This window comes from Nocardia sp. NPDC004604 (assembly GCF_040609795.1).
In the GTDB taxonomy this organism is placed as follows: Bacteria; Actinomycetota; Actinomycetes; order Mycobacteriales; family Mycobacteriaceae; genus Nocardia.
Window position 1 is genome coordinate 1 of record NZ_JBEXLC010000014.1, and the last position, 56,857, is coordinate 56,857.

At 66.0% G+C, this 56,857-nt stretch carries 50 protein-coding genes and 5 pseudogenes; 33 read left to right on the forward strand and 22 right to left on the reverse strand.

Annotated features, from left to right (window positions below; all coding sequences use genetic code 11):
* The first annotated feature begins 37 nt into the window (after positions 1 to 37).
* From ABZW16_RS07680 to ABZW16_RS07725, 10 genes are all read left to right on the forward strand, one after another.
* Positions 38 to 1,549 carry a PfaD family polyunsaturated fatty acid/polyketide biosynthesis protein gene (locus ABZW16_RS07680; protein ID WP_354953322.1) on the forward strand — a complete coding sequence of 504 codons (1,512 nt, stop codon included), beginning with the start codon at positions 38 to 40 and terminating at the stop codon, positions 1,547 to 1,549.
* Complete coding sequence (locus ABZW16_RS07685; RefSeq protein ID WP_354953324.1) at positions 1,546 to 3,327, forward strand: acyl-CoA dehydrogenase; 1,782 nt, start codon at positions 1,546 to 1,548, stop codon at positions 3,325 to 3,327. Before ABZW16_RS07680 ends, ABZW16_RS07685 begins: the two co-directional genes overlap by 4 nt.
* Positions 3,324 to 5,105, forward strand: coding sequence for an acyl-CoA dehydrogenase family protein (locus tag ABZW16_RS07690; RefSeq protein WP_354953326.1), 1,782 nt, complete (start codon positions 3,324 to 3,326; stop codon positions 5,103 to 5,105). Before ABZW16_RS07685 ends, ABZW16_RS07690 begins: the two co-directional genes overlap by 4 nt.
* A 46-nt stretch (positions 5,106 to 5,151) precedes the next feature.
* The gene (locus ABZW16_RS07695) at positions 5,152 to 5,562 is read left to right on the forward strand and encodes an SRPBCC family protein (RefSeq protein WP_354953328.1); all 411 of its coding nucleotides are present in this window, start codon (positions 5,152 to 5,154) and stop codon (positions 5,560 to 5,562) included.
* A 10-nt stretch (positions 5,563 to 5,572) separates the two neighbouring features.
* Entirely contained in the window at positions 5,573 to 6,889 is a 1,317-nt protein-coding gene (locus ABZW16_RS07700) for an aspartate aminotransferase family protein (RefSeq protein WP_354953330.1), read from the forward strand.
* Positions 6,886 to 8,070: a thioester reductase domain-containing protein gene (locus ABZW16_RS07705; protein ID WP_354953331.1), complete on the forward strand. Its 1,185-nt coding sequence runs from the start codon at positions 6,886 to 6,888 to the stop codon at positions 8,068 to 8,070. The genes ABZW16_RS07700 and ABZW16_RS07705 overlap by 4 nt, the downstream gene beginning before the upstream one ends.
* 24 nt (positions 8,071 to 8,094) lie before the next feature.
* Positions 8,095 to 8,337, forward strand: coding sequence for a LuxR C-terminal-related transcriptional regulator (locus tag ABZW16_RS07710; RefSeq protein WP_354953333.1), 243 nt, complete (start codon positions 8,095 to 8,097; stop codon positions 8,335 to 8,337).
* 68 nt (positions 8,338 to 8,405) lie between these two features.
* Positions 8,406 to 10,169, forward strand: a complete 1,764-nt coding sequence (locus tag ABZW16_RS07715) for an ABC transporter ATP-binding protein (protein ID WP_354953335.1) — start codon at positions 8,406 to 8,408, stop codon at positions 10,167 to 10,169.
* Positions 10,166 to 11,893 carry an ABC transporter ATP-binding protein gene (locus tag ABZW16_RS07720; RefSeq protein ID WP_354953337.1) on the forward strand — a complete coding sequence of 576 codons (1,728 nt, stop codon included), beginning with the start codon at positions 10,166 to 10,168 and terminating at the stop codon, positions 11,891 to 11,893. The genes ABZW16_RS07715 and ABZW16_RS07720 overlap by 4 nt, the downstream gene beginning before the upstream one ends.
* A 342-nt stretch (positions 11,894 to 12,235) precedes the next feature.
* Positions 12,236 to 12,538: a hypothetical protein gene (locus ABZW16_RS07725; RefSeq protein WP_354953464.1), complete on the forward strand. Its 303-nt coding sequence runs from the start codon at positions 12,236 to 12,238 to the stop codon at positions 12,536 to 12,538.
* Between the two features lie 93 nt (positions 12,539 to 12,631).
* Here ABZW16_RS07725 and ABZW16_RS07730 read toward each other — a convergent pair.
* A pseudogene (locus tag ABZW16_RS07730) lies at positions 12,632 to 12,787 on the reverse strand (IS1634 family transposase); the annotation flags it as partial.
* Positions 12,788 to 12,887: 100 nt separating this feature from the next.
* Between ABZW16_RS07730 and ABZW16_RS07735 the strand changes: the two are divergent.
* A pseudogene (locus ABZW16_RS07735) lies at positions 12,888 to 13,001 on the forward strand (IS701 family transposase); the annotation flags it as partial.
* A 61-nt stretch (positions 13,002 to 13,062) separates the two neighbouring features.
* Here ABZW16_RS07735 and ABZW16_RS07740 read toward each other — a convergent pair.
* Together ABZW16_RS07740 and ABZW16_RS07745 are read right to left on the reverse strand one after the other, a co-directional pair.
* On the reverse strand, positions 13,063 to 13,452 hold the full coding sequence (locus ABZW16_RS07740) for a hypothetical protein (RefSeq protein ID WP_354953466.1): 390 nt from the start codon (positions 13,450 to 13,452) through the stop codon (positions 13,063 to 13,065).
* A 14-nt stretch (positions 13,453 to 13,466) separates the two neighbouring features.
* Positions 13,467 to 13,748 carry a hypothetical protein gene (locus ABZW16_RS07745; RefSeq protein WP_354953338.1) on the reverse strand — a complete coding sequence of 94 codons (282 nt, stop codon included), beginning with the start codon at positions 13,746 to 13,748 and terminating at the stop codon, positions 13,467 to 13,469.
* Between the two features lie 63 nt (positions 13,749 to 13,811).
* Here ABZW16_RS07745 and ABZW16_RS07750 point away from each other — a divergent pair.
* A pseudogene (locus ABZW16_RS07750) lies at positions 13,812 to 13,975 on the forward strand (transposase); the annotation flags it as partial.
* Positions 13,936 to 14,094 carry a hypothetical protein gene (locus ABZW16_RS07755; protein WP_354953340.1) on the forward strand — a complete coding sequence of 53 codons (159 nt, stop codon included), beginning with the start codon at positions 13,936 to 13,938 and terminating at the stop codon, positions 14,092 to 14,094. The pseudogene ABZW16_RS07750 and the gene ABZW16_RS07755, both read left to right, overlap by 40 nt.
* 76 nt (positions 14,095 to 14,170) lie before the next feature.
* On the opposite strand, the gene ABZW16_RS07760 is transcribed toward ABZW16_RS07755, so the two are convergent.
* Positions 14,171 to 19,216 carry an SDR family NAD(P)-dependent oxidoreductase gene (locus ABZW16_RS07760; RefSeq protein WP_354953342.1) on the reverse strand — a complete coding sequence of 1,682 codons (5,046 nt, stop codon included), beginning with the start codon at positions 19,214 to 19,216 and terminating at the stop codon, positions 14,171 to 14,173.
* A gap of 143 nt (positions 19,217 to 19,359) precedes the next feature.
* Entirely contained in the window at positions 19,360 to 20,697 is a 1,338-nt protein-coding gene (locus ABZW16_RS07765) for an AMP-binding protein (protein ID WP_354953344.1), read from the reverse strand.
* A gap of 197 nt (positions 20,698 to 20,894) precedes the next feature.
* On the opposite strand from ABZW16_RS07765, the gene ABZW16_RS07770 reads away from it, so the two are divergent.
* The 10 genes from ABZW16_RS07770 to ABZW16_RS07815 all read left to right on the forward strand — a co-directional run bounded on the left by ABZW16_RS07770 (position 20,895) and on the right by ABZW16_RS07815 (position 32,950).
* Complete coding sequence (locus ABZW16_RS07770) at positions 20,895 to 21,929, forward strand: ketoacyl-ACP synthase III family protein (RefSeq protein WP_354953346.1); 1,035 nt, start codon at positions 20,895 to 20,897, stop codon at positions 21,927 to 21,929.
* An 8-nt stretch (positions 21,930 to 21,937) separates the two neighbouring features.
* Positions 21,938 to 23,566 carry an AMP-binding protein gene (locus tag ABZW16_RS07775; protein ID WP_354953348.1) on the forward strand — a complete coding sequence of 543 codons (1,629 nt, stop codon included), beginning with the start codon at positions 21,938 to 21,940 and terminating at the stop codon, positions 23,564 to 23,566.
* Complete coding sequence (locus ABZW16_RS07780; protein ID WP_354953350.1) at positions 23,563 to 23,826, forward strand: phosphopantetheine-binding protein; 264 nt, start codon at positions 23,563 to 23,565, stop codon at positions 23,824 to 23,826. Before ABZW16_RS07775 ends, ABZW16_RS07780 begins: the two co-directional genes overlap by 4 nt.
* Entirely contained in the window at positions 23,823 to 25,307 is a 1,485-nt protein-coding gene (locus tag ABZW16_RS07785; protein ID WP_354953352.1) for an amidohydrolase family protein, read from the forward strand. The genes ABZW16_RS07780 and ABZW16_RS07785 overlap by 4 nt, the downstream gene beginning before the upstream one ends.
* Positions 25,304 to 26,068 (forward strand): 2,3-dihydro-2,3-dihydroxybenzoate dehydrogenase, encoded by a 765-nt coding sequence (locus tag ABZW16_RS07790; protein ID WP_354953354.1) that lies wholly within the window; start codon positions 25,304 to 25,306, stop codon positions 26,066 to 26,068. The genes ABZW16_RS07785 and ABZW16_RS07790 overlap by 4 nt, the downstream gene beginning before the upstream one ends.
* A gap of 14 nt (positions 26,069 to 26,082) precedes the next feature.
* A complete protein-coding gene (locus ABZW16_RS07795; protein WP_354953356.1) occupies positions 26,083 to 26,742 on the forward strand; it encodes an isochorismatase family protein in 660 nt (219 codons plus the stop codon).
* Positions 26,739 to 28,649 (forward strand): anthranilate synthase family protein, encoded by a 1,911-nt coding sequence (locus ABZW16_RS07800; RefSeq protein WP_354953358.1) that lies wholly within the window; start codon positions 26,739 to 26,741, stop codon positions 28,647 to 28,649. The genes ABZW16_RS07795 and ABZW16_RS07800 overlap by 4 nt, the downstream gene beginning before the upstream one ends.
* A 43-nt stretch (positions 28,650 to 28,692) precedes the next feature.
* A complete protein-coding gene (locus tag ABZW16_RS07805) occupies positions 28,693 to 29,205 on the forward strand; it encodes a TetR/AcrR family transcriptional regulator (RefSeq protein ID WP_354953360.1) in 513 nt (170 codons plus the stop codon).
* Between the two features lie 87 nt (positions 29,206 to 29,292).
* Positions 29,293 to 30,726 carry a DHA2 family efflux MFS transporter permease subunit gene (locus tag ABZW16_RS07810; RefSeq protein WP_354953362.1) on the forward strand — a complete coding sequence of 478 codons (1,434 nt, stop codon included), beginning with the start codon at positions 29,293 to 29,295 and terminating at the stop codon, positions 30,724 to 30,726.
* 34 nt (positions 30,727 to 30,760) lie between these two features.
* Positions 30,761 to 32,950, forward strand: coding sequence for an MMPL family transporter (locus ABZW16_RS07815; RefSeq protein ID WP_354953364.1), 2,190 nt, complete (start codon positions 30,761 to 30,763; stop codon positions 32,948 to 32,950).
* A gap of 44 nt (positions 32,951 to 32,994) precedes the next feature.
* On the opposite strand, the gene ABZW16_RS07820 is transcribed toward ABZW16_RS07815, so the two are convergent.
* Positions 32,995 to 33,639 (reverse strand): TetR/AcrR family transcriptional regulator, encoded by a 645-nt coding sequence (locus tag ABZW16_RS07820; RefSeq protein WP_354953366.1) that lies wholly within the window; start codon positions 33,637 to 33,639, stop codon positions 32,995 to 32,997.
* Between the two features lie 178 nt (positions 33,640 to 33,817).
* Here ABZW16_RS07820 and ABZW16_RS07825 point away from each other — a divergent pair, with 178 nt between their 5' ends.
* Positions 33,818 to 34,465, forward strand: coding sequence for an ElyC/SanA/YdcF family protein (locus ABZW16_RS07825; protein ID WP_354953456.1), 648 nt, complete (start codon positions 33,818 to 33,820; stop codon positions 34,463 to 34,465).
* A gap of 366 nt (positions 34,466 to 34,831) precedes the next feature.
* A pseudogene (locus ABZW16_RS07830) lies at positions 34,832 to 34,984 on the forward strand (putative PEP-binding protein); the annotation flags it as partial.
* Between the two features lie 309 nt (positions 34,985 to 35,293).
* Here ABZW16_RS07830 and ABZW16_RS07835 read toward each other — a convergent pair.
* The 8 genes from ABZW16_RS07835 to ABZW16_RS07870 form a co-directional block, all read right to left on the reverse strand.
* Complete coding sequence (locus ABZW16_RS07835; protein WP_354953368.1) at positions 35,294 to 36,343, reverse strand: mannonate dehydratase; 1,050 nt, start codon at positions 36,341 to 36,343, stop codon at positions 35,294 to 35,296.
* 68 nt (positions 36,344 to 36,411) lie between these two features.
* Positions 36,412 to 37,221, reverse strand: coding sequence for an SDR family oxidoreductase (locus ABZW16_RS07840; protein WP_354953370.1), 810 nt, complete (start codon positions 37,219 to 37,221; stop codon positions 36,412 to 36,414).
* Complete coding sequence (locus ABZW16_RS07845; protein WP_354953372.1) at positions 37,221 to 38,171, reverse strand: DUF4432 family protein; 951 nt, start codon at positions 38,169 to 38,171, stop codon at positions 37,221 to 37,223. Before ABZW16_RS07845 ends, ABZW16_RS07840 begins: the two co-directional genes overlap by 1 nt.
* A complete protein-coding gene (locus ABZW16_RS07850; RefSeq protein WP_354953374.1) occupies positions 38,168 to 39,040 on the reverse strand; it encodes an SMP-30/gluconolactonase/LRE family protein in 873 nt (290 codons plus the stop codon). The genes ABZW16_RS07845 and ABZW16_RS07850 overlap by 4 nt, the downstream gene beginning before the upstream one ends.
* 45 nt (positions 39,041 to 39,085) lie before the next feature.
* Positions 39,086 to 39,832, reverse strand: a complete 747-nt coding sequence (locus tag ABZW16_RS07855; protein WP_354953376.1) for an RraA family protein — start codon at positions 39,830 to 39,832, stop codon at positions 39,086 to 39,088.
* Positions 39,799 to 40,812 (reverse strand): ABC transporter permease, encoded by a 1,014-nt coding sequence (locus ABZW16_RS07860; protein ID WP_354953378.1) that lies wholly within the window; start codon positions 40,810 to 40,812, stop codon positions 39,799 to 39,801. The genes ABZW16_RS07855 and ABZW16_RS07860 overlap by 34 nt, the downstream gene beginning before the upstream one ends.
* A gap of 1 nt (position 40,813) precedes the next feature.
* Complete coding sequence (locus tag ABZW16_RS07865) at positions 40,814 to 42,328, reverse strand: sugar ABC transporter ATP-binding protein (RefSeq protein WP_354953380.1); 1,515 nt, start codon at positions 42,326 to 42,328, stop codon at positions 40,814 to 40,816.
* Positions 42,329 to 42,403: 75 nt separating this feature from the next.
* Complete coding sequence (locus ABZW16_RS07870; protein WP_354953382.1) at positions 42,404 to 43,387, reverse strand: substrate-binding domain-containing protein; 984 nt, start codon at positions 43,385 to 43,387, stop codon at positions 42,404 to 42,406.
* An 84-nt stretch (positions 43,388 to 43,471) separates the two neighbouring features.
* On the opposite strand from ABZW16_RS07870, the gene ABZW16_RS07875 reads away from it, so the two are divergent.
* Positions 43,472 to 44,203 (forward strand): GntR family transcriptional regulator, encoded by a 732-nt coding sequence (locus ABZW16_RS07875; protein ID WP_354953384.1) that lies wholly within the window; start codon positions 43,472 to 43,474, stop codon positions 44,201 to 44,203.
* Positions 44,204 to 44,454: 251 nt separating this feature from the next.
* Here the strand turns inward: ABZW16_RS07875 and eno are convergent, their stop codons facing one another.
* Genes eno through ABZW16_RS07895 form a run of 4 tightly spaced genes read right to left on the reverse strand, consistent with a single transcriptional unit; the run spans position 44,455 to position 48,331 of the window.
* Positions 44,455 to 45,738 carry a phosphopyruvate hydratase gene (gene eno, locus ABZW16_RS07880; RefSeq protein WP_354953386.1) on the reverse strand — a complete coding sequence of 428 codons (1,284 nt, stop codon included), beginning with the start codon at positions 45,736 to 45,738 and terminating at the stop codon, positions 44,455 to 44,457.
* Positions 45,735 to 46,706, reverse strand: coding sequence for a phosphotransferase (locus tag ABZW16_RS07885; RefSeq protein ID WP_354953388.1), 972 nt, complete (start codon positions 46,704 to 46,706; stop codon positions 45,735 to 45,737). The genes eno and ABZW16_RS07885 overlap by 4 nt, the downstream gene beginning before the upstream one ends.
* 3 nt (positions 46,707 to 46,709) lie before the next feature.
* Complete coding sequence (locus tag ABZW16_RS07890; RefSeq protein WP_354953390.1) at positions 46,710 to 47,552, reverse strand: fumarylacetoacetate hydrolase family protein; 843 nt, start codon at positions 47,550 to 47,552, stop codon at positions 46,710 to 46,712.
* 41 nt (positions 47,553 to 47,593) lie between these two features.
* Positions 47,594 to 48,331 carry an SDR family oxidoreductase gene (locus tag ABZW16_RS07895; protein WP_354953392.1) on the reverse strand — a complete coding sequence of 246 codons (738 nt, stop codon included), beginning with the start codon at positions 48,329 to 48,331 and terminating at the stop codon, positions 47,594 to 47,596.
* A gap of 44 nt (positions 48,332 to 48,375) precedes the next feature.
* Between ABZW16_RS07895 and ABZW16_RS07900 the strand changes: the two genes are divergently transcribed.
* Positions 48,376 to 48,567 (forward strand): hypothetical protein, encoded by a 192-nt coding sequence (locus tag ABZW16_RS07900; RefSeq protein WP_354953394.1) that lies wholly within the window; start codon positions 48,376 to 48,378, stop codon positions 48,565 to 48,567.
* Positions 48,568 to 49,405: 838 nt separating this feature from the next.
* Here ABZW16_RS07900 and ABZW16_RS07905 read toward each other — a convergent pair.
* Entirely contained in the window at positions 49,406 to 50,125 is a 720-nt protein-coding gene (locus tag ABZW16_RS07905; RefSeq protein WP_354953396.1) for a GntR family transcriptional regulator, read from the reverse strand.
* A gap of 109 nt (positions 50,126 to 50,234) precedes the next feature.
* On the opposite strand from ABZW16_RS07905, the gene ABZW16_RS07910 reads away from it, so the two are divergent.
* Complete coding sequence (locus tag ABZW16_RS07910; RefSeq protein ID WP_354953398.1) at positions 50,235 to 50,375, forward strand: hypothetical protein; 141 nt, start codon at positions 50,235 to 50,237, stop codon at positions 50,373 to 50,375.
* A gap of 11 nt (positions 50,376 to 50,386) precedes the next feature.
* Here ABZW16_RS07910 and ABZW16_RS07915 read toward each other — a convergent pair.
* Positions 50,387 to 50,620, reverse strand: a pseudogene (locus ABZW16_RS07915) (IS3 family transposase); the annotation flags it as partial.
* Positions 50,621 to 51,190: 570 nt separating this feature from the next.
* Between ABZW16_RS07915 and ABZW16_RS07920 the strand changes: the two are divergent.
* Together ABZW16_RS07920 and ABZW16_RS07925 are read left to right on the forward strand one after the other, a co-directional pair.
* Positions 51,191 to 52,447, forward strand: coding sequence for an FAD-dependent oxidoreductase (locus ABZW16_RS07920; protein ID WP_354953400.1), 1,257 nt, complete (start codon positions 51,191 to 51,193; stop codon positions 52,445 to 52,447).
* 590 nt (positions 52,448 to 53,037) lie between these two features.
* Complete coding sequence (locus tag ABZW16_RS07925; protein WP_354953402.1) at positions 53,038 to 53,682, forward strand: dihydrofolate reductase family protein; 645 nt, start codon at positions 53,038 to 53,040, stop codon at positions 53,680 to 53,682.
* Between the two features lie 266 nt (positions 53,683 to 53,948).
* Here the strand turns inward: ABZW16_RS07925 and ABZW16_RS07930 are convergent, their stop codons facing one another.
* Both ABZW16_RS07930 and ABZW16_RS07935 read right to left on the reverse strand, forming a co-directional pair.
* Positions 53,949 to 54,698, reverse strand: a complete 750-nt coding sequence (locus ABZW16_RS07930) for a DUF2071 domain-containing protein (protein ID WP_354953404.1) — start codon at positions 54,696 to 54,698, stop codon at positions 53,949 to 53,951.
* 11 nt (positions 54,699 to 54,709) lie between these two features.
* On the reverse strand, positions 54,710 to 55,048 hold the full coding sequence (locus tag ABZW16_RS07935) for a metalloregulator ArsR/SmtB family transcription factor (RefSeq protein ID WP_354953406.1): 339 nt from the start codon (positions 55,046 to 55,048) through the stop codon (positions 54,710 to 54,712).
* A 272-nt stretch (positions 55,049 to 55,320) separates the two neighbouring features.
* Here ABZW16_RS07935 and ABZW16_RS07940 point away from each other — a divergent pair, with 272 nt between their 5' ends.
* From ABZW16_RS07940 to ABZW16_RS07950, 3 genes are all read left to right on the forward strand, one after another.
* Positions 55,321 to 55,416: a hypothetical protein gene (locus ABZW16_RS07940; RefSeq protein ID WP_354953458.1), complete on the forward strand. Its 96-nt coding sequence runs from the start codon at positions 55,321 to 55,323 to the stop codon at positions 55,414 to 55,416.
* A 65-nt stretch (positions 55,417 to 55,481) separates the two neighbouring features.
* Positions 55,482 to 55,808: a YciI family protein gene (locus ABZW16_RS07945; protein ID WP_354953408.1), complete on the forward strand. Its 327-nt coding sequence runs from the start codon at positions 55,482 to 55,484 to the stop codon at positions 55,806 to 55,808.
* A gap of 127 nt (positions 55,809 to 55,935) precedes the next feature.
* Positions 55,936 to 56,712 (forward strand): SDR family oxidoreductase, encoded by a 777-nt coding sequence (locus ABZW16_RS07950; protein WP_354953410.1) that lies wholly within the window; start codon positions 55,936 to 55,938, stop codon positions 56,710 to 56,712.
* The last annotated feature ends 145 nt before the right edge of the window (positions 56,713 to 56,857 follow it).

Below are 56,857 nucleotides of genomic sequence, written 5' to 3' on the forward strand. Positions count from 1 at the left end.
CTATATAAATATCAGCATGCTTAATCCACTCAGATTTGTGCATTATTTCAATAAAATAATTAAGACTGTCTTCAGCGGTAATAAATTCTCCATTTCCGATGACGACGCCTCGGTCATCGCCGCGATCGGCCCGCTGCCCGCCGAGCAGCTCGGCTCCGCCGCCTTCCGCGCCTGCCACGGCGTCCGCTATGCCTACATGGGTGGCGCGATGGCGGGTGGTATCGCCTCGGAGGACTACGTGATCGCGCTGGCCCGGTCCGGTTGTCTCGGCTCGTTCGGCGCTGCCGGATTGCTGCCCGAACGCGTCGAGGCCGCGCTGCAGCGATTCGCGGCCGAAATTCCCGGATTGCCCTACGCCGCCAACCTGATTCACAGCCCGAGTGAGGAGGAGCTGGAACGCGCCGCGGTCGAGTTGTTCCTGAAATACGGGGTGCGCTGCGTCGAGGCGTCGGCGTTCATGGACGTCACCGCGCATATCGTCCGCTATCGGGTGGCCGGACTGGCCCGCACCGGCGACGGGCGGGTGCTCATCGCGAACCGGGTGATCGCCAAGGTATCCCGGGCCGAGGTCGCCGAGAAGTTCATGCGCCCCGCACCCGCCGCGATCGTCTCCGATCTGCTGGGTCGCGGGCTGATCACCGCCGAACAGGCCGAGCTGGCCAAATTCGTGCCGCTGGCCGATGACATCACCGCCGAGGCCGACTCCGGCGGGCACACCGACCGCCGCCCGCTGACCACCCTGTTCCCGTCCATCCTGCGCCGCCGCGACCAGGTGCAGCAGGATCTGGGTTATCCGGTGGCGGTCCGGGTGGGCGCGGCCGGTGGTATCGGTACCCCGGTCGCCGCCGCGGCCGCCTTCGCCATGGGTGCCGACTATGTGGTCACCGGTTCGGTCAACCAATCCTGCTTGGAGGCAGGAACTTCCGACGAGGTCCGGCATCTGCTGGCGGCGGCGGGCGTCGCGGATGTGGATATGGCGCCCGCGGCGGATATGTTCGAAATGGGCGTCGAGCTGCAGGTGTTGAAGAACGGCAGCATGTTCGCGATGCGGGCGAAGCGGCTCTACGAGCTCTACCGCACCTACGACGGGCTGGACGTGCTGCCGATCGCCGAGCGCGCCCGGCTGGAACAGCAGATCCTGCGCCGCTCGGTGGAAGACGTCTGGCAGGACGTGGTCGCCTACTTCACCCGCCGCGATCCGGACCAGCTGACCCGGGCCGCCGATGACCCGAAGCGCAAGATGGCTCTGGTCTTCCGCTGGTACCTGGGCATGGCCTCGCGCTGGGCCGTGGTGGGTGCGGCCGATCGCGGCTTGGACTACCAGATCTGGTGCGGTCCGGCCATGGGCAGCTTCAACGAATGGGTGCGCGGCTCCTACCTGGCGGCCACCGAGAACCGCCGGGTCGCCGATGTGGCGCTGAATCTGCTGCACGGTGCCGCCTTCACCACCCGCATCCAGCAGTTGGCCGTGAACGGCGTCCGGGTGCCGCGCGGCTGCGCCGACTACCGCCCGGCGCCGCTGGCCGACGACTCCGGGGGCGCGCGGTGACCACCGTCGAAAGCCGCGCAGCCGCCATCGATCTCGGACCGTATCCGGCGGCGGCTGCCCTGGAAGCCGCGCTGGGAGATCCACGGGCACAAGATAATTCGTTCGGCTTCGCCGCCATGCTGGCACGTGCCGAACGGAATGCCTTTCCCGATGCGCTCGCCGATATCGCCGGACCCGCGCTGCGGCTGTCCTATATCCCGGCCGAGTACGGCGGCGATCTGATCACCTACGACCAGACCCTGATGCTGGTTCGGGTCGCCGCGCGACGTGATCTGACCATCATGCCCGCCACGATGATCGACATCACCGCGACACTGTGTGTGCTGCTGGCCGGTTCGCCCGAGCAGCGCGATCAGGTGGTGCGGCTGTTGCGTTCGGGCGAGTCCATCGGATTCGCCTTCTCCGAACCCGCGCACGGCAGCGATCTGCTCGCCAATACCTGTGCGCTGACCCCGGATCCGGTGACCGGCGGCTGGCTGCTCGACGGCGAGAAATGGCTGACCGGTTTCGGCAAGCGGGCCGGTGCCATGCTGGTGATCGCGCACACCGGTGGACGCGGTCCGGCCGCGTACTCGATGGCGCTGGTGCACGATCCGCTGCGGCAGAGCTCGGCCCGCTACCGACTGCAGCGTCCAGCGGGTATGCGCGGCACCGATTTCGCGCATTTCCAGTTCACCGAGCTGCCGGTGGCCGATGACGCGATCGTCGGCCGGATCGGCCGGGGGATGGAGACCGCGATGCGCGCCATGCAGGTGGTCCGGGCCACCAGCGTGGGTGCCAACTTGGCCGCGGTCGATTCGGCGCTGCGGCTCACCCTCGAGTTCGCCGGGCGTCACGTGGTCGCGGGCCGCCCGGTCGGTGAACATGCACTCAATCGCCGCGAATTGGGGACCGCCGCGGCGGCCTTGCTGGCCGGCGATGCGGCCGCACTGGCCTGTGCGCGTGCGATGCACACCTTCCCCACGGCGCAGAGCCTGTGGTCCGGGCTGCTCAAAGCGGTGCTCACCGAGCTGTCCACCGAGGCGTTCACGCGCTGCGCGGACGTGCTCGGCACCCGCGGCGTACTGCGTGAGGGTCCCGAAGGCACCTTCGATGTGCTGCGTGCAGATAACGCGGTGGTTCGCTACTTCGATACCAGCCCCACCGCCAATCTCCGGTTGGTCGCCATGCAGTTGGGCCGGTTCGTCGAAGCCGGTTTCACCGCCGCGCAGGACGGCGCGCTCGAATTGCTCTCGGACACTTTCGATCTCGAGGCCACTTTGCCCTCGCTGGATTTCACCAGCCTGACCTTGTCGGCGCGCGGGCTCGAGGTCGTCACCGGCGGATTCCCGGTGGCGGCGGCGGGTATGCGCGCCGTACTCGGTGCGGCCCGTCCGTGCACCGGACGGGCCTTGGATCTGGTCGACCGGCTGGAGCGAGCGCTGGCGGCGGCGCGCGCCGACATCATCGGTCTGGCCGAGCTGTCCACCTCCGAACGCGCCACCGCGACAGTGGATCTCGCGCTGCGCGTCGCCTATCTGCATGCCGGCGCGGCGTGTGTCCAGCTGTGGTGGTTCAACCGGGCGCGTTCGCTCTACGGCACCACCCCGGGATCGGTCGATTGGCTGCTCCCGGCACTGGCGCTACTGCTCGACCGGGCCGACTGCCGTACCGCCCGATTGCCGATGGTGTTGGCGGACAACGCATTCGACGTGATCGCCCGGCTGCATCGGGACCGTCGGCTGTTCACCGCGCGGCCGCTCCCGCTGGCCACCGAGGAAGGAACCGAACCGTCATGACCGTGCAGTACGTGACCGAGCTGGCCGAGGAACTCGAGCGATACCTCGGCGATCCGCACGATCCCGCGAATCAGATGTCGTTCCAGCGCATTCTGCGCTGTGACGAGCTCGAGGAATTCCCGCACGACCTACTCGGTCTGCTGCAGCGCTGGGCATTGCACGAATACTGCCTGCCGGCCAAGTGGGGTGGCCGCGCCGGTGACGTCGAGACCGGATTTTCGCTGCTGCGTCTGGTCGCCCGCCGCGACCCCACCACCGCCGCCGCCCTGATGCTCACCGACCTGGCATTCATGCCCACCTGGATCGCGGGCACCGATGAGCAGCGGACCCGGCTGGTATCGCAGATCAACAATGGTGCCAAGCTGGCGTGGGGGCTGTCCGAGCGGGCCCACGGCAGCGATGTGCTCTCGAATGAGATGCGGGCCGAGAAGGTGGATGGCGGCTATCTGCTGACGGGGGAGAAGTACCTCATCGGCAATGCCACCCTGGCCGATATGGTGACCGTGCACGCCCGCACCGGCGAACGCGGCGGACCGGGCGACTGGTCCATCTTCCTGGTCGAAAAGCGGCTCGGTCCGGCGGGTGCGGTGCGCGAGCTGCCCAATGAGCGGCTGCACGGACTGCGCGCACTCGATCTCAGCGGTATCCAGCTGGAGAAGTTCTTCGTCCCCGACAGCCACCGCATCGGCGCCGAGGGCCAGGGCCTGGAGATGGTGCTCAAGAGCGCCCAGGTGGCGCGCACCACGATCAGCGGGCTGGCGCTCGGTGCGGTCGATACCGCATTGCGGGTCACCTGCGACTTCATCGTGACGCGGGAGATCTTCGGGCAGCAGGTCGTCGAATTCCCCTACACCCGCCGCCAGATCGCCGAGAGCTTCGCCGATCTGCTGCTGGCCGAGGCGGTGGCCACCGGCGCCGTGCGCGGACTGCAGGCCGCGCCCGAGCAGATCGCGGTAGATTCCGCGATCGTCAAATATTTCGTGCCGACCTCGCTGGAGCGCACCATGACCCAGCTGTCGGAGGTGCTGGGCGCCCGGCTGTACCTGCGCGACCACCCGCACTACGCGATCTTCCAGAAGATGCTGCGCGATATCGTGGTTTCGGTATTCGCCGACGGCAATACCGTGGTGAATCTGAAATCCATTGGCGCGCAGCTCGAACAGATCTTGACCGCGGCCGATTCCGCCACCGCCGAACAGCGCTCGGCCGCGGCGGAGAAAGTTGCGCGCAGCTACGATCTGGACGTCAAGCTCGACGAATGGCAGCCCGCCCAGCAGCAGCTGTTCAGCCGGGCCGGTGATGCCGCCATACTGGCCCTGCCGCAGGCGATCGCGGATCTGCGCGCACTGGCCGGAACCCGTGCAGGCGAGCAGCGGAGCTGGTTCGAACAATCGGCCGACCTCGCCGAACGCCTACTCGTTGAACTGAACCGGATCCTGCTCGAACAGCAGCGGGCCAAGCAGACCCTCGGCCGCGGCTACGGCGCCTCCGCCGAAATCTACCGGCTCGCCGAACAATATTGCGCACTGCACGCGGCCGCCGCACTGATCCACCTGACCGTGCGTTCGGCGGCGGTGTTGGCGCCGCCGTTCCCGGACGGCGCGGTGCTGCTGCTGTGCCTGGAACGCATCTGGCGCGGGTTCCACCCGGCGGACCCGGTCACCGACGCGGTCGTCGTGGACCGCGTCCTGACGGTGCTGCTGGACCTGCACCGCGACCGGAAACTCTTCTCGCACTGGCAGTTCCAATTGCAGGCCAGCGGCGAGACCACAGCCTGACCACTATCTCGGACGTAACACCCTGGAAGGACACATTGTGTACTCGATGAATTCGCGGCACCAGACGGCCGCACCCGCGGACGTCTGGGAGGTGCTGCTCGACTGTGCGTCCTTCCCCGACTACATGGCCGGGGTCAACGAGGTGGAAATCCTCGAGGAAGACGGTACGCGCCGCACGAGTAGCTGGGTCGTCGAGCTCAAGGGCTCCGAAATGGAGTGGGAGCAGGAGGATCTGATCGATGCCCAGCGGCATCGCATCGAATTCCGGCAGACCGATGGCGATCTGCAGAGCTACCACGGCTACTGGCAGCTCCACGAGGGCGGCGCGGGCGGCGAACTGGAACTCAATGTCGAATTCGATATCGGGCTGCCGCTGGTCGCCGAGATGATCCATCCGGCCATCGCCACGGCGCTGGAAGGTTATGCGAACTCGATCGTCACCCGGGCCGCACGGTGAGGGAATTGCCATGAGCGACATCAGGACTCGCGGTGCCAAGGATATCGCGAAGACCACGTTCAAACAGGTCAAACGGCACTTCGCGCCATCGATGGCCCTGGCGGGCAAATTCACCGGTCAGGGTGCGGTCGAGGATTCGGCCAGCGGCTGCCGGGTCACCCTGTCCGATGGACGCGCGGTGCTGGACTTCGGTTCCTATGCGGTCGCGCTGCTCGGTCACCGCAATGCCGCGGTGGTCGAGGCGGTCCGGGCGCAGCTGGACCGGATGCCGACTTCGACCAGGTCGGTGCTGAACCCGCTGCCCGGGCAGGCCGCCGAGGCGGTAGTGGACTATCTGGCCGCTGCCGACTTCGGAGGCGATAGCGCGCCGGAACTGTCGAAGGTGTACTTCGGTTTGAGCGGCGCCGACGCCGTCGAGGCGGCTGTCAAGCTGGCCCGGCTGGCCACCGGCCGTGCCACGGTACTCGCGGTCGAGGGTGCTTATCACGGCAAGACGCTGGGTGCGCTTGCGCTCACCCACCACGGCCGGTTCAAGGGCAATTTGGGTCCGGTGCTGGGCAACACCGTGCACATCGATCCCGCCGATCCGGACGCTGTTTCCCGTGCGCTGGCCGAAAACCCGGTCGCCGCACTGATTTTCGAGCCGGTGCAGGGGGAGAACGGAGTCACGCTGCTGGACCCGGCGATTCTGTCGCGCTGGTGTGCCGACGCGCATGCGCACGGGGCATTCGTAATCGCCGACGAGATCCAGGTCGGCTTGCGCCGCTGCGGTGACCGGTCCGTCACCCTGGCGCACGGGCTGCCGGTGGACGCAGTGCTGCTCGGCAAGGCGATCGGCGGCGGTGTGGTTCCGGTGTCGGCGATGGTCTGCACCGAGGCGCTGTACGCCCCGCTGACCGGCGATCCGGTGCTGCACACCGCCACCTTCAGCGGATATCCGCTCGGCGTCTCGGCCGTGGCCCCGGCGCTGGCCACCATCGAAGCCCATGTCGCCGACGGGGTTCGGATCGCGCGGGAAATGGCCGAGGGACTGGCGCTGCTGGCCGCCGACCACGACACCGTCGTTACCGCGGTGCGCGGGCGGGGTCTGCTGTGGGGGCTGGACTTCTGTTCGCCGGAGTTCGCCGGTGAGGTGCAGGTCGGGCTCGCACAGCGCGGACTGGTCGTGTCCACCTGTCTGAGCCGACCCGAAGTGCTGCGGCTGATCCCGCCGATCATCGCCAGCTCCGACGATGTCGCGGAGGCGCTGTTCCTGCTGCGCGGCGCGATCGAGCAGGCCGCCGCCGCCATCGACCCGACCCGACCCGGATTGGACGCATCGTCATGACATCGCTCGAAATCGAGGGCGCGGCCGAACAACTGGCCGCCGATACCGAACTGGCCGCAGATATCCAGGGCTTCACTCCCACAGTGCACGCAAGCTCGGTGCGGGACGTATTCCTCACCGGCGCAACCGGATTCCTCGGGGCGTTCCTGCTGCAGGAACTGCTGGACCGGGGACTGACCGTGCACTGCCTGGTGCGTGCGGCCGACGCCGACAGCGCCCTGGCCAGGTTGACCGCCAATCTGGACACCTACGAACTGGCCGGGACCATCGCCACCGACCGGATCCGGGTGGTGCCCGGTGATGTGACGCTGCCGAAGTTCGGTCTATCCGACGGCGACTACGCCGAACTCGCGGATCGGGTCGAGGCCAGCTATCACACCGCGGCGAAGGTCAACTTCCTCACGCCCTACAAGTGGCTGCGCAAGCAGACCATCGCGGGCACGCACGAGATGTTGCGCTTCGCCTGCGCGGCGACCGCGCCGCTGCACCACGTGTCCACCCTCGGCGTCTTCGCCGGGGACGCGGATTCGGATCCGCGTGGCGAATCGGATCCCACCGGACCCGCCGCGGATATGCCGCTCGGATACACCAAGAGCAAATGGGTTGCCGAGCAACTGATTCTGGCGGCCGATCGGCGCGGTGTGCCGATCACCATGCACCGGCCCGCGCAGGTGTGGGGCGACTCGAAGTCCGGCGCCTGCCAGAAGAACGACTTCGTCTGGCGCTTTATCACCGGCTCCATCCAGGCCGGGGTGTATCCGCGCAACTTCCGGCTGAAGATGAATCTGGTCCCGGTCGACTACGTGTGCGCGGCCATCGCCGGGGTCACCGCCCAGGATGCCGCGCTCGGCGGGATCTACCACCAGATCGGACCCGCGGCCATCGATTCCGAGACCATTCTCGGTTTCATCCGGTCGGCCGGGTTCGAGATCAAAGAGGTCAGCATCATCAAGTGGCTCAAGGCCATCTCGGCCGATGTCACCAATGCGATGTTCCCGCTGATCCGCACCACCATGCTGATGGAGCGGCAGGAACCGCTGCTGTTCACCGACCACCTCACGCGCCGCCTGCTCGACGGCACCGGGATCGAGTGCCCGAATATCGACGAGCGGCTCTTCGGCACCTACGCCTCGTTCTTCGTCCGGCACGGGCACCTGCCCGCGCCGGTCGCTTCCGCCTGACCGGCTACTGACAGGAGTACCGCGATGTCCGCGCCGACCACATATCCGACCAGCAGAACCGCGCACCACCCGGCGCGTTTGCGGGAGACCGATCCGCGGCTGACCCGCCGCGAATCCGTGATCGCCGAACTGGCGGCCGACGGTAAGTCCAATCGTGAGATTGCAGTGCTCCTGTTCATCTCCGTCCGCACGGTCGAGAACCACCTGCATCGCATCTACAGCAAGCTCGGCATCCACAGCAGGCTCGAGCTCACTTCCGGCCGTTGACTAGTTTGTTAGTGATCACTAATCTCAACCCAAGGAACTCCTGACCCTCGAAATTGGAGGTTTCCGCCATGGCTGCGGAACGATCCGCTCTCGGCGAACTACTCCGTCCGATCCGTGGTCGCGTGCGTCTAGCCGTTGCCGCCCAAGCCATTTCGTCCATCGCCGCGGTGCTGCCCTTCATCGCCGTTGCCGAGCTCGGCCGGGTACTGCTCGATGACGGCCCCGATCGGACCCGCGAGGCATGGACGCTGACCGCCGTCGCCGCGGGCGCGCTGCTGGTGCGGCTGATCTTCCTGCTGGCCGCGGGCGCGCTCACCCACTTCGCCGATGGCGAGCTGGCACTCGACATCCGCCGACGGTTGGTGCGCCGGCTCGGTGAGGTGCCGATGAGCTGGTTCTCCGGACACAACTCCGGCACGGTCAAGAAGATCGTGCAGGATGATGTGGCGGCGATGCACCACCTGGTCGCGCACTCGGTGCTGGAGCTGACCTCTGCGGTGGTGCTGCCGGTCACCGCACTGGTCTACCTGTTCTGGGTGGACTGGAAGATGACGCTGGTGACCATCGCTCCGCTGGTGATCGGGTTGAGTCTGTACAGCGTCACCATGGCCGCAATGGGTAAGCACCTGCCCGAATACGACCGGGCGATGGGCCGGATCAACGGCAGCGCAGTGGAATTCGTGCAGGGCATTGCCGTGGTCAAGACCTTCGGCCAAGCCAAGCGCGCACACGGCCGATATGCCAGTGCCGCAAGCGATTTCGCGAACTTCTTCCTGGACTGGGTGAAGTCGACACTCAGCTCTAAAACCGCGGCCGAGATCGTGCTCTCGCCGATCGCGGTGCTGGCGACGGTGCTCGGCGCCGGCGCCTGGTTCGTCACCCGGGGCTGGTTGGCCGCCGCCGATCTGCTGCCGTTCGCGCTGCTCGGGGTCGGACTCACCGCGCCGATCCTGGCGCTGTTCTATGCGAGCTATGAACTGCGCTTTGCCAAGGAGGCGGCGGCCCGGGTCATCGAGGTGCTCGACACCGCACCACTTCCGGTCGTCGACTCCCCGAAGTCGCCCAGCGGCAATGTCGTTCGGCTCGCCGAGGTGTCGTGCTCCTATGACGGTGCGACCGAGGTGCTGAGCGGTGTCGACCTGGAGTTGCCGGAGGGCACGGTCACCGCGCTGGTGGGTCCGTCCGGATCCGGTAAGAGCACCCTGGCCACGCTGCTGCCGCGATTCCAGGATGTCACCGGCGGTGCGGTCAGCATCGGTGGTGTGGACATCCGCGAGATGGCGCCCCAGGAGCTGTACCGGCGCGTGGCGTTCGTATTCCAGGATGTCCGGCTGGCGCAGGAGTCGATCGCGGCGAATATCCGGATGGCCCGGCCCGATGCATCGGAATTCGAGGTGCACACCGCCGCGCGGATGGCCCGCATCCACGACGAGATCCTGGCGCTGCCGCGCGGATACGACTCGGTGATCGGGGACGATGCGCGGCTGTCCGGTGGTCAGGCACAACGGCTTTCGATCGCGCGGGCACTGCTGGCCGATGCCCCGATCATCGTGCTCGACGAGGCCGCCGCCTATGCCGATCCGCAGTCCGAGGCCGAGGTGCAGGATGCGCTGTCGACACTGACCGGTGCCAAGACCGTGCTGATGATCGCGCACCGACTCGCCACTGTCGTCGAGGCCGACCAGATCGTGGTGCTCGAGAACGGCACGATCGCCGAGCGCGGGACCCATACCGAATTGCTTGCCGCCGAGGGCCGCTACGCCCGGATGTGGCGGGCGCACGAGAACGCCGAGGGCTGGCGGAACCAGCAGCTGGAAAGGACCGGGGCATGATTCGGAAACTGCTCGCGGTGGTCGGGCCGGAACAGGGTGCGGCGCTGCGCAGAATGCTCGCGGTCCTGGTGATCGGCGCGGTGCTGCAGGGTGTGGCCTTCGCACTGCTGGTGCCGATTCTGCAGGCGCTGCTGGGTTCGGATCCGGATCCGGATTCGGTGTGGCCGTGGCTGTGGACCCTGTTCGGGGTGGCCGCGCTGTATGCACTGGCGTACTACGTCAGCATGGGTATCGGCGCGCAAGTCGGTGCGGCACTGGCGAAGACGCTGCATACGCGCATCGGTGACACGGTGGCCGGGCTGCCGCTGGGGTGGTTCGGGCCCGAACGGGTCGGGCAGCTCGGGCAGTTGGCCACCAAGAGTGTCATGGACATCATGGGTGTACCGGCGCATCTGCTGCGGCCGATGGTGACCACATTCGTCACGCCGGTGACGGTGGTCGTGCTGATGTACTTCTTCGATTGGCGACTGGCGCTGGCCGCAACGCTGACCGTTCCGGTCATCATCGCGGTCTACCGCTGGAGCGTGTCGCTGAGCCGCACCGCCGACGACCTACGCACCGCGGCCAATGCCGAAACCGGTGGGCGGGTCGTGGAATTCGCGCAGCTGCAGCCGGTGCTGCGGATATTCGGCCGCGGCGCGGAGACGCTGGATGGCACACTGCACACCCAATATGAGACCTCGCGCAAGGTGCTCGTCACCGGTGTGCCCGGTCTGGTCGGCTTCACCCTGATCGTGCAGGCCGCATTCACCACGATCCTGGTTTACGGCACCTTTCTGGCCCTCGGCGGCAGCCTCGACGTGCCGACCCTGCTGGCGGTGCTGGTGCTTGCGGTGCGGTTCACCGAGCCGATCGCCGAATTCGCCATTCTCGGATCCACCTTGCACACGGCGGAATCCGCGCTGGACCGGGTGCGCGAACTGGTCATCGAACCGCCGCTGCCCGAGCCATTGTCGGCCCGGGTACCGGAGGGCAATGCGGTGCGCTTCGACTCGGTCGGCTTCGGCTACGGCGAATCCGCAGTGCTGCACGATGTTTCGTTCACCGCCCCGGCGGGCCGGGTCACCGCGCTGGTCGGACCGTCCGGATCCGGCAAGACCACGATCGCCCGCTTGATCGCCCGATTCTGGGATGTCGACGACGGCAGCGTTCAGATCGGCGCGGTGGATGTGCGCCAGCTCGACCCGGCCGAGCTGATATCGCGCATTTCCATTGTCTTCCAGGACGTCTACTTGTTCGAGGACACCATCGAGGAGAACATCCGACTCGGTCGCCCCGGTGCCACCGATGCCGAAGTCCGTGCGGCGGCCGCCGCCGCCCGGGTCGACGAGATCGTCGAACGTCTCCCCGAGGGCTGGGCCACCAAGGTCGGCGAGGGCGGCGCCCGCCTCTCGGGCGGTGAGCGGCAACGGGTTTCGATCGCCCGCGCCATCCTGAAGGACGCCCCGATCGTGCTGCTGGACGAGGCGACGGCATCGCTGGACCCCGAGAACGAACAGGCCGTGCAACAGGCGCTGAGCGCGCTGACCGCGGACCGGACAGTGCTGGTGATCGCGCACCGCCTCAACACCGTCGCCGCCGCGGACCAGATCCTGTTCCTCGACAATGGCACGATTGTCGAGGCGGGTACGCACGACGACCTGTTGGGCGCCGAAGGCCGTTACGCGGCGTTCTGGGCACAGCGCCGCCGTGCCACCGAATGGAAGGTCGGGGCACTCAGCTGACCTTCCGACGCAGTCGTCCCGCCGACCGATCCGGGGTCGGCGGGACGACGCGCATTCGGGCCGTCGCCATGCGCCACGATAAGTTGGCCCTGATCGGTCGCACCGGATTCGTCCTAGCCCTCGTCGTCGAACGGCCCGGGCTGCAAGGAGAAACGAGTTAGTAATCGCTGCAGTGGCCGCCAAAGCTGCCGTCAAACTCGCCAAGATCATCGACAAGTTCGCCGAAATATGGATTCTCGCGGTCGGATATCGAGCAGATCAAGAACCACGTCTTCAAAGAAGAGCATCTGCTCGACTCATATGACGCGGGGACGATGGGCCGCTTTGAATGAAAGGTGCAAGGTGGCATACTCGATCGGAATCTGGCGCCAGCCGGGCACAACGGTCTATCGCTGGGAGTCCGACTATGGGGGTGCGGCCAAAAATGAAGGTTTTGTTCGGGTGTACCCCGACACCAACACTGTGCGACCCTGCACTCAGAACGGTGACTCGATTGGTGACCTGATCCTCAGGTCGGACGGAGTGCGAGACGGCTCGGCGGAGGGCGTCGATCCGAACCTCCTCCGTCAGATTGCATCAGCGATCCTGCGCAAGGTCGGCTCGGCGGGCGAATTTCCCGAGACCGCGCACAAATACTACGGATGAACTTTGACTCTCCGAGTTCGATGACCTTGCGGACCCGGCTTCGGTCGATTTAGTGCGCAAGTCCGTCGGGGCCGAGTTGGTGAGGAAGTCGTGGAGTTCGGCTGGTAGTGGGTCGGCGGCGGTGAGGGATCGGTTGCCTGCGCGGATTTCGATGGTGCGGCAGCGGCGGGTGGAGTCGACGAATTTCCTTATGCTCCAACCAGTTCGGTGCTCGATCGAGTGGCTTACGGCAAGGGAAGCGAACACGATGCCAGGTGTGCCGTAGGCCCGGCACAACCCGTCCCACAGATGCCCCGTTATGTCCGAGTTGGATTTGTTGATGTCGTGGACCGTGCCCTGGTTCAAGGGGTCGGAGCCGCGGGCACGAGAGTACGTGACGGGCCTGGAACGGAAGAACGGGCGGACGCGGGCCGAACTTCCGGAAGGGATGCAGCGACTACTGCGCAATTCCGACTGGGATGTCGGGCCGTCACCTCTGATCGTGAATCGGGAGGCCGCAGCCTTACCGGGTGGCCCCGTCGTCGTCAGGAGTGCCGGAGTTCGGGCGGTAGCGGCGGATGGGGGGGTAGGGGAGGTGGCGGGTTCGCGGTCTGGCAGGCGCCGGTTCGGCGGTCGACGACGCGATCGATGCGCGCCGCGCCGAAAATTGAGCCCGCGCCTGCGGCGAGGACGATCGGGCCTAGATAGAAGCCGCGGCGATCCTGTTGGTGCTCTTTGCGTTCGGTGTAAGTCTCGTGTTCTGTGCTGCCGCCGCGGCTGATGATGGTGCAGACATCGCCGGGTTTCATGACCTGGTCGTTGCACATCGGCTCTGTGGTGGGATCGCGGAACAATGTGATGGTGAACATCGCGCCGCCGATAATCACCAAGACGATCCCGCCATACCGCAGCATGTCCGCCAGCCCGCCGAGCACACCCTTCTCAGCGCTCACTGCTGGTTCCTTTGCCGCTCGTGGCGGATGTAGTCGTGCTCTTGCTTGTCGAAGAGCCCGACATGCGGTGCGACCGAAGCGATGTAGTCGAACAGCTCGGTCCAAGATCGGTCGTAGTGCTCGCGGTAACCGTCGTGCGGATAGACCGGAACGTTCTTCAATTTGATGAAAATTTCTCGGTGGTAGTGGCGGGCCAGTTCACGTCCGTTCTGCTTCTGGATGGCTGCCAATGTGCCCATCCAGATCGATTCGACTTCCGGCCACGGCTTGAATCCCATCAACCCCATCCGGACGGTTCACCCGAGCCGAGCCGCGGGAGCGGGCACACGGGTATGTGACTGGGGCTGCAACGGCAGTACTCCGGCACCGCGGGCGGACGGAGAATTGCCAGATCGGGGTGTTCCTGGCATACGCGTCCCGGCACGGGCACACCCTGATCGACCGGAAACTCTACGTCCCGCAGTCGTGGACATCGGATCGGCAACGGTGCCGCGATGCCGGGATCCGGAGACCGAGGTCGCGACCAAGCCGCAGCAGCTGATCGCGATGCTCGGGCAGGGGGCGCTGGAGTTCGTGGTTTGCCGGATGGGGAGGAGTTTTCGCCGCGCATGGAGCGGCCGCTGATCAAAGACCGAGGGCCCGTCGCCATCGCATTCGGTGCGTTGGTGGCGGGCCCGGGTGGCCGGGTGTGGCGGCCGGGTCAGCGGGATCGCAGGACCTCTTGGAGGTAGCGGGCGATATCGGTGATCGTCGGATAGTTCCAGAGCAGGGTGGCGGGCAGCGGAATGCCGAGGTGGCGTTCGAGATTCGCGCGCAGGGTGGTGGCGAGCAGGGAGTCGATGCCGGATTCGGTGAGGGGGCGGTGTGGGTTCAGATCGTCCGGGGCAGCGCCGAGCGTGCTGGCGGTGCGGGTGCTGACCAGGTCGAGGAGATAGTCGGTCAGCTCGGGTCCGGACAGCTCGGCCCAATCCGGTTCGGTTGATTCGGTTTCGGAGGTTTCGAGGACCAGCTCGGCCAGGAGCGCCGGGCGCGGGCCACGATGGTCGCGCAGCACGGTCAGCGCGACCTGTACCGGGGAATTCGCCTGGGCCGAGGCGTCGTCGAAGATTGTGAGTGCCTGTTCGGCCGTCAGATCGGCGGTGCCGCGAGCGGCCAGCTCGAGATCGGTCGCAGCCGCCGAGGTGGACATGCCCAGGCCGCGCCAGCTGGTCCAGGCCAGGCTCACGGTGTCCCGGTGTCCGGCGCGACGCCGCTGCACCGCGAGCGCGTCCAGGAGCGAGTTGGCGGCGGCGTACGCGGCCTGGCCGGGCAGTCCGAGCAGTGGACCGGCCGAGGAGAACAGCACGAGGAAGTCGATGCTGCCGGGCGGGAACAGCTCGTCCAGCACCAGTGCGCCATCCACTTTGGGGCGCATGACATTTCGCAGCACCTCGGGATCGAGGTCGGGCAACATCGCGCTGTCCACCGTGCCCGCCGCATGTACGACACCGCGCACGGGCGGCAGATCCAATGTGGCGAGTGCGGATTCGGTGGCCGCGCGATCGGTGATATCGACCGCGATGGTCCGCACGGTCACACCGGCATTCTCCAGCCGCCGCACCACGGCCACCCGCTCGTCGTCATCGGACCATTCGGCCCGGCCCGGCAGCGGCCGCCGCCCGAGCAGCACGATGCGTCGGGCCCCGCGTTCGGCCAGATGTACGGCAACCAGCAGACCGAGCGCTCCCAATCCGCCGGTGATCAGATAGGTTCCGTCGGGACGGCAGGCGAAGGCCGCATCCCGCTCGCGTTCCGCCGCCACGATCCGCTGTCCGAAGACCGCCCCGTCGCGAACCGAGACCACCGGATCCGCGATACCGGCTTCGATAGCCGTGCGTATCACCATATTCGAATCATCATCGGCGGACATATCGATGACCGCCCGGAAGAAGTCCGGATGCTCACTCGCGGCAACCCGGCCCATGCCCCACAAGGGTGCATGCGCGGTATCGCCTTCGCGCACACCGCGCGTCAATGCCCACAATCGAGGCCGGCGCTCGACCGCAACCGCACCCACCCGCCGCACGACGTCGGCGAATGCCGCGGCAGCACCGAAAGGCGTCCCCACGGGCGGTGCGAATACCACGTTCGCACTCTGTCCGGTATCGACCAGCCTGGTGTCGTCCGCGGATTCGACTACGACGATCGAGGTCTCGGCGATTGGCGAGGTCTCGGTCAAGGGTTGCCAGATGAGGTCGAAGCGAGTCGTGGCCAGGTGGCGGTCATCGGCTGCGCCGGGGCTGGCGGTGAGTTCGGCGTAGCGCAGTCCGATAAGTGTTGCCGCCGAATCCTCCCCAGCGACAACGACATCGACGGTTGTCGGCTGATCGGGTTGCAGTCGGACCGCGATATCGGCGCGCCGTGGTGCGGGGCCGGTCAGGGTGACGCGGTCGATATGGGCGGGCATGCGCAGCGTTGCAGGGCCGGGGAAGATGACCGAGGCCATCGACAGGGCTGCATCGAGGACGGCGGCCCAGCTGCGGTCGAGATCGGCGGTGGCGGTGGCGAACAGGGTGGTCTTGCCCTGCCTCAGGGTCTCGATCTGCCATGGATAGCCCATATCGGCGACACCCAGTTCCGCCAGGCGGTCGACGACGAAATTCGGGTCGAGCGATGAGTTGCTCTGGGCCGCAGCAGTTTCGAGCACGGATGCATGATCCGGGGTGGAAGCCGATCCGGTGCGCGCCATAGTGTGGGTCGCCCATGCCGTGTCGTCCGCGCCGAGGGGGCGCGAGACGATACGCAGGGCCGTGCCGTCGCGGACGACTTGGAGCTCGCGGGTCTGCGCCGGATCGGGTACCACCACCGGCTGTTTCAGCTGGACATCCACCAGTTCGGTGGTGCTTCCCGCGGTGCACAGGGTGTTGAGCAGCACGGCGGCCGGGGTGATTTCGGTGCCGAGTACGGGATGGCGACGTGGATACGGGCGGGTGCGGAAGTCGAGGGTGGTCCGCCAGAGCTGGACCGGGGTGCCGTGGACGGCGCTGTATGCGCCGAGCAGAGTATCGACGGGAGATTCCGCGCGCGGCGGACCGTCGACCCAATGGCGTTGGTGTTGCCAGGCATTCGTGGGCAGATCCAGCAGTCGACCGGCCGGTGCCGCCGCCGACCAGTCGATGCCGATGCCACGGCAATGCAGCGCGGCCAGCGAACGCAGCAGGGTTGCCTGTTCGGCGGTATTACGTCGCAGGGTCGGCAGGACGAGCCCGTCATCGATTCCGTTGGTGGACAGGGTTTCCAGGATCGAGTGACTCACCACCGGGTGCGCCGAAACCTCCACGAAGACCCGGTGTCCGTCGGCGATCGCGGCCGCGACGGCCTGGTGGAAGCGCACCGGCGCGCGCAGATTCGTGGCCCAGTATGCGGCGTCCTGCGACGGTGCCGAGCGCGGGTCGTTCACCGCCGTGACGTAGAGGGGTACGGCGGCGGGGGAGGGAGCGAGATCGGCGACGGCGATCGCGAGATCGGCGGCCAGCGGCTCCATCTGATCGGTGTGGAAGGCGACATCGGAATCGACTCGGCGAATGGTCCAACCGAGTCCCGGCCACTCTGCGGCGAGTTCGTCGACCGCGTCGACCTCGCCCGCGACCACGGTCGAGGATGGCGCCGCACAGATCGCCGCCTCCGCGTCGGTGCGCGCACCCAGTTGCGCGAGCACATCGTCGAACGGCTGGTCGACCATGATCATGGCGCCGTTGCCCGCCACCTTGCGCAGCAGATTGGAACGGCGGCAAGCCAGCAGTGCGCCCTCGGCCTCGGTCAGCACGCCCGCGGTTACCGCGGCGGCGATCTCGCCGACGGAATGTCCGATGATCGCGCCCGGACGTACACCGTAGCGCCGCCATACCGCCGCCAGTCCGAGCTGGACGGCGACCAGCATGGCCTGGATGACGTCCACCGAGTCGAATCTGCCGCTCTCCAGCACCCGGCGTGGCGTCAGTCCCATCTCCTCGCGATAGATCGGCCCGATCCGGTCGATCACCTCCGCGAAAACCGGTTCGGCACCGAGTAATTCGCGGCCCATACCCAACCACTGCGCGCCGTGCCCGGAAAAGACCCACACCGGATCGGCCTGGTGTCCGATCGTCTCTGCGACGGCGACCGACCGTTCGGTGCCGCCCGTGGCCAGTGCCGTCAGCCCGGTGACGAGTTCCGCGCGATCGGCGGCGACGACACCCGCGCGGACCGTGCGATGTCCGCGCTGCCGTGCCAGCGTATGTCCGAGATCGCCGAGTTCGGCGGATGCGGCGAGCGGCAGCAAACGCGCCGCCTGGGCGGCGAGCCCGGCCCGGGTCGCCGAGGAAATGGGGTAGATCCAGGATCGGTTGTGCCACATCGGCTCCGGTGCGTCTTCGATGCCGCTGGGCTGGTCCACGCCACCGTCCGGCCGCGGCGCTTCTTCGAGTACGACATGCGCGATCGTCCCGCCGTAGCCGTAGCTCGCCACACCCGCCGTGCGCGGCCGGTCCACCTGTGGCCACGCCATGGCCTCGGTGACCACCCGCAAACCATTATCGTGCCAGGGGATTTCGGCCCTCGGCCCGGAGACCACGACGGTCGGTGGAATGATCTGCCGGGTCAGCGCGAGCACGGTCTTGATGACCCCGGCGATCCCGGCCGCGGCCTCGGTATGCCCGATATTGCCCTTCACCGAACCGATGAGACACGGTGCGGCCCCATCGGCCCGATGTCCGAGGACCGCGGCGAGCGCCGCCGCCTCGATCGGGTCGCCGACCTTCGTACCCGTGCCATGCGCTTCGACGTAGTCCACCTCGCGCGGATCGACCCCGGCGGCGGCATATGCCCGGCGCAGCAGATGCTCCTGCGCCGAACTGGACGGCGCCATAATGCCTTCGGTGCGTCCATCCTGATGGACCGCGCTGCCGCGGATCACCGCCAGCACCCGATCGTTGTCGCGGCGCGCGTCCGACAATCGCTTCAGCACGATGATGCCGCAGCCCTCACCGCGGCCGTATCCGTCGGCCGCGGCATCGAAGGGTTTGGAGCGCCCGTCCTTCGAGATGGCGCCCGCCTGATCGAGCACCGTGGTCAGCCCGGGGCCCGCCATCACCATTACCCCGCCAGCCAGTGCGAGCGGCGTCTCGTACCGCAACAGTGCGGCGCAGGCTTGATGCAGTGCGACCAGCGAGGAGGAACAGGCGGTATCCACGGTAAGACTGGCCCCGCGCAGGTCCAGCGTGTAGGAGATGCGGTTGGCCACCGCGCACGGTGCGGCTCCGATACCGGTCCACGCCTCGACCTCCGGCAGCTCCTCCAGCAGTCTGCGCCCGTAGTCGTCGGCACCGACGCCCATGAATACCGACGCATCGGTCCCCGCCAACGTGTGCGGTGGAATTCCGGCGTGCTCCAAGGCTTCCCACGCCACTTCGAGCGCGATCCGCTGCTGGGGGTCGAGCTGACGGGCCTCGATGGCGGAGATACCGAAGAACCGGCCGTCGAATCCGGCGATATCGGTCAGGAATGCGCCGCGCGGGGTGACGCGCGTCAGCACCGCGGCGTGTTCGCGCGAGTGGGCACGATGGGCCGCCCACCGATCCTCGGGCACGGTGTCTGCGGCGCACCGCTTATCGAGCAGGAATTGCCAGAGCTCGTCCGGCGAACCCAGATCGGGAGCGAAGCGGCAGCCGAGCCCGACGACGGCGATCCGGTCGGCGGCGGCGGTGGTGTCGGCGGCGGTTGTGGTCACGGGGGCAGTGGGCTCGTACACGAGAAGGTCCTCACCGATTGTGCGAACGGCGGTGTCTGCACCGGCGATCAGCAGACCGGCACAGGCACGCGAAGGTGTGGTCCCGGAACGAGTCCGGGTCGACGGGGCGGTGATCGACCGCGTCACTGATACATGAGTGCCTTGTCCCAGGACTCGTCCGGGCCGAACAGATAGCGGGCCTTGAGAATGTCGCGATGAGCGGTCAAGGCCTCGACGGGCACCAGGCTGCCGACCGGCAATGCCGTAATGGCATGCCGGACATCGAGTGTCCGATCGATCGCCGCGGCCAACTCCACCGCGGCACGGTCGCGCACATCATCGGGCGCTTCGAATTCCACTCGCAGCACATCGGTTTCGGCCCGCGCGCGCCAGAAGCCGACCTCGTACGCGAGCGGCAGCTGGAAAATCATTTCCTCCAGATCGTTCTGCCGCACCGTCACTGCGCCGACCGGATATCCGAACGCCGTGCGGCCGAAGACCCGAACGGTCGGCAGCCGCCACCCGCAGGCGCACGGTTCATGGTGCACCTCGACATCGTCGGCCAGGTTGTAACGCAGCAACGGCATGGCCGCGCGATACAGCGGCGTCACCACCAGCTGCCCGCATCCGGTATCGGACAGTGTGCCGGTCTCGGGCGAATACACCTCGAAGATGGCCCGATCCGCCCACAGGTGCAGCCTGCCCTCCGGACATTCGCCCGCGACGGTGCCGGTTTCGGTGGACCCGTACTCCTCGACAATGTGCACCCCGCCCCAGATCTCGCTCAGCCGCCGCTTGCGGGCGACGGTCATCGGTTCGGCGGCCACGAACATCGCACGCAGGGCCGGAAAGTCGCGCTCCGGCCGCAGCCCCGCGGCCCGGGCCGCGGCCGCGATCATCATGGCTTCGGTCGGATTGCACCAGGTCAGCGAGACGTCCAGGCGGTGCATGAGCCGCACAATGCGGGCCAGCGGCAGTGCGAGTGAGCGGGCATCGCCGGGTACCACCGTCGCACCGCGCAACCGCCCCGCCGCCTGTGCCAGATGTCCGGTGATCACCAGCGCATACGGCGTGCGCACCAGGAAGGTGTCCGCCGGTGTGATGCCGACCCATTTGCGGGCATACCGCTCCGCGAGGTCGGCCCAGTCGTCATCGGTGTAATACGAGGCCGTCGGCTCCCCGGAGGTGCCGCTGGATTCGTGATAGGTCGCCAATTCCGCGCGGGGCACCGCGAGCATTCCGAACGGATACGCATTGCGCAGGTCCTGTTTGGACGTGAGGGGTAGACCGGCGAAATCTTCGGCCACCCGCGGAGTTCCGTCGCGCTCGAATCGGGCGGCATAGAACGGCGACCGCGCGGCCTGCTCGAATATTCTCGGCAGCTGTGCCCGCTGTAATTGCGCGAGTTCGTCGGGCGTGGTCCAATCGCCGATTTCCGGACGGTTGCGAACCGCTATATCGCCCTTGGGAATTACGGTCATCGATCCTCCTCGGATGCTACGACCTAGGACAACACCCGCGCGACGCCCACGCCAGCCGGGCAGCTACTCAATTGCTACTCAATTGAGAAAAATGCGCTCCGGACTCCCAGAAATTGAGTAGCAACTACTCACGATTTCACTGCACCGACCTGGTTGCATCCCAGGTGTAGCACGGCGACACGAGAAAGTTGGGCCGCATGCAAACCGAGGATATCTATCTGGCTGGCGTGGGCAGTTACCTGCCCGAGTCGATTTCCACCGAATCCGCCGTCGCCGCGGGCTGGTACGACCAGGCCGAGCGCATCGCGTCCGGTATGCGTTCGTGCGCGGTGAGCCCCGACACCCCGGCGCCGGATCTGGCGATCAGCGCGGCCGGCATCGCCTTGGCCGAATGCGGCCACGATTCCGACGATATCGGTGCGCTGCTGCACAGCTACACCCACCACCAGGGCCCCGACGGCTGGTCCGCCGTGCACTACATCCTGAACAACACCGTGGATCGCCCGATCCCGGCGGTCGAGATCAAACAGGGCTGCCTCGGCATGCTGGCGGGTCTGGAGGCCGCCGCCAACCGGCTCATCGCCAACCCCAGCCATGACGCGGTATTGCTCACCACCGGTGACAACTTCTCCACTCCGCTGGTGGACCGCTGGCGTGGTTCGAAGCTGTTCCTGTTCGCCGACGCGGGCGCGGCGGCCGTGGTGTCGCGGCGCGACGGATTCGCGAAAGTGCGTGCCGTCGGTTCGCTTTCGGATTCATCGATGGAAATCCTGCACCGCGCCGGTGAGGCGCTGTTCCCGCCCGGTATTACCCGCGGTCGCGGGCTGAACTTCGACGAACGCGCGGCGAAGGTCCGCGAACAGTGGGCCGCGGGCCAGGCCCCGCCGATCCGCAACTTCGGACTGGCGGTGGCCGCAATCGCCGAGCGCACCATGGACGAGGCGGGCGTCTCGTTCGACAAGATCAGCAAGGTCTGCCACATCGGATTCGGCCGCGGTTCACTCGAGGCCATGTTCCTGCAGCCGCTCGGCGTCGAAAAGGCCCAGGAGGTCTGGGATTTCACCAACACCATCGGGCACACCGGCGCCGCCGACATGTTCCTCGGTCTCGAACACGTGTGGCGCACCGGACAGGTGCGCCCCGGCGACCACGTGCTGATGATCGGTGCGAGCACCGGCATGGAAGCAGGTGCCGCGGTGGTCGAGATCCTCGCACCCGCACCGGCGAAGTAGAGGCGGCGATGCTGGAGGGTTTCACGCCCTGGCCGCAGGAATTCGCCGAACGCTATCGGGCCCAGGGGTTCTGGAGCGGCGAAACGCTGGGGGCGGTATTGCGGCAGGCCGCCGAGCGATATGGTGACCGGACCGCGCTGGTCCACGACGACCGTCGGATCGGCTACCGCGACCTCGATGCCTGGGCCGATCGACTGGCCGCGCTGTTTCAACGGCACGGCGTGCGCTCGGACGATCGGGTACTGGTGCAATTGCCGAATATCCCCGAGTTCGTCGCGATAACCTTCGCGCTCTTGCGAATCGGTGCGAAACCCGTGTTCTGCCTGGTCGCACACCGCGAGACCGAGGTCGGCCACCTGGTGCGCCTCAGCGGCGCAACCCATTACGTGCTGCCCGACACCTACCGCGAGTTCCGCCATCGCGACATGGGCGAGCGCATCCACGCGACGCACGACCAGTTGCGCAGCCTGTTCCTCGTCGGCGGTCGCGCCGATGGTTTCGTCTCGATCGAGGACGCGGATCAGGAGCCCTATCAGACTCGGTTGCCGGAAACCGATCCGGCGGATGTCGCGTTCTTCCTGCTGTCCGGCGGCACCACGGCACTGCCGAAGCTGATCCCGCGCACCCACGACGACTACGTCTATCAATCGCTGCGCGCCGCCGAGGTGTGCGAATTGAACGACCGCGACGTCTACCTCGCCGCGCTGCCGATCGAATTCAACTTCGCCTGGGGTTGTCCGGGCGTGATCGGCACCTTCCACACCGGCGGCACTGTGGTGCTGGCCGACACCCCGAACCCGATGGATTGCTTCCCGCTGATCGAGCGGGAGCGGGTGACGGTCACCGCCCTGGTGCCCTCGCTGGTCGCGGTCTGGCTGGAGGTCGCCGAATGGGCCTCCTGGAATCTGAGCAGCCTGCGGCTGCTGCAGGTCGGTGGCGCGCGGATGACCCGCGAATTCACCGCGAGCATCGGACCGACGCTGGGCTGCGAGCTGCAGCAGGTATTCGGCATGGCCGAAGGTCTGCTGTGCTTCAGCCGCCCGGACGATCCCGCCGAGTCGGTGCTGACCACCCAGGGCAAGCCCATCTCCGACGCCGACGAGATCGTGATCGCCGACGCCGACGGCACCGCGCTGGCACCGGGCGAGGTGGGGGAGCTGCTCACCCGCGGCCCCTACACGCTGCGCGGCTATTACGCTGCGCCGGAACATAATCGAGTCGCCTTCACCGCCGACGGCTTCTATCGGACCGGCGACCTGGCCCGGCTCACCCGCGACGGCGATCTGGTCATCGAGGGCCGGATCAAGGACATGATCATTCGCGGTGGCGACAAGGTCAATGCGGGCGAGGTGGAGGAACATCTGCTCGGCTGCCCCGGGGTGCGTGCGGTCGCGGTGGTCGGTGTGCCGGATCCCTTCCTCGGCGAGCGCACCTGCGCATTCGTCGTGCCAACGGCCGCCGCCCCGAATCCGGCCGAACTGAAGCAGGCCATGCACGCCCGCGGTGTTGCGGCCTACAAGATTCCGGATGACATCGAGATCGTTGTCGAACTGCCCCTGACCCCGCTGGGCAAGGTCGACAAGAAAGCCCTGGTCCGCACCCGTGCGGGCGCATCGATAACAGGAGTGCCGTCGTGACCGTCGTATCCGTTCCCACCGAGGCCCAGCTGCGTGCCGAACTCGCGCCCGTACTCGGCCTCGCCGATGCCGCCGAACTCGATCCCGACGCCAATCTCGTTGTCCTGGGCCTGAGTTCGCTCGAATTGATGCGCATGGTCGGTCGCTGGAACAAGGCCGGGGTGCCCGCGGTATTCGAAGAACTGGTCGCCACCCCCACGCTGACCGCCTGGCTGCGGCATTTCGCGGCCATCGTCGCGCAGGGGGCGAAGAACGCATGAGCGCCCTGCTGATCGAAAATGGTGTCGTCTACACCGCCGATGCCGCCGAAACGGTGCTCTCGCGCGGCTCGATTCTCGTCGTGGACGATAAGATCGCGGCGATCGGAGTCCCGGAGACCGTCGCCGCGGCGGTGGCCGCACTCGCCGATCCGGTGCGGTCCGAACTGCACACCATCGACGCCGCTCGAATGATGGTGCTGCCCGGTCTGATCAATGCCCACTGGCACGATATGTTCGCCATGGGCTTCCCGCTGCGCGGCGCACTGCGTCCGGCCAGCGACCGCACCGATGAGGTCGCCTTGTTCGGCGGCGGCGGCGATATGCACAAGATCTCCGGCATGTTCGACTCGTTCGACGGCCTCATCTCCGGCCTGACCCCCGACGAGGGCCAGGCGATCGCCGAATATTCGATGTGGACCCAATTGCGCGGTGGTGTCACCACGCTCGGCGACGCGGGTTCGCTGAACCGCCCGGCCGCACTCGTCGCCGCCGCGCGCACGCTCGGCATCCGGTTCAGTGCCACCACCTGGGCATCCGATGCCATCTGCCCGCCCGCCGCCGACTCCTTCGTCCGCACCAGGGATGCCGACGCCGTACTCTCCCAACTCGAGGAGCTGCTGAAGAGCTGCGCGCAGGACGAATCCGGCCGCATCCGCTGTCGTCCGTCGATCGCGTATGTCACCAATATGACCGATGAACTCGGTCGCGGTTTCGCCGAACTCGTCGCGCGGCACGACGCGGGTTTCGTCACGCACGTCGGCGCGGTGCGCAACGAGCCGGAACTGATGCGAAAGTACTACGGCGCCACCGGCGTTCGCCGCTTACACGATCTCGGCCTGGTCACCGACCGGCTGATGGCCGCGCACTGCGCGTTCATCGACGACGAGGAGCAGGCGCTGCTGCGTGCGGCCGGTGCGCATATCAGCCATTCGCCCGGAAAGTACGGCCCCTCCGGCGAATCCACGCTGACCGAGACCGCTGTGGTGCCGCGCCTGCGTCGCGCGGGTGTTCCGGTATCGCTGTCCACCGACGGGGCCTCGCTCCCGAATGCCGGAATGGCCGAGGCCATGCGCGCGGCCTGGCAGATGTACAACGAGATGGTCGCCGACCAGACCGATGTGCTGCCCACCGACACGCTGGCCATGTCCACCCGTATCGCCGCCGCGGGCCTGCGCTGGGCCGGGGAGATCGGCAGCCTCGAGGTCGGCAAACAGGCCGATCTGGTGCTGATCCGCACCGACGACTGGCGCTATCTGCTCAATCCCCGTCCGCTGGAAAGCTTTCTGTGGCTCGGTGGATCCCACGACGTCGACACGGTCGTCGTGGGCGGGCAGGTGCTGCTGTCCGGCGGAGGCAGCGTTGGCGTCGACGTCGACGAGCTGCGGGAGCGATATCTGACCGCGCTCGGCTCGTTCACCACCCGCTGCCTCGGGGTGCCCGCCGAGGTGGTCGGGGGCATATTGGCCGGAGCGCGGCGATGAGTGTCGCACTGGTGACCGGCGCGGCGGGCGGCATCGGCAGCGAAATCGCCCGTGCCCTGGTGGAATCCGAGAAGGCGGTGGCCCTGGTCGACCGCGGGATTCCGGCGCTGTGGGATCTGGCGGAGAAGCTCGACGCGGCGGGTGGCCGGGTGCTCGCCGTGGCCGCCGATGTCGCCGTGCCCGAGGAGGTGGTCGCGGCGGTGGCGCGTACCGAAGCCGTACTCGGTCCGGTGGATGCTCTGGTGAACGCGGCGGGCATTCTGCAACACGGCCGGATCGAGGAAATGGCCGAACTGGATTGGGCGACCACCCTCGCCGTGAACGCGGGTGGCGTATTCCATGTCTGCCAGGCCGTGGCGCGACGCATGCAGTCGCGTCGACGCGGTGCCATCGTCACCGTGTCCTCGAATGCCGCGACCACACCGCGGATCGGCATGTCGGCGTATGCGGCCTCCAAGGCCGCGGCCAGCATGCTGACCCGCTGCCTCGGACTCGAACTGGCGGAGTACGGAATTCGCTGCAATGTGGTGGCCCCTGGCTCCACCGCCACCCCGATGCTGACCGCGCTGTTCGACGGCTCGGATGCCGAGCGCGCCACCATCGACGGTGTGCCGCAAGACTTTCGGATCGGCATTCCGCTCGGGCGGATCGCGCGCCCGAGCGATATCGCCGATGCCGTCCTGTTCCTGTTGTCCGACGAGGCCCGCCACATCACCATGCAGCAGCTCACCGTCGACGGTGGCGCCACGCTCGGTGCTTGAACAAGGAGACAGCTGTGGCCATCGCACCGATAGCCCCCTACCCGATGCCCGGCGCGGCGGAACTGCCGGATAACACCGTGCGGTGGCGGATCGAGCCGCGGCGCTGCGTACTGCTCGTCCACGATATGCAGCACTATTTCCTGGCGCCGTATTCGGCGGACCGGGAGCCGCTGACCGTGCTACTGCACAGTGTCACCGCACTGCGCGATCTGTGTGCGCGCCTTTCGGTTCCGGTCGTCTACACCGCCCAGCCCGGCAGCATGAGCGACGAGCAGCGCGGGTTGCTCAAGGACTTCTGGGGCCCCGGCATGAGCGCGGCTCCCGAACACCGTGGCATCCCGGACGAATTGCGGCCGGGGCCCGCCGATCCGGTGCTCACCAAATGGCGGGCCAGTGCCTTCCATCGCACCGAATTGCTGGATCTGATGCGGCGTACCGGCCGCGATCAGCTGCTGATCTGCGGGGTGTACGGGCACGTCGGAGTGCTGCTCACGGCCTGTGACGCCTTCGCCAACGACCAGCAGGCGTTCGTCATCGCCGACGCGATCGCCGACTTCACACCCGAATTCCATCGAATGACACTGGATTACGTCGCGAGCCGCTGTGGCCGGGTGGTGGTATCCGCGCAGGTACTCGCCGAGTTGTCCGCGGCGGTCGAGGTGGTGGCGCGGTGAGCCCCGACGAATTCGTTCCGCTGCTCGCCGAATGCCTCTCGGGGACAACGTCGTTCGCATTGTTGCAGCGGCCGGAATCCGGGCCGGGGGAGGGGGTCGAATTACTGCTCGGCACGGTGTCGGAACAAACCACCACGGCCGAATTGCCCGCGCTGGCACCCGCCGTCGACGCACACGCCCTGCTCGCCATCGTGCCGTACCGGGCGATCGGCGAACGCGGCTTCGCGCACCATGATGACGGTGCGCCGGTGCTGTGCCTCGCTGTCGACCGGCAGACCCGACTGTCGGTCGACCGGCTGCGCGCTGCCGTTGCCGACTGGCCGATCGAGGTCGGCCCTGGCGAATTCGATATCGACGACACCGCCTACGCCGAGTTGGTCCATCGCGTGCTCGCCGAGGAGATCGGCCACGGCGCGGGTGCCAACTTCGTCTTGCGCCGCACCTGGCAATGCGAGGTCACCAACTGGAGCGTGCGCACCGCGGTGACGTACTTTGTCCGGCTGCTCGCGGGGGAAACCGGTGCCTACTGGACGTTCCTGGTGCACACCGGCGGTCGCACCTTCATCGGCGCGAGCCCGGAGCGACAGGTCAGCCTGGCCGATGGCGCGGCCGCCATGACCCCGATCAGCGGTACCTACCGCTATCCCGCCGAGGGCCCCACGGTCTCCGGCGTGCTGGATTTCCTGGCCGACGGCAAGGAAACCAATGAGCTCTACATGGTGCTCGACGAAGAGCTGAAGATGATGTGCCGCATCTGTCCCGAGCCGTATGTGCACGGTCCGCGGCTCAAGGAGATGGCCCGGCTCGCGCATACCGAATATCGGATAGCCGGGGACTGCGACCGCGACTATCGCGAGGTGCTGCGCGAAACGCTGCTCGCGCCCACCGTCACCGGCAGCCCGCTGGAAAATGCCTGCCGGGTGATCACCCGATTCGAGCCGACCGGCCGCGGCTACTATGCGGGCGTGCTCGCCCTGGCCGGACGGGACGAACGCGGCCGCCCGCGCATGGATTCGGCGATCATGATCCGCACCGCCGAGGTGGATGGCGCGGGCCGATTGCGCATCGGCGTCGGCGCGACCTTGGTGCGTGATTCGGATCCGGCCACCGAATCGCGTGAGACCCGCGCCAAGGCCGCCGGTCTGCTCGACGCGCTGCACAACCGCGCCCGCACCGCAACCACCCGTGATCTCGGCGCGGATCCCGCTGTGCAACAGGCGCTTTCGGATCGGAATGGGCCGCTGGCAACGCTCTGGCTGCGACCGACGTCTGTCGCGCGACCGCATGCCGGTCGCCGGATACTGATCGTGGACGCCGAGGATACCTTCACCGCGATGGGCGCCCGGCTGCTGCGCGCACTCGGTCTCGATGTCACCGTGCACCCATGTGGCGAACCGGTCGAACCGCACCGCTACGACCTCGTGGTGATGGGACCCGGTCCGGGTGATCCCCGTGACCTGTCCGATCCCAAGATCGCCCGGCTGCATGCGCTCACGCGCACGCTGCTCGACGGCCCGGTGCCCTTCTTCTCGGTCTGCCTGAGCCATCAGGTACTCAGCACCCAGCTCGGCCTGCAGGTGGCCCGCTGCCCGGTCTCGAACCAGGGCGTGCGGCGCCGCGTCGAGCTGTTCGGCACACCGGAATCGGTCTACTTCTACAACACCTTCCAGGCCCGTCATGACGATGCGGTCTACTGGAGCCGGCGTCGCTCGGGTCCGATCGAAGTCTGCCGTGATCCGCACACCGGAGCAGTACACGCATTGCGCGGCAACGGGTTTGCCTCGGTACAGTTCCATCCGGCCTCGGTGATGACGACCAATGGCTCGGCCATCGTCGATCGCTTGATCACACCGCTGCTGCTCGGCGAGCCCGTCGGTAGTGCCGCGGCCGACTACTCAATGAGCTGACTACTCATTGACCGGTATGTGATTGATTACTAACGTTGGGAATGTGAGTTCACCGGCGAAAGTGCGGATGTCCTCGGAGGAGCGGCGCGAGCAGCTCATCACCGAGGCCATTGCCGAATTCGCGGTCGGTGGCTATATGGGGACGGCGACGGAAGCGATCGCCCGTCGGATGGGCGTCTCGCAGCCATACCTGTTCCGGCTGTACAAAACCAAGAAGGCGATCTTCCTCGCGGCCGCCGAACGCGCATTCGACATTGTCGAGCAGACCTTCCGGGACAATGCGGTCGGCGACACCGAAGAAGAGCGGCTGGCGGCGATCGGGGACGCCTATATCGCGCTGCTCGCCGACCGCCAACTGCTGACCTTCCAATTGCATGTCTACGCCGCGGCCAGTCTCGATGAGGAGATCCGCGACCTGAGCCGGGTGCGCTTCCAGCGGCTGTTCGATCTGGTGCACGAGCTGACCGGTGCGGACCCGGACGCGCAGTCGAAATTCATGGCCGACGGAATGCTGCTCAATGTGGCAAGCGCACTCGATCTGAACCTGCCCGACTAACCCTCGCACCCCGAAAACGCTGGGATCCTTGGCCTTTTGCCGTGTCTCGGGAACTAAGTGATCACTAACTAACTCAGGAAGAAACTGATGACACACCCCGACAAGAATCGGATCGTGTGGACCTTTGTGGTCTGCGGCTTCGCGGTCTTCATGGTGTCGCTGGACAACCTGGTGGTGTTCAATGCGCTGCCCACCATCCGTGCCGAACTGCACACCGGCCTCGACGGATTGCAGTGGACGGTCAACTCCTACACCCTGACCGAGGCGGTGCTGTTGCTGGCGGGCGCCTCGCTCGGCGACCGCTTTGGACGTAAACGGGTTTTCGCGCTCGGACTGGCGCTGTTCACCGCCGCCTCCGCGGCATGCGCGCTGGCACCGTCGATCGAATTCCTCATCGGTGCAAGGGCGATCCAGGGCATCGGTGCGGCGATTCTCATCCCGCTCACCCTGACGCTGCTCGCCGATGCCGTGCCGCCCGCGAAACGTGGTGCGGCCATAGGCATGTGGAGCGCGATGAGCGGTTTGGCGGTCGGGCTCGGGCCGGTGGTGGGCGGTGCGATCACCGACGTCGCCTCCTGGCAGTGGATCTTCTGGTTGAACGTGCCGATCGGGGTGGTGCTGCTGCCCATCGCGGTGTGGATGGTGCGCGAAAGTTTCGGTGCGCATGGTTCTTTGGATGTGGTCGGCAATGTGCTGGTGGCCGCCGGTCTGTTCGGCGTGGTGTTCGGTGTGATCCGGGGCAACGACCACGGCTGGACGAGTGCGGGTGTACTGAGCCCGATAGTCGCGGGTGCGCTGGTGCTCGCGGCATTCGTGGTCTGGATTCTGCGCGCGTCGGCGCCGATGGTTCCGCCCGTGCTGTTCGCCGGTCGCGGTTTCACCCTGACCATCCTGACCGGATTCGCCATGGCCGTCGGCATGTTCGGCGCGATCTTCCTGCTGGCTCAGTTCCTGCAGACGGTGCAGCACTATTCGGCGCTGAAGGCGGGCGTATACACCCTGGCCTGGACCGCGATGCCCACCTGCACCGCACCGATCGCGGGCGTTCTCATCGACCGGATCGGCGGTAAGCCGGTGCTGGTCACCGGGTTGGTGCTGCAGACCATCGGACTCGGCTGGCTGGCCGCCATCACCGATCCGGAGGTGTCGTATGCGGCGCTGGTACCCGCCTTTGTGATCAGTGGTGCCGGAATGGGACTGTTCTTCCCGCCGATCGCCCGGCTGGCGCTGGAATATGTCGCACCGGAGTACGAGGGTGTTGCCTCCGGTGTGTCGAATACCGTGCGCAATCTCGGCACCGTCATCGGAATCGCCGCGCTGGGCGCGGTTTTCACAGCCAATGGCAGCTATGCGACCGGACAGACCTTCACCGACGGTTTCGCCCCCGCGGTGTGGGCGGGCTGCGCGATCCTCGGCGCGGCGACGCTGTTCGCCATCGCGCTGCCCGGCCGGGCCGCCATCGAGGCGTCCGAACCGGCCGATGCCGTTGTCGAACCCGAAGCGGCCCCGGTCCGAGGCTGACCGCATTCGAACCGGATCTTGATGGGAGGTAATGATGTTCGAGAAATTGGGTGTGTTCGTTTACACCTGGCGCAAAGCGATGCTCGGGCTGACGCTGCTCTTCGCGGTGGTGGCGGGGGCGTACGGCGTCGGAGTATTCGGCGATATGGTGCCCAATGGCTTCGAGGCGCGTGACGCCGAGAGCAGGCAGGCCGCAGAGTTGGCCGAAAAGGCATTTCCACAGCGCGCGCCGGATGCGGTCATCGTGTACCGGTCCGCCGACAGAACCGTCGACGACTCCACCTTCCGCACTGCGGTGCAGAACCGGATCGCGGCGCTGCCCAAGGATGTGGTCACCGGATCGGTCGACTTCTGGACCACCGGAGCGCCGGATCTGGCCAGCCGGGACCGCCATGCCACCTATGTGGGGCTGAACCTGGCGGGTGCGGATGACAATGCCAAACAGGACAGCTATCTGAAGATCAAGGACAGGCTCGGCGTCGATGGGCTGCGGAGCGTCCGCGGCGGCAACACCCCGGCCGGATACGAGGCCGGTAATCAGGTCGGTAGCGATCTCGGTATGGCCGAAGGACTTTCGTTCCCGGTGCTGTTCATCCTGTTGGTGATCGTATTCGGCGGACTGGTCGCGGCCAGCCTGCCGCTGGTCGTCGGCGGCCTGTCGATCCTCGGCTCGATGGCGGTGCTGCGGCTGCTGGCCCAGTTCACCGATATCTCGGTATTCGCCATGAGTCTGGTCACCATCCTCGGATTGGCCGTGGCCATCGACTACGGTCTGTTCATCGTCAGCCGCTACCGTGAGGAAACCGAACGCGGCCGAGAGGGCGCCGACGCCATTGTGCACACCCTGGCCACCGCCGGACGCACCGTCGCGGTCTCCGGTATTACGGTCGCGGTGGCACTGGCCTCGATGAGCTTCTTCCCCTTCGTATTCCTGAAATCCATGTCCTATGGCGGTATCGCGGCGGTGCTGCTGTCGATGGTCTTCTCACTGATCGCACTGCCCGCGGCACTGGGCGTGCTCGGCCACCGGGTCAATGCGCTGTCGCTGTGGAAGCAGCGTTCGGCCGTCCCCGGTGATGGCGGCTTCTGGTACCGGCTCGCGCACGGCGTCATGCGTCGCCCGATCGCGGTGACCGCGGTCGCCGTCGCACTGTTGCTGGTGCTGGCCGCGCCGCTGCTGAAGATCGATTTCGGCGCCAACGATGCCCGTCAGCTGCCCGAAACCGCGGAGGGGCGACAGGTTTTCGAGATGCTGGCGGATGATTTCGACGGCGATGGTGCGAAGACGATCGACGCCGTGCTGAAGCTGTCCGGTCCCGCCGACACGCCCGCACAGCAGAGCGAACTCACTGCCTACGCCACGCGACTCGACAGCGTAGCGGGTGTGCGCAACGCGCAGATCACCGGCGTCGAAGGCACCATGGCGCGGGTGTCGGTGTCGTATGACGGTGCGGCGGTATCGAAGTCGAGCCGAGAGCTGCTCGACCGCCTGCGTGCCGAGCCGAAACCGCCGGGCGCGACCGCGTATTTCGGCGGTGAGACCGCGGCGTACGACGATACGCTGCGCAAGCTCGGCGCGGTGCTGCCGTGGATGCTGCTGTACATCGCGGTATCCACTTACCTACTGCTGTTCCTCGCCTTCGGCTCGGTGTTGTTGCCGCTCAAGGCGATTGTGATGAATCTGCTGTCGCTGTCGGCGACCTTCGGCATCCTGGTCTGGATATTCCAGGAGGGGCATCTGTCCGGCGTGCTCGGCTTCGATCCGACCGGCAATATCGAACCGAATATGCCGATCATGTTGTTCGCCTTGATCTTCGGCCTGTCCATGGACTACGAGGTGTTCCTGCTCTCGCGGGTGCGCGAACAGTACGACCGGCTCGGCGACCCCACCGCTGCGGTCGCTACCGGCGTGCAACGTACCGGCAGGTTGATCACCAGTGCGGCGCTGCTGATGTGCGTTCCGCTGGCGGCCATGGCCTTCAGTCAGGTACTCACCATGAAGCTCTTCGGCGTCGGCATGGTGGTCGCGATCGTGCTCGACGCGACGATCGTGCGGATCCTGCTGGTTCCGGCGATCATGCGCCTGCTCGGCCACGCCGGCTGGTGGGCTCCGGGTCCGCTGCGAAAGCTATACGCCCGGTTCGGCATTCAGGAATCCGACGGAGAACCGGCACCCGCCGAAGCGGAGCCGCCCACGGAATCGGACGTGCCCGCGCTGACCTGACCGCACAGCTGATCCCCCGGCCGTCGAATCCGGCGGCCGGGGGACTACCGGCTGCGGTAGTCGGTGGCGTTGGGTCCGGTCGCGAAGCAGCGTTCAATGGCGGCCAAGGTATCGGTGATCGTCTGCTCGCGCGTGACCGCGTCGATCCCGGCGCGGTCGAGCACCAGCGACGCCAGGCCGTGCACCGTGGACCACGCGGCCATCTCGGCATTCGGCCGATGCGTCGGATCGGTGAACCCGACCTCGACCAACTCGTCGAGCAATTCCGAGAGCAGGTCGAAGGCCGGCGAATCGCGCTCTTCGCCATCGGCGGTGTCGCAGAAGGCAGTTCGGAACAGGCCCGGTTCGCTCATCGCGAATGCGATATATCCGCGCCCGGCCGCGTTGAGTCGGGTGAGTCCGTGCGTCCCCGGCTCGAGCGTGGCCAGTGCCGCCGACATGGCCCCGAAAAGGCTGCACTGCGCCTGCTCCTTGGCCGCACGCAACAGCTGCCCATGATTGGTGAAATGCCGATAGGCCGCCGTCGGTGTAACCCCCACGCGCCGCGCGGCCGCCCGCACGGTCACCGCCGATGGCCCACCCCGCCCGGCCAGTTCGACCGCGGCCCCCACAAGAGCGTTACGCAGATCCCCGAAATGATAAGAACCCTTGCGACCATTGCGCTTCACCGCAGATCCCAAATCAGCCACCCGCACGATGCTGGCAGCTGAACACATCGCATGACAACCGAACCTGCCCGAATTGAGTGGTCGCATATTCCGGTCGGTGAACGGGTCGGCGCGATCTGGCAAACTCGGCGGAATGGGATTTCGTGACTTCATGACACGAGGTCGGGGGAGGGTCCGATCCTGGCTTCGCGTGCGCACAATGCTGCGGACCGCGGCGGTTGCCGCCACACTGGCCACCGTCGTCGGCCTGAGCTCGATTATCTGGATCCGGTACGCGGCCAGCGATTATGAATACTCGGTCGACACCGTTCCCGCCGCGGAGGTGGCATTGATTCCCGGCGCGCAGGTCTACACGAGCGGTCAGCCCTCCCCATATCTCGCGGCCCGACTCGACCTCGGCCGCAGGCTACTGGAAACCGGGAAGGTCAAGGCACTGCTGCTCACCGGCGACAACGGCCGCCCGAGCTACGACGAGCCCACTGCCATGCGCAGCTATCTCGTGCGCAAAGGCGTGCCCGCCAACAAAATCGCCCTCGACTACGCCGGATTCAGCACCTACGAATCCTGCGCCCGCGCACACAAGATCTTCGGGGTACAACAGGCCATCGTCGTCACCCAGGACTTCAGCCTCCCCCGCACCATCGCCCTCTGCCGCGACGCAGGCATCGAGGCCACCGGCATCGGCGACGACACCCAGCCCCACAACCTCACCTACAACAAGTGCTGGCTCCGCGACCAATTAGCCGCCACCAAGGCCGCATTCGACATGCTCGTACACCCGGCCCCGAAATTCCTCGGCAACCAAGAATCCACCGTCCGCGACGCCATCAACGCGACACCGCAGTAGCCGGTCAGCTAACACCAGCAGTGTTGACCCCTAGAAACCAAGACCGGCGTTCGGGGGTTTCGCGGTCTTCGTGGCATCGCAACCCCCCTGCCACCGCATGGTTCGCGGTTCCGCGTTCTTGGGGGATCGTGGTACGCATCGCCGCATTGCGACTGCTGATCACCCGGACTGCACGCAGCTGTACCAGCACCGCCGAAAGAATGTCGCAGCGTCGATTCCTCACCGCCGCAATGTCTGTCGGCATCCTCGCGGCAGGAACGGCCGCGACCTGGACGTTGGCTCGGCGCCCGGCTCCGTGATGTCGCCGCCGACCAAGCCCGGTTCCAGGTGCCTCGCCCTATCCATCCCGCTCTGGCAATCTCTCCAGACGTACAACTAGCTGCAACCATGGCCGAATCGCTCCTCGAGCGCGTCGACTTCGCTTCGATCGGCACCAACGACCTCGCCCAGTACGAGATGGCGGCCGACCGGATGTCGCTGCAGCTGGCCGTCCTCACCGACCCCTGGCAGCCTGCACTTCGATCACATGAGAGTGATAGTGAGGTTGGCTCGGGGCGGCCATGCCGGCGTTGCCGCCGATCGGTTTCCCCGAGCCGCCCTCCAGGACCCGGCACCCCTCATTACGCACCGGGTTCTCCTCGCCGGCCTGGCGTCATCTCATGACGGCGTCCATTCCCGCGCCGCGAGTAGCATTTTCCGTCCCGGAAGACGACAGGCGTCTCTTCATCGTGCGCACCTATGCGTGCAAATTTTCTAGGTCGGATTTTCCTTTTCATATCGGCAGGGCGTACCGAGCGCTCCTCGGAGTCCGGACGTTCGCATCTCTTTTCAGGCCGGAACGGGAAGGGCGTGTTCGGTCGGCTCGGGGAGCGGAGGCTTGCCATAGACCGACTGTTCGAGGCCGCGAATGTATCCGATGGCGAACAGTCGCCCCAGGGCCCCGTATGCCGGGCGGTCGTTGGATTCGCCGTGCATGGTGGGGACATGGTCCGGACGCATGGGACCGGAGAAACCGACCTCGGCGTAGGCGCGCATACATTCGGGTAGGTCCGTCTGGCCTTCGTCGTGGAAGGTTTCCTGGAAGTCGTCGGCGGTGCCTCGGACGTCGCGGAAGTGGACGAAGCTGATTCGGTCCAGACCGCCGAATTCCCTGATCAATGTGGGCAGGTCGGCGTCCATCAGGGCGAAATTGCCCTGGCAGAACGTAATGCCGTTACTTGTGGACGGGTGCAGCGACAGTAGCCGCCGGAATGCCTCGGGGGAGCGCATGATGTGCGGCACGTTGCGGCCCACGGGGCGGGGCGGGTCGTCGGGGTGCATCCCGAGCCTGACTCCGGCTTCTTCGGCAACCGGGATGACGGCGTCGAGGAAGTAGCCCAGCGCATCCCACAACTGGTCTTCGGTGATCTCGCCCGGTTCGGCGAGCGGGGGCAGGCCTGTTAGGTCCGCTGCCCGGAACCCGGTGACCAGGGCGCCCCCGCGCCCGATGATGTCCACGCTCGTGCGACCCCAGCTCGAGATGGCCATCCAGTTGTAGCACAGGGTGGGGATGCCCAGCCGGCCCATCGCGCGTATCTGCGTGAGAATGTTCTCGATTTGTTCGTCTCGCCCGGGGAGCCCCAGGCGGACCTTGTCCATGGGGGCCGTGTCCTCGATGGCGATCACTTTGAGGCCGTGTTCGGCGAAAATTTCGATATCGCGTCTGATCGCTGCCTCTCCCCACGGAATATCGTCGGAAGCAGTCCCTGAGAACCCTTTCTTGCCGACCGAGGCGAACATGCGCTGGTCTTGTTCGGCTCCGTTGAGGAGGGCGACGACGTTGTCGACCCCGCATTGTTTGATCAATTTCCAGAGCGGCTCGGGCCGGGGGGAAAGCATTTCGCTAAGTTGAATCATCATGCAACCTTTCAGTTGGCCCTGGTCGGTTCGGGCATTGCGTCGGTGCTTCAGTTCTTCGTGTCGGGAAGCGGGGCGGCGATGCGGGCGAGCAGGCCGCCGTCGACCCGGATTTCCGATCCCGTGACGAAGCTGGCCCGAGGGCTGGTCACGAAGGAGACGACTTCCCCGATTTCCTCGGGCCTGGCGACCCTGCCGAGGGGGTGGGCGGTGCCCCAGTTCGCGACGATCTGTTGGGCGCTTTCTTCCGAGCCGTCGCTGAACAGTGCCGCCGACGTGCGGAGCATGGGTGTGTCCACCGAGCCGGGGCTGATGCTGTTGACGCGGACCCCGTACTCGGCTTCGTCTACCGCCATCGCCCTGCTCAGGGCGAGGAGAGCACCTTTGCTTGCCGTGTACGCGGCAACCTGGTTCTGGGTTGCGGTGGCCTGCACGGAGGAGATGATGGCGATGCTTCCGGCCGGGCTCTGGCGCAGGTAGGGCAGGGCTGCACGGGCGGCGAGGAAGACTCCTTTGACATTCACGTCGAAAACTTCGTCCCAGGTTTCCTCTGGGGTGGAGGGAACATCGCCGTACCGCTGGATTCCGGCGGAGGTAATGAGGGTATCGAGCCGCCCATACTGGGAAATTGCCTGCTCGACCGCATATCGGCTGGTATCGGGATCGCCGATCGGTCCCCATACCGCGACCGCTGTGCCGCCTGCGCGGTTGATTTCCGCCGCCGTTTCCTGGGCAGGGTCCTCGGTCTGCCCGTGGCAGACGATGGCCGAGCCTTGACGGGCCAATGCCAGCGCAATGCCCTTGCCGATGCCTTGGGATCCGCCGGTGACGAGGGCGACCCGCTCGTCGTGTTCACCCATCACGCACTCCTGTCCTCGAAATTGATGCTCAGTGGGATCTCGATCGCAGCCCAGGGGGCGAGGCGCAGGGCGCTCCGCCGGTCCGGACCGCTGGTTTGCATGCTCGCCGGTTCCATGGCCATCGCACGGGCCCGCCCATACCACGGGAACTGCTGGGTGGCATTGAGCTCCTGCCACAGCCATGCGTAGGGCAGGTGCGTGCCGTCCCAGTCGAGGCGGACCGTCAGGCCCAGGTCCAGATTGGTGACCGAGACCCAGTGCATTGTGAAGTCGTGCAGCCACCCGAACACTTCGCGCGATCTACCGCGGGGCGGTATTTGGCGCAGATCGACACGCTCTCCTGATTTTGTGACGGCCCAGGGCCAGAGGTGTTCAGAGCCGGAGTCGAGCACTGTTTTCCGCTCCGGATCACTGGTGAACCGGCGAGCGCCGGTTTCGAGCCGGCAGTCCCCGTCCAGGAATGGGCCGCCGAGCGCGGGGTGGCTCGAGTAGTCGAACTCCAGAGCGGTGCCGCTCAGGTTCGTGAGCGTATCGGCGAGGTGCAGCCGGGGGCCCTGGAGCTCGATGACCCGATCGATGCGCACCGGGACCGAGAACAGCTCCACATGCAGGCGGGCCGAGCCGGTCGATGCTTCATCAACCCGCCAGGGGACGACCGACGCTTCACCGTGGAATGCCACGGGAGCACGGTGGATGGACCGAGGGTCGCCGGCGTTCGGACACAACGTCTGCCAGCCGCCCCGGTACTGCTCGAGCCATCCAGCGACCGGGTCGTATGTCGAGGGCCGCTGCCCGTCGCGGACAGCGTCGGCGCGTTCCCGCCATGGCGTCCTGAAGAGCGCGTCCACTCCGGTACGCCGGTGGACGAGAGAAAGAATGTCCGCGCCTCTTCCGGGATCGATGCTGACCTGCAGGTCGGGGCTGGTGAGGTCGAGGGTTCGCTGGCTCATGCGGCGAAGGGCTGGACGCGAACACCGGCGGTGTTGGTGGCGAGCGCGAAGACAGAGCCCGCCAGGGGCTGCTTGCTGAGCCGGTCTTCCGGGATGTCCGCCGACGCCGAGGTGATGTACAGCGTTCCGTCATCGGAGAAGGCGCAGCTGGACGGTTGTTCGACGGGCATCGGGACTCGTCCGATCAATTCGCCTGAGGGGGTGTAACGGCGCACCTCGCTGCCACCCCAGATCGCGACCCACAGGCATCCATCCAGATCGACGGCGAGCCCGTCGGGCAGTCCGCCGTCGATCTTGCACAGCGGGGTGAATGGTCCGACCTCGCCTTCGTCACTGCGGTAGGGCGCGCTGAAAAGCAGGTTCGCCATGCTGTCCGCCAGGTACATGGTGGTGTCCTCGGCGTTCCAGCCCATGCCGTTGGGCAGAGCGAATCCGGTCGCTGCGACACTGCTCGGTGCCTGCCCGTCCCATCGGTGCACAGCGCCAGCGCCAGGGACGAAGTCGAGGTGGGTGCTCCCCGCCCAGAGACGGCCGCGCGAGTCGCATTTGGCGTCGTTCATACGCAGGGTGGGTTCGGGCAGCACCGGGTCCAGAATCTGAAGCTTTCCGTCAGCGAAGATCCCGAGACCTTCGGAGACGGCGACCGCGAATCCCTCGTGCTGGGCCCTGGGCGCCGCCGCGCCCAGGAGGGTGCCCAGGGCGGAGGTGCTTTGCTCGCCTGTCGCGAGGTCGTTTTCGAAGAGCAGGCCGTTGTTGATGTCGACCCAGCACAACCGTCCGGTCCGCCGGTCCCAGACAGGTCCTTCACCGACCGTGGCATGGGCACGGATCACCACGTCAGGCTGCGGAAAAAGTTCCATGAAACCCATCGTTTTGCTCCTCTCGCTCTCGATCGCGGGCGGTACCTGCGGCGTTCACAGGACGCCGTAGGTCGCAAAGGCTTCAGTGGTGCTCATTCCCTGTTCAATGGCGTGGCGGACCTGGTTCTCGGCGCTGGCTTTGTCCAGCGCGCGGGCCAGCACTTCGTCCTCGAGGGCGGCCGGGATGACCAGGACGCCGTCCCTGTCCCCCACGATGAGGTCTCCGGGGGTGATCTGAACACCGTCGATTTCGAGGGGAATCCCGTAGTCGAGCACAGAGCCGCGGACTGCCGAATCCTGGCCGTAGCCGCCGCGGCTGAAGACCGGAAATTTCTGGTCCAAGACCTGATCGGTGTCCCTGTGGTAGCCATCGATGACGGCGCCGACCGCTCCTCTGGCACGTGCGGCCGCAGTCATGATCTCGCCCCAGGCGGCGCAATCGAGACGGCCGCGGCGGGCCAGGTAAACGTCGCCGGGCTGCAAAGCGTCCAGGGCTTCGGTCAGTTTGCCGAAAGGCTTCGCTGGCGTCCCGAAGACGTCCCCGACCAGCACCGGCATCGCCCGGCCGACCACGATCATGGTGGGCAGCAGGGGCTGCACCGCAGCCGGCAGGAACTGGTGCGTACGGCCGATCGCATCCAGGACGTCGCCGAGAACCGGGGTGTAGAGCGAAGCGGCAACGAGATCGAATCGTTCGGTGTCGTTGGGCGGTATCGTGGCCATTTCTTCCTTGTGTCGATGATCCTCGGGTGGCGGTGGCCCGCTGGTCAGGTCGAGGTTGCCACTCGGCGTGAGCGCCATACGTTCACCAAGACCGCGATGAGGACAACGCCGCCGCGGACGACCTGCTGGGCGTAGGGGTCGACTCCCAGCAGCACCATCCCGTTCATGAGTACGGCAATGAACAGGACACCGATCAGGGTCCCGACGATGGTCCCCTTGCCGCCGCTCAGCGCGGCGCCGCCGATGATGGCGGCGGCGATCGCATCGAACTCCAGCCCGTTGGCGATGGTGCCGTTTCCGGAGGACAGCTGTGCGGATTGGAGCAACCCGGTGACCGCCGCGGTCAACGCGGAGATCGCCAGCACCGAAATGCGGATGGTGCGTACGTTGATGCCGGAAAGTTCGGCGGATTTCGCATTTCCGCCCACGGCGTAAATCGACCGGCCGAACACCGTTTTGCGTGCGATCACCGCGATCACGATAAAGACGACCAGGAGATAGACAGCCGGCACGGGAATGACTCCGGCGATCTTTCCGCTCCCCCAGTAGAAAAACTTGTCGGAGTCGACGGGAATCGGGAACGTGTCGGTGATCAGCATGGCCATTCCGCGCAGTCCCAGATACAGGGCGAGCGTGGCGATGAAGGTCGGCACCCCGAATACTGCCCGGATCCATCCGGCGAGGGCGCCGATGGCAGCAGCGGTGACAAGGACTAGGAAGCACGAGGCCCACATCGGCCATCCGAGGTTGACGACCATGACTCCCAGCAGGGCAGATGACAGCGCGGCAAGGGATCCCACGGAGATGTCGATCTCGCCGGCGACGATGACCAGCGTCATAGCGAAAGCAACAATCCCGAAGAAGGCGGCTTGCTGAAGAATGTTGAGCAGATTGCCCGTGCTGAGAAAGTTCGGTGCGGTGACAGCCAATACCAGGAAGACCAGTACCAGCACGCCGAGCAGGCCGATGCCGTCCCAGGAGCGGATGCGCGTGAACAGGCCGCCGGCCTCGGATTCGGCGGCCTTTCTTTGGGGCTGCATGACGTCCGGTTGGGACATTTCAGTTGCCTTCTTTCATGGCAAGTGCCAATAGTTTTTCGGTCGTGGCACCGGCCCCGACGACTTCGTCTCGGATCCGGCCATCCCTGAGCACCAGGACGCGGTCGCAGACTTCCGAGAGTTCCTCGAGCTCCGAGGAGACAAAGATGGAGGAAATCCCGTTCCCGGCCAGCTCTCGAATGAGCTTGTAGATTTGGCCTTTGGCGTGGACGTCGATGCCGCGGGTCGGCTCATCGAGCAACAGCACCGACATCTTCGCCGCCAGCAGCCGGCCTATCACAGCCTTTTGCTGGTTTCCGCCGGACAGAGTGCCGATCTCTTGACCCGCTGTCGATGCGACGATCGAGAGCGCGCGCAGCGTTTCCTTCGTCACGGCGGCCTCGCGCGGGGGCTTGATCCAGAACCGCGGCAGCACCCGGCCCCTCGCCGATAGCAGGATGTTTTCCCCGACCCCGAGCATCGGCACGATTCCGGAGCCTTTCCGGTCCTCGGGGGCCAGTCCGACTCCTCTGGCCAGCATGCGGCGGGGGCGGCGACGCAGGATGCGTTCGCCGGCCACGGATACCTCGCCCCGGACGCCGTGTCGCAGGCCGTAGATGGCTTCGAGAAGCTCTGTGCGCCCCGATCCCAGCAGCCCGGCTATGCCGAGCACTTCACCGTCGTGCAGATCGAAGTCGACGCCGCTCAGCACACCCGGGATGCGCATGTCCCGCACCGACAGTACGACCGGCTGGTCACGACGATCCCGGTGCGCTATCCGGGCCGCCGCCTGGCTGCTCTCGCCCGCGATGAGCGCGGCCACCTTTTCGGCGCTCGCCTCGTGTGCACCTAAGGTCTGCACTTCGCGGCCGTCTCGCAACACAGTGAGTGTGTCGGCAACCAGCGGGATCTCTTTCATCCGATGGGACACATAGATGATTGCCACGCCCTGACCGGCCAGGCGTCGGATCAGCGCCAGCAGCGCGTGGACCTCGTGACTGTTCAGGGCGCTGGTCGGCTCGTCCAGGATCAGTACCCGGGGCTCGTCGAGAAGTGCCTTGGCGATTTCTACGAGCTGCTGATGCGCCAGGGAAAGGTTGCCGACTTCCTGCCACAGCGGAATCGGTTCGCCCAGCATCTCGATGGCTCGCCGGGCATTGTCTTCCAACGTCTTGGAATCGATGAAGCCCGGTCCGGTCCGGCGTTCGGGCCAGCGACCGAGCGTGATGTTCTCCGCCACCGACAGTCCCGGCACGAGGCTGAACTCCTGGTGCACCACGGCGATGCCGCCGGCCCGTGCGTCGCCCGGCCGGCTCCAATGCACCTCTTTGCCGGACACGCGCAGTCTTCCGCGATCCGGCTGCTGGGACCCGGAGATTAGGTTCACCAGGGTCGATTTCCCGGCCCCATTCTTCCCGAGCAGGGCCCGCACCTCCCCAGCACGCAGGGTGAGGTCGACGTCTACCAGCGCCTTGACGGTTCCATAGGTTTTGCTGAGGGAAATGCATTCCAGGATCGGGGGAGCGGTCTTATCCACAAGCGTTCCTTCATCGATGACCGGGCAGACACCATGCGTTGGCGTGTAAGGCCTCGGCACCTGCCGTTCCTGTTCCTACTTGCCCAGGTACTTGTTCACCGCGGCCGGATCGTCACGGCTATAGGTGATTCCGGGGAGGTCGGTCTCCAGAGGGGAGTTCGCATTGCCCGCGACGGCGTTCTTCGCCCGCTCGTACGCGTCCTTCGCGGTGGTCTGCGGGTCCTGCCCGGTCGTGGCCTGAAGAATGTTGTTCTTATCCTGCAGGAAGCCAGCGAGTTGTTTGGAGATGTCCGTGCCGAAGACGGGAACGGTTTTGCCGGACTGCTGGACAGCGCTCACCTCCCCGACGGTGCCCCCTTCATTGGCGGCCCAGAGCAGGTTGATGCCGGGATCTCCGGAGAGCATGTTGGTGGCGACAGTGGTGGCCTTATCCGCGAGGAATCCCTCCTGGTCGGAGGCATAGGTGGCCGTCACCCCCGCATCCTCGAGCGCCTTCTTGAAGCCGGCTTTGCGTAATTTGCAGGTTTCGGCCGCGCTGTCGCAGTTCAGGATGCCGATCCTCGCCGACCCGCCGAGCTTGCCCTTGATGTATTCCGCGGCGGCTTTTCCTGTCGCCGTTCCCAGGGCCGTGTTGTCGGACTGGACGACCCCCTTGACAACGGAGGGATTCGTGGCGTCGGCCGTGCAGTTGCCGTAACAGATCAGCGGGATGCTCGCAGCCTTGATCGATTTCATCGTCGCCAGCGAGCCGGCAACGGTAACGGGCTGCATGATGATCGCGTCAACCTGTCGCTGGATCATGTTCTGCGCGGCGGCAGCCTCCGCGCCTGCATCATTGTTCGAGTTGGCCGCGATGACCTTCCCACCGTCGGCCTTCACCGCCGCTTCCAGCGCGGTCTGGATCCCCCTGAAGTATTCGTCGCCCTGGAGCATGATCAGCCCGACCGTGAGCTTCTTGCCACCGCCACCCGCGCCACCGCTGCCCGCCGGCCCGCATCCCGAGACCGCAAGGACGGTCAGGACCCCAGCTGCGACAAGCGAGAGAAATCTCCGCTGCATTCCAATCTCCTTTGATTGCAGGTCGCACCATACTAGAGTTCAAACATACTTGTATACAAGGGCTCGATCGGTCAAAATTTCAGCATGGCTTCTACTTTCCTGTCCGCTGAGGGTGCGTCGCCCGCACCGTCTTCCGGTCTGCGGCGGGTCGTCCGCACCCCGGCTCGGCAGCGCATCTCAGACCGGGTCCACGATGAACTCACGTCGGCGATCAGAGACCTGCGGCTCGAACCAGGGGCTCTGCTGTCCGAGGCCGAGCTCTCCGTGCAGTTGGGGGTAAGCCGGACACCGTTGCGGGAAGCCATTTCCCGGCTGGTCGATCAGGGCCTGCTCAGTGTCGTCTCCCAGGTCCGGACCAGCGTGGCACTCATCGACCTCTCGGAGGTCCGGGAAGCCTGCTTCATTCGCCGCGCCCTGGAGACGGCAGCATTCCGGGAAGCCTGCGAATCCGGTGGCGATGTCGGCGGACTCCGGCGCATTCTGCTGCGTCAGGAGCAGGCGGTGGCCGACCGTGACGTCGAAGACTTCTTCGTCTCGGATGAGGATCTGCATCAGGAGATCTTCAGGCTGGCCGGTTATCCGGGGGTCTGGAGCATGATTCGGCGCTCAAAGCTGCAGCTGGACCGACTTCGCCGTCTGGCGTTTTCCGAGACCGTGATCACCCGGGACGTCATCGACGAGCACATACGCATTGTGGATCTGCTCGAGAACAGGGATGTCGAGGAGGGTATGCGCCTCATCACGGAACATTCTCGTCACGTGCTCGACCAGGCCGATAGGGTCCGGTCCGAGTACCCGGGGTATTTCACGCCATGAGCGGTGTCCGTGCGGGACCGGTCTGGCGGCGGCGCACGGGCGCGAGCATGGACCGTGATCAGCTCGCCGCGGAAGCAGAGCTTCACCGTCTGCGCATACAGACCCGCGGCGAGCCGCTGCCCCAGGAGATCACCGGGGGACGCGGCGGAGGGAATTGACGAAAGGAACGAAGCGAAGCGAAACGTGGTGGGGGCCGGACACTCTGGTGCTTCTGCCCCCACACCACGGGTGTCGTTGGTGCTTGACCGAAGTCACCGGAGGATGGCGTCGCAGCCTGCGAATTCCGCCGCTGCGCCGAGTTCGCGTTCGATGTGCAGCAGCCGGTTCCATTTGGCAGTGCGCTCGGAGCGCATGGTGGAGCCGACCTTTATCTGGCCGGTGTGCCAGCCAACTGCCAGGTCGGCGAGCCAGCTGTCTTCGGTATCGCCGGAGCGGGCGGAGAGCACCGTCCGGTAGTCTGCATCGTGCGCAGTGCGCACGACAGACCGCGCCTGGGTGAGGGTCCCGATCTGGTTCGGTTTGACCAGCACCGCGTTGCCGACGTGCTGGGTGATTCCGCGCTGCAGCCGGGCCGGGTTGGTAACGAACAGGTCGTCGCCGAGCAATTGGGTGTTGTCGAGCTGTCCGGTGGCCTGTTCCCAGCCGTCCCAGTCGTCCTCGGCGAGGAGGTCTTCGATGGAGATCAGCGGGTAGGTGGTTGTCCACTCGGTGAATTCGCTGATGAGTTCGGCGCTGGTCAGCGCGCGGTCTTCGGTGCGGAGAAGATACCGGCCGTCATGGAAGAATTGGGTGGCCGCGACGTCCACCGCGATAGCTGCCTGGGTCCCCGGCTCGAGTCCTGCTCGGTGAATCCCTTCGGTGACCAGGTCGAAGGCGTCGCGGTTGCGCGTCAGGGGAAAGGCGAGCCCGCCCTCGTCTGCGACGAGCGCAGTGGATAGACCTCGCTTTTCGGCCGCCACGGCGGTGCCTCGCCGGACACTCCAACACCATTCCAACGCCTGACGGAACGAGTCGGCGCCCACCGGGACGACGAGAATGTCCTGAATATCGATCGCACCGCCTGCGTGTGCGCCGCCGGAGATGATATTGACCATCGGCAGCGGCAGCAACGGTACGGCTCCGGCATCGAGAACGCTGCGGTACAAGGGCAGTCGGCGAGCATCGGCGGCGGCGAGCGCGGTCGCGACCGACACAGCCAGCACCGCGTTGGCTCCCATATTCGACAGCGTGGCATCGGTATCGGTGGCGAGCAAAGCAGCATCGACCGCGGGTTGGTCCAGAGCGTCGAGGCCGTGGACGGCCTCGGCCAGTGTGGCCTCCACGTTGACGACGGCTCGCGTGACGGCCCGTCCGGCGTAGCGATGATCGGCGTCGCGCAGCTCGGCTGCCTCGTGGGTTCCGGTGGAGGCGCCGGACGGTGCCATCGCCTGCCCGCGTGCGCCGCAGGCCAGCAGTACCTCGCAGGCGACCGTGGGGGTCCCGCGGGAGTCCAGTGCTTCCCACGCGAGCACGGAAGTGATGCGTGTGTCTGTCATGAGATCGTCTTCCAAAGTTCTTCGAGGTCGGCCTCGCGGTGGAGCGCGGCAAGGGCCAGCTCTCGTGCCCGTTCGCGGCCGCTGTGGGTGAGATATTCCGCCGGAGATTTGCCGTCGACCCGCGCCAACAGTAGGCATCCGACGTGTGCGGCCAGCTGCCCGGATTCCGGGACCAGGTCGCCGCGCACTGCACTGGAATAGCCATGGTTGAAGGCGTCCGCCACGCGGTGGTAGTCGAGGGTGTCCTCAGGTCGATTGACCGCTTTGAGGAGCAGGTGGGTGTTGAGAAACGCAAGATCGAAGACCGGGGACCCGTAGTGGGCAACCTCCCAGTCGATGACCCAGGCGTCGGTGCCGTTCACCAGGATGTTCTTCGGAGAAAAGTCGCCGTGTACCAGGCATGTGCGCTCGCGCAACAGCTGATCGGCCAGTGCGTCGACCTTACCGGTAAGGCCGGGGTTGGCCGCGCCTGCTGCGCGGTAGAACGGCGCTATGCGCAGACTCGCGAAGTGCGCGTTACCGAAGTCGGCGGCGAGCCGGCTCTGGCCGGCGGTGCCGGTATGCCATCGGGCGAGTGCGGTGGCAACGGTCCCGGCGACCGCAGGTTCGATGGTTCCAGCGAGAAGTTGGCTTTTCCAGTCCTTCCACTGTCCGCGTGCGCGTTCGATGGTGAGGGTCAGCGCTTGGTCGTCGGTGTCGATCACTTTCGGTACCGCGGTGGGGTCCAGTTCGCCGGCCAAGCGGAGCGCCGCAGCCTCGACCAGGATTCTGGCGGGATCGGCGAACCACTCCTGCGTCACCCGCAAGCGCGGTAGCGCCTGCTTGACCACGACATCCACCCCGTCTCCCCGCACTGCGAGCACCTCGTTCGATACCCCTCCGGACAGTGGGTACGCGCAGGCGGTGCTGCCGCGGGGGAGTACACCACGGCCGACCAGGTACGGGATGACGGTCTCGGTGGTGAACATTGCTCACCTCCGGCTATGGGCGTGGTGACGCATTTCGAGATCCCCGACGCGAGTGACGATTTCGTCGCCGTCGGTCAGAAAACGCGGTGGCTGTTGGCCAAGGCCGACACCTGATGGGGTGCCGGTGAGGATCACGTCACCGGGCAGCAACGTCACGATGCCGGACAGATAGGCGATGAGCGTGCTGACGTCGAAGATGAGGTCCGAGCTATTGCTGGCTTGCACCTGCTGACCGCTGACCTCGCACGACAGCGCGATCGCGTTCGGGTTTTCCCACTCGTCGACGGTGACCAGCACCGGCCCCAGAGGTGTGAAGCCAGGGAAGGACTTGCCGAGGCTGAACTGCGGTGTCCCGGATGGCCGCATCTGCACGTCGCGCGCGGAAATGTCTTGCGCCGCGGTCAGTCCCGCGACGAACGACCACGCCCGGTCAGCTGTGACGTGATGGGCGCGGCGTCCGATCACCACGGCCAGCTCGACTTCCCAGTCCACCTGGTCGGTCGGCAGTTCGATATTGCCTCGAGGACCGGTCACTGAGCTGGGGAACTTGGTGAACACCAGCGGGAACTCCGGTTCCGGCAGCCCTGATTCGATTTGGTGGGCGCGATAGTTGAGCCCGATTCCGAACAGCTGCCGGGGTAGCGGTACGGGGGCGTCGGCCTTGTCTACCTCGAATGGCTCGTTATCGGCGGCCGGGACGCCGCTGGCCCAGTGCAGAAATTCATCCCACCGGTCATAGACCGCCAGGGGGTCGGGCCCGAAGCGCCCTCCGCTCGCATCTGCGATGTCGGTCGCCCGGTCACCCGCGACTATCTTCGCTCGGCCGGCTGTCACACCAATGCGCATCTTCTACTCGTTTCTCAGTCGTCGTGTTCGGTGTCCGGAGGTCAGCCGGCGAGAATTCCGCCGTCGATGACGAATTCGCTGCCGGTGACAAATGCCGCGTCGTCGCTGGCCACATACAGTGCTGCCTTGGCCACTTCCACGGGTTGAGCCAGCCGGCCCATGGGTTGACGGGCAATGAGCTGCGCGCGCCGAGTATCGCGATCGTCCGCTTGCGCCAGTAGCCGGCCCACCCAAGGTGAATCCACTGTGCCCGGGCATATGCAGTTGCAGCGGATACCCTCCTTGGCCCACTGCACGGCGACCTGCTTGGTCAGCGAGATGACCGCCCCCTTGCTCGCGGAGTAGGACGCCCGGTCGGGGAGCCCGATCATCCCCGCGACCGAGGCAGTGTTGACGATGACTCCGTAGCCCTGGCCGAGCATGTGAGGCAGCGCGTATCTGGTGCACAGGAATGTGCCACGGACATTAACCGCGAACACGCGGTCCCATTCCTCGACCGTGGCGTTCAAAACACTGGTGGTCGAACCGATTCCTGCGTTGTTGCACAGAATGTCGGCTCCGCCACCGAATAGGCGAGCCGCGACATCGAACAATCCGGCGACATCGTCCTCGACGCTGATGTCGGCCCGGACAGCGTGCGCTCCAGCGGGCAGGCTGCCGGGGTCGAGGTCCGCGCCGATCACCTGGGCGCCCTCTTCGAGAAACAGTCGGGTCATTTCCCAGCCGATGCCGGATCCTGCCCCAGTGACCAGGACCTTGCGGCCGTCAAAGCGTGCCATTGGTTACTCCAGCTTCTTAATTCGTCGATGGGTGGAAATGTCGTGTGGCCTACCGAGGCCGAGCGCGTCCGGCACACGCAGCCGATCGTGTGGGCTCGGCGGCGGCGGCGGCGGTGGTGGTGGTGGTGGTGGTGGTGGGCGAGGTGTCGCCCGGTGGCGATATCGCCGATCATGGCCGGCATATGGTCCTCGAAGAGGAATCCCCTCGCAGCCGACTGCGTGCAGCCGCAGGATGACCTGGGCAGGATTGAGGTGCCCCTCACCGAGAAAACACTCGGCGAACTGCAGGACCCTGCCTTGACATCGCAGAAGTGCACGTAGCAGATCCAGTGGCCCACGCGCGAGGTTGCCCCACCAGCCCGAATACCGCGCGATTCAGTGCTTCGTCCGCAGCGAAGAACACCGGGCCGGCAGTACTATCGTCGCCAGTCGGCCTCAACCAGCCGGGTCAGCGTTTCGCGGACCGGTGTGCGACTGACGAAGCGTTCGTGAGTGCGTTTTCCGACCCCTCGTGCCCACACCGAAGCTGCAAGATCCTGGACGGCCGAGACAAACGTTTCGAAGACCAGATCCGAGGTACGCCGGCCTGTTCGTTGCCGCTGGATCGGTGACGTCCCGACACGAGCTACCGACGGCGCCCTGTGTTCTGTCGCGGGGAAATATCATGACCACAATCTTGCATACCAGTTGCTTGTATGCAAGTATTCATCCGTTGTTCCCGGCGATGGGATCGGTGTTGTTGGCGAAGTTTTGCGCGAGCCCGGACAGTAGAGTGCCGGCGTCGCCAGTCAGCGCCGAGGCGGCGGTGGCGTCGAGGTCCGCCGCGAGAGGCAGGCAAGCGGTGAGTTGGAGCCTGGCTCCGATCGGATCTCCGGGGGTGAGTTTCTGTACTGCGCCAGGCGACCTCCTGGGCTTGGCCGACGACCCAGCCGCAGCGCCAGATGGACGCCCAAGCCTCGGCCTTCTCTACGGAGACCGGACGGGACGAGACAACACCCCGACCGAGAAACCGCTGCCATTCGATAAATCGACGGGTTCAGTATCGAGCCCGAGAATCGGGTCCACGTCTTCGGGTCAGTCAGCGAAGTAGTCGGGATGTTGCTCACGCAACATCGGACCGTAGCGGCGTACCCGGTTAACGTGTGCGCGGAGCAGTGTCTGGCCGCCCTCGATGTCACCGACCTCCAGCGAGTCGACGATCGCGGTGTGTTCGTCGATCAGCTCCCGTACCATGTCGGGTTCGGGAAGGCTCAGCCGGCGTAGCCGGTCGAGTTGGAGCTTGATCGGCTGCATCATCGTCCAGATGCCGCTGTGCCCGCTGAGCACGAAGATCTGCTGGTGCAGTGCTTCGTCCGCGGCGAAGAAGGCACTGAGGTCGTGGCTTGCGTGGCAGCGTTCCTGCTCGGTGATCAGTATCCGCATTGTGTTCACATCGCGGTCCGGGCGTTCACATGCGGCCGCGAAGGCGGCCAGTTCCAGGGCTTCGCGGACGAAGCGCGCTTCCTCCACGTCCTGTAACCGGATTCGCTCCACCCGCGTGCCCACCTGCGGCACGACGGACACCAACCCGTTGTCGACCAGGCGCGCGATTGCCTCACGCAGCGGCGTGCGGCTGACCTCCAACTGGGCGGACAGGTCGGTCTCGGACAGCGACGCGCCCGGCGGGATACGCAGGTTTCGAATGGCGGAAACCAACTCGTCATAGACCCGGTCGGATGTGCGGGCGCGGGCGCGTTCACGCCGGATGGGTGCTATCCGGGGTACGCCACCGGTGCTGAGTGGCCTGGTACTCACCCATCCATTCTCGCATGCTTGCGTACTTGTCCATGATTGGCCTGGCGCCCGGTCCCAGTGCGCGTTGCGCGGCGGTCCTCACGATCGAGTGGCCCGGCAGGTGCGCGGGATGACCAGCGAGAACGTGTGGCTGGCCGTGGTGCGAACGAAGCGTGGTGATCTATTCCCGCACCTACCGGTGCAGAGTGAGCGCGACCTCGGACTGGACACCCACGAAGTACCGCAGGCACCTGAAACGCCCCGCGCTTGATGCGCGCCCGGTTATCTGATTCCGGCGGGTTGCTGGGTCGGGGTGGGATAGTAGTCGGCTTCGAACTCGACCGGCGGCTTACGACCCAGGAGATGCATCAACCGGGAGCTGTTGAACCAGTCCATCCAATCCGAAGTGAGGAGTTCGGCATCGGCCAACCGATGGAGCGGGCCGCGGCGAAACGGTGAGCCGTCACCGACTGCTTCGGTCTGGTAGAGCCCAATCGTGGTCTCCGCCAACGCATTTAGTGTGTCCTGAAGGTGACAGGGAGGTCATGATGTAGAAGCGCGAATCTTGTTGTCGCTGTGCTGTTGTGGAGATGAAGGTGGGTCCTTCGGCATCGGTATGCAGGTGCAGGTGTAAAACCGTTCCGTGTTGCTGCGGTGAATGAGCCGTGGTGGTGAGTGTCGTGGGAAAGCCTTGCGTAACAAGGCAGGTGTGGGCCGAGAAGGCGAACGCAAGTGAACCACTGATGACGTGTCGTTAAGCCAACTGAGATCGAAACCGGGGCCTTAATACGGCAACTGCACTCAGGTAAGTGGGTGGCCGCGTCGCCGGTAGTGCGACAGTCGGGCTTGGTGTTGTCGGGGTCGTCGCCGGCGTGACCAGGCCCAGATGTGGTCGGCGGCGTGGGGTGGGGTGAGTACGAGCGCGATGAGCAGGCGGCGGATCTCCGGTAGCGTGAGAGCGATCATGCCTTCTTCGCTGTCGGTGAGTCCCCCTTTGCAGCAGCGGTTTTCGTGGCGACGAGCCAGGCCAGGGCGAGCATCGATAGGGTGATGTGGGCTTAAAATGACGATGTGCAGCGCGCTGCAGTGACCGATCCTTCGCGTGTCGTGGTTCTCGGGTCCGGGTTTGCGGGTCTGTGGGCGGCGCTCGCGGCGGCCCGGCGGCTCGACGAGCTCGGTGGGGCGGTCGGAACCGTCGATATCACGATGATCAGTTCCACGCCGTACCACGACATCCGCGTGCGCGACTATGAGACCGATCTGAGCACATCCCGCATCCCGCTGAGCCCACTTCTCGGTCCGGTCGGAATCAAGCACATTACCGGCGAAGTGACGGCGATCGATGCGCTGGCGCGGGTCGTGGAATCCACCGCGGGCGCGCACGGCTACGACCGGCTGGTGCTCGCGTTGGGCAGCCAGGTGGTCAAGCCCGATATTCCTGGTCTGCTCGAGTTCGGTTTCGACATCGACACCCATGACGCAGCGACCAGACTGCAGGCCCACCTGCGCCGGCTTGCCGAGGGCCCCGCTGACCAGGCGGCCGCGACAGTGGTCGTCGTCGGCGCAGGTTTGACGGGCATCGAAGCGGCGACCGAGCTGCCCGCAATGCTCGCTGACATCTTTGCCACGCGTGCCGTCACACCGCGGGTCATCCTGGTCGACCGCAACCCGGACGTCGGCTCGGACATGGGCGCATCGGCGCGACCGGTCATCGAGGCGGCGCTGGCCTACACCGGGATCGAGACCAAGTTGGGCGTCGGGGTCCTCGCCATCGACGAGCGCGGCGTGACGCTCTCCTCGGGTGAAGTGGTGACCGCCGCCACCGTCGTCTGGTGTGCCGGCATGCGGGCCAACCCGCTGACCGCCGACTTCGGGGTCGACCGTGACCGGCTGGGTCGACTCCCCGTCGACGACTATCTGCGGGTCTGCGGTGTGCCCGGGGTATTCGCCGCCGGTGACGTCGCCGCCGCGAAAATGGACGACGAGCATATGTCGGTAATGTCCTGCCAGCACAGCCGCCCGATGGGCCGATGGGCCGGATACAACGTCATCGGCGATCTTCTGGGCAAGCCCATGAAGCCGTTGCGGATCCCTTGGTATGTAACGGTTCTCGATCTGGGACCGGCAGGCGCGGTGTATACCGAGGGCTGGGACCGCCGCGTGGTCGCGTGCGGCGAGGAGGCTAAAGACACCAAGCGCGCCATCAACACCCGGCGTATCTATCCACCGTTGAACCGCGACCGCGATGCATTGCTGGCCGCCGCCGCGCCCGAACTACAGGCCGCGCCCGAGCACGGACCCGAGTCCGCCCATCGACGACGAATTGCGCTGATGGATACATAATCCGACGGAACGTGCCACAACTACTAGGGTTGGATGACTGACCCATTAGTTAAATTTCAGCAACATTCCGTACGCTCCACCGAAGCGGACCGTCGATGGCCGACTGCGGGGAATATGACTTCGCCATTCTCGTTCGGATTGGTGCTTCTCCAGTCGCTGGAGGCTGGCTTTACATGCTCTTTATGGCCATTTCTTCGGTCATGTCCAGCCCCGGCCAACGCTATCCGCAGCGGTTCGCGCAGTCGTTGCGCACCCGCTTCGAGTCGATCCGTGACGGCGCGGTTACCGGAGTAGACGCGGTGGGCTTCCTCGATGATGCTGTCCACTTTGGCAATCGGCGCGCTCATATCGGCGCCCGGATCAACTGTTCCAGCTGCGTTGAAGCATCACCCAGCAGGGTTGTGTCCATACCGAATATCATTGCGCCGCCGAATCCGCAGCGCAGGCCTATGCCGCCATTGGAAAGTTGCTGGTCGTTCCGGCGCCGCTTGCGCCTCGAGCGTCCAGTTGTCATGAGCAACTGGTTGCGTCATGGGATCAGTTCAGGTAGGTTCCAAACTGATTGCATATTGCAATCAGAAAGGGTTTCGATGACACAGTTGGTCCGAGTTCAGAACTTCAATGTGTCCAGTGACGGATACGGTTCGGGGGAGGGGCAAAGCTTCGAGCGTCCGTTCGGCCACGCCGATCCGAGTGCGTTCTTCTCCTGGGCGGGCGCCACCGCGCATTGGCCCACCCGGACCGACCCGGGGGGAACCTACGGCTTCGACGACTACTGCACGCGCGACTTTCACAACAACATCGGCGCGGAGATCATGGGGCGCAATAAATTCGGTCCGCAGCGGGGGCCATGGGAGAACTACGACTGGCAGGGATGGTGGGGTGACGAACCTCCGTTCCGCACACCCGTGTTCGTCCTAACCCACCACGTGCGGCCCTCATTCACGCTGGGGGACACCACCTTCCACTTCCTGGACGCGTCTCCCAAGGACGCCCTGGCGCAGGCATTCGAAGCCGCCGAAGGCAAGGACGTGCGGATCGGCGGCGGGGTCGCCACGGTCCGGGAGTTCCTCGAGGCCGACCTGATCGACGCGATGCATATCGCCGTCTCGCCGGTCGAACTCGGTCGTGGCGAAAGACTCTGGACCAGTCCCGACGAACTCGTCGACCGTTTCCACCTGGAGCAGATTCCGAGCCCGAGCGGGGTGGTGCATCACTTCTTCTGGCGAAAGTGAGGGCCGGGCCGCGCATCGGTCGGGTTCGACGTGGCGATGAACCGACCCGGTCGAGCGTCGCCCCGTTGGCGGGGTGTCGTTAACGATCGTGTCACCAGGTACATGAGCGCTCTCGAAACGCGGTCGAGGGAGGTTGGCGCGGTGTAGTTTTCGCGCGTAATGAGGGAGCTCGACCAGGATGACCTGTACCGGCCCGCGGCCGGGGAGAGCGATCTGTGGCCGGGTTGCGGCCGGCGATGACGCGCCCGATCACTGGTAGAGGGGTGTTATTCCTGGCGTGCGCTATTCCCTACAGTCGCGGAGCCGGCAACGACTCGCAGAGGCGGTAGGGGGCGCCAGGTCACCGGCACCCCGCGCATCAGCAAGGCGCAGTCGAGCACCGCGCTGCCTGGCGGGAACCGGTTCTGGTCGTCGAAGACCGTGGACCGAACCGAGCGGACGTCGACCGGCTCGACGTGCCATGAGTCCGTTCGGAGTTCGAGCCCGTCGAGGCATTGACCGCCACGCGTGGCCGAGAATCCGGCCGAGCCGCATCGAAAGAAGTCCGATGCCTGCGCCAGATCGGCGAACAGTTCGCTTCCCTGGAACCGCTCGGCGGTCCGGACATCCACGCTCACGGAGATCGTCTCGTCCTGACTGGCGAAGGCTACATGCAGGTCCTCCGCCGTCTCCCGCACGTCGAACCGCGCCAAACTGTGCTCACCCGGAAACAGTCGGCCACCGGCAAGGACATTGATCACCGAGCCGCTGTCGCGACGCGAGATGTACACACCGGCCGAGCGTCCCTGCGGACCATCCCACTCAACCGCGATGCGATGCGCCGCGTTCTCGCTGCGCAGCCCGACCCAGCCGGGTAGCCAACTGGGCCGGAACTGTCCGAGGCGGATCAGGCAGATGCCGGCGACCGCCCAACCGTCAACCAATTGAGGTCGCATCGGCGGCGGCACCAAGCTCGCGGCGGCCTCAGGGTCGACTCGGTAGTTCACAAGAAGACGGCGCTCAACGACGCTGGACATCCGCGGCGGTCTCATTCGGCACCCCTGTTCTTCGTGGTTCGCAGTCTGCGCTGTCTGACGATGACCTGTTCCGGGCAGATCGCGCTCAGGAACCTGCCGACACACAACGCCAGTCGTTCCTCGACAAGCGAGTAGAAGATCCGATTGGCGGCTCGTCGCTCTCGGACGAGCCCAGCTGCCTTGAGTACGCCCAGATGCCGGGAGATCGAAGGACCACTGATCGGAAACCTCGCGGCAATATCGCCCGCGGTCAACTCGCCGGAGCGGAGGTCCTCCAGGATCTGCCGGCGCGTCGAGTCGGCCAGCGCGCGGAACACGCCGGCTTCCTCGTCAGGGTCGACCTCGGTCATGTTAGCAATTTAGCACTGTAGCTAAATAGCGAACAAACCTGATGGGATTCCGGCCGCCGAGCGACTGCCGCAATTCGGCGGTGAGCTTGCCGCAAGCGCGCAGCCGATCCGAGTCACTGGGTGCCCACCGTCGTGCAGAACGTGGGTGAGCCGCACAAGTGCTGGCGGGCAAGGAGATTCACCGGAAACCAGTATCACCAACGGTCGAATGCTGAATCGAATGCAATTCCGCACGTTTGCGTTGGGAGTTGATCGCCGAGCAGTACGACCAGATGGTGAAGTACGCGACCGCGATCCGCACCGGTACCGCATCGACGGAGGCGATGCGTTCCGGGGGATCGATGCAACCATTGGATGGGCGTCGCTGAGGGCTTTCCGGTGGCGACCCGGTACGCGAAGCCGCGGTCGCACCTCAGAACCGAGGAGGCTGAAAATGTGGTACCTGACGTTGCACCGATGGCTTGGCGATCGAGACACGGCGACCGACCGCAGCCTCGACGATCACCTGGCCTGGATGCGCGAGCAGCAACTGGCCGGCAAGGTGTTGTTTTCCGGCCCGAGCCTCGACGGCGAACTCGGGATCATCGTCTTCGGTCACATGTCCAGGGCCGAACTCGATGACCTGTGCCGCCAAGAACCCTTCGTCGCCCGCGGATATCGCGGTTTCGAAGTAATCCCATGGGAAGTCCACCAGCTCCTTGGGATCGGCGGTTTCGACGTCGAGACGCTTACCGCGATGACCCGTTTCGAGCGAACGTAGGAATAGACACCGAAGCGTGTCCGCCGCACGTGACAGATATCTGGGCCCCTTAGCCTTATATGCGCAGATCGTCCTGCACTCGAGCCGAATCATCACTTGTCCGAACGATTTCGTTGAGGAGTGAACCATGAGCGATTCTCCACGTCTGGCCGGCAAGCGGGCACTGGTTACTGGTGGCGGACGCGGCATCGGGGCCGCGATCGCGCGTCGGCTGGCCGCCGAAGGTGCCGCGGTCGCGGTCAACTACGTCTCGAACCAGTCGTCCGCAGACGCGCTCGTCGCCGAGTTGACCGACAAGGGCTACCAGGCAGTGGCATTGCGCGCCGACGTCAGCGACCCCGACCAGACCCGAGTGCTGGTCGATCAGGTGGTCGCGGCGTTCGGCGGGCTGGACATCTTGGCCAGCAACGCGGGCATCGAGCATTTCGGAGCGTTGGAGTCGATCACGCCCGCAGACTTCGAACGAGTGTTTCGCACTAATGTGGCCGGCCAGCTGTTTGCCACTCAGGCAGCAGTGACGGCAATGACCGACGGTGGGCGCATCCTGCTCACCTCGTCGATCAGCGCACGCATCAGTGTCTACCAGCACACCTTGTATGCGGCCAGCAAGGCGGCGGTCTCGGCGATGGTACTGAACCTGGCGCCCGAACTGGCCGAGCGCGGCATCGCGATCAACGCGATCGCCCCGGGTGGCACCGCCACCGACATGGCTGCCGAAGCGGCGAGCCGCTACATCCCGCCGGCGCTGCGTGACGCGCCCGCCGAGGCGGTGATCAAATCGATGACCGCGCTCGGGCGCCTGGCCGAACCCCATGAAATCGCCGCGGTCGCTGCGTTCATACTCTCTCCCGACGCCTCCTACCTCACCGGCACCACAGTCGAGGTAGCCGGCGGCCTGCGATAATCGTGCGTGCTGAGACCGGGAATTATCGAGGAGTCAGGGAACCTCCCTCATCGTCCTCGGCGACGCGGGTCCGACCCGCTGGATTCGAGTATCGCGGGCCGCTACCTGGCCGAACAGCGCTTCATGTACCTGGTGACACGGTCGT

Bases quoted from the DNA above. Each gene is read 5' to 3' on its own strand.
- ABZW16_RS07690 (WP_354953326.1), top strand. From the start codon at position 3,324: ATGACCGTGCAGTACGTGACCGAGCTGGCCGAGGAACTCGAGCGATAC.
- ABZW16_RS07695 (WP_354953328.1), top strand. From the start codon at position 5,152: ATGAATTCGCGGCACCAGACGGCCGCACCCGCGGACGTCTGGGAGGTG.
- ABZW16_RS07700 (WP_354953330.1), top strand. From the start codon at position 5,573: ATGAGCGACATCAGGACTCGCGGTGCCAAGGATATCGCGAAGACCACG.
- ABZW16_RS07705 (WP_354953331.1), top strand. From the start codon at position 6,886: ATGACATCGCTCGAAATCGAGGGCGCGGCCGAACAACTGGCCGCCGAT.
- ABZW16_RS07710 (WP_354953333.1), top strand. From the start codon at position 8,095: ATGTCCGCGCCGACCACATATCCGACCAGCAGAACCGCGCACCACCCG.
- ABZW16_RS07715 (WP_354953335.1), top strand. From the start codon at position 8,406: ATGGCTGCGGAACGATCCGCTCTCGGCGAACTACTCCGTCCGATCCGT.
- ABZW16_RS07720 (WP_354953337.1), top strand. From the start codon at position 10,166: ATGATTCGGAAACTGCTCGCGGTGGTCGGGCCGGAACAGGGTGCGGCG.
- ABZW16_RS07745 (WP_354953338.1), bottom strand. From the start codon at position 13,748: ATGGGATTCAAGCCGTGGCCGGAAGTCGAATCGATCTGGATGGGCACA.
- ABZW16_RS07765 (WP_354953344.1), bottom strand. From the start codon at position 20,697: ATGACCGTAATTCCCAAGGGCGATATAGCGGTTCGCAACCGTCCGGAA.
- ABZW16_RS07770 (WP_354953346.1), top strand. From the start codon at position 20,895: ATGCAAACCGAGGATATCTATCTGGCTGGCGTGGGCAGTTACCTGCCC.
- ABZW16_RS07775 (WP_354953348.1), top strand. From the start codon at position 21,938: ATGCTGGAGGGTTTCACGCCCTGGCCGCAGGAATTCGCCGAACGCTAT.
- ABZW16_RS07785 (WP_354953352.1), top strand. From the start codon at position 23,823: ATGAGCGCCCTGCTGATCGAAAATGGTGTCGTCTACACCGCCGATGCC.
- ABZW16_RS07790 (WP_354953354.1), top strand. From the start codon at position 25,304: ATGAGTGTCGCACTGGTGACCGGCGCGGCGGGCGGCATCGGCAGCGAA.
- ABZW16_RS07810 (WP_354953362.1), top strand. From the start codon at position 29,293: ATGACACACCCCGACAAGAATCGGATCGTGTGGACCTTTGTGGTCTGC.
- ABZW16_RS07815 (WP_354953364.1), top strand. From the start codon at position 30,761: ATGTTCGAGAAATTGGGTGTGTTCGTTTACACCTGGCGCAAAGCGATG.
- ABZW16_RS07825 (WP_354953456.1), top strand. From the start codon at position 33,818: ATGCTGCGGACCGCGGCGGTTGCCGCCACACTGGCCACCGTCGTCGGC.
- ABZW16_RS07835 (WP_354953368.1), bottom strand. From the start codon at position 36,343: ATGCTTTCCCCCCGGCCCGAGCCGCTCTGGAAATTGATCAAACAATGC.
- ABZW16_RS07840 (WP_354953370.1), bottom strand. From the start codon at position 37,221: ATGGGTGAACACGACGAGCGGGTCGCCCTCGTCACCGGCGGATCCCAA.
- ABZW16_RS07845 (WP_354953372.1), bottom strand. From the start codon at position 38,171: ATGAGCCAGCGAACCCTCGACCTCACCAGCCCCGACCTGCAGGTCAGC.
- ABZW16_RS07850 (WP_354953374.1), bottom strand. From the start codon at position 39,040: ATGGGTTTCATGGAACTTTTTCCGCAGCCTGACGTGGTGATCCGTGCC.
- ABZW16_RS07855 (WP_354953376.1), bottom strand. From the start codon at position 39,832: ATGGCGCTCACGCCGAGTGGCAACCTCGACCTGACCAGCGGGCCACCG.
- ABZW16_RS07860 (WP_354953378.1), bottom strand. From the start codon at position 40,812: ATGTCCCAACCGGACGTCATGCAGCCCCAAAGAAAGGCCGCCGAATCC.
- ABZW16_RS07870 (WP_354953382.1), bottom strand. From the start codon at position 43,387: ATGCAGCGGAGATTTCTCTCGCTTGTCGCAGCTGGGGTCCTGACCGTC.
- ABZW16_RS07875 (WP_354953384.1), top strand. From the start codon at position 43,472: ATGGCTTCTACTTTCCTGTCCGCTGAGGGTGCGTCGCCCGCACCGTCT.
- eno (WP_354953386.1), bottom strand. From the start codon at position 45,738: ATGACAGACACACGCATCACTTCCGTGCTCGCGTGGGAAGCACTGGAC.
- ABZW16_RS07885 (WP_354953388.1), bottom strand. From the start codon at position 46,706: ATGTTCACCACCGAGACCGTCATCCCGTACCTGGTCGGCCGTGGTGTA.
- ABZW16_RS07890 (WP_354953390.1), bottom strand. From the start codon at position 47,552: ATGCGCATTGGTGTGACAGCCGGCCGAGCGAAGATAGTCGCGGGTGAC.
- ABZW16_RS07895 (WP_354953392.1), bottom strand. From the start codon at position 48,331: ATGGCACGCTTTGACGGCCGCAAGGTCCTGGTCACTGGGGCAGGATCC.
- ABZW16_RS07910 (WP_354953398.1), top strand. From the start codon at position 50,235: ATGACCAGCGAGAACGTGTGGCTGGCCGTGGTGCGAACGAAGCGTGGT.
- ABZW16_RS07925 (WP_354953402.1), top strand. From the start codon at position 53,038: ATGACACAGTTGGTCCGAGTTCAGAACTTCAATGTGTCCAGTGACGGA.
- ABZW16_RS07930 (WP_354953404.1), bottom strand. From the start codon at position 54,698: ATGTCCAGCGTCGTTGAGCGCCGTCTTCTTGTGAACTACCGAGTCGAC.
- ABZW16_RS07935 (WP_354953406.1), bottom strand. From the start codon at position 55,048: ATGACCGAGGTCGACCCTGACGAGGAAGCCGGCGTGTTCCGCGCGCTG.
- ABZW16_RS07940 (WP_354953458.1), top strand. From the start codon at position 55,321: ATGGTGAAGTACGCGACCGCGATCCGCACCGGTACCGCATCGACGGAG.
- ABZW16_RS07945 (WP_354953408.1), top strand. From the start codon at position 55,482: ATGTGGTACCTGACGTTGCACCGATGGCTTGGCGATCGAGACACGGCG.
- ABZW16_RS07950 (WP_354953410.1), top strand. From the start codon at position 55,936: ATGAGCGATTCTCCACGTCTGGCCGGCAAGCGGGCACTGGTTACTGGT.